Source organism: Variovorax sp. S12S4 (genome assembly GCF_023195515.1).
In the GTDB taxonomy this organism is placed as follows: Bacteria; Pseudomonadota; Gammaproteobacteria; order Burkholderiales; family Burkholderiaceae_C; genus Variovorax.
Map to the genome: position 1 here is coordinate 2,900,792 of NZ_JALPKR020000002.1, position 57,671 is coordinate 2,958,462.

The window sequence follows — 57,671 nt, forward strand, 5'->3', positions numbered from 1 at the left end:
AGACGATGGTGCCGGCGCGGGGCAGGAAGGGCGGCGCATGCGGCTTGTCGGAAACCTCGTGCGGCACCGTCACCACGTGCAGCATTTCGGCAATCACGCCGAAGTGCTGCGAAGCATCGACCAGCGACAGCGCAAGCTCCCGCGAGCCGTGCAGGATGCGAAAGGTCAGCGCACTGATCAGCACCACGTCGCCCGCCATGTTCTCGCCCGCGCGCCAGGCCTCCACGGCCCAGATCAGCATCGAGCCCGCCATGAGCCACATGCACACGTCGTGGAAGGCGCGAGCCTTCTCCAGAAAAAGCCAGCTGCGGCGCTGGGCCTGCGCCTCCAGGCCGAAGGCTTCGCGCAGCCGCCGGTACTCGCGCTCGCGCGCCGAAAACGCCATGACGGTGAAGATGTTGGAGACCACGTCCACCAGCTCGCCGCCGACCTGCGATGCCTTTTCGGCAAAGGCCTGCTGCAGGGGCCGCACGCGGAGCCCGAAGAAATACATGAAGCCCGCCACCACCGCCACAAAGGCGATCAGCGTGAGCGCCATGCGGATGTCGATGGTGCACAGCACCACCACCGCACCCAGAAAGTCGACGCAGGGGGGCAGGATCTTCCAGATGAGCGTGCCAAAAATGGCGCCGGTGGCGCCGGCCGTTACCGTGATGCGGTTGCCGAGCGACCCCGCGAGATGGCGCGAGAAATATTCGAGCGAATGGCCCGAGAGATGGCGGAACAGGTCGAGCCGCACGTCCACGCCCGTGCGCACCACGGTCAGGCAGCCGAGCCAGCCGCTCAGCCGCCAGAAGGCGCTTTCGGCGCCGATCAGCACGATGAACAGGCCGAGCCACTGCCACACAGCGCGCGAGGTGCGGTCTTCGCTGGCCATCGTGTCGACGATCAGCTTCATGCCGTACTGCACGCCCACCGAGCATGCGGCGGCGGCAACGATCAGCGCGAGCAGCGCACCGAAGGCCCCCCGCCGGCGCTGAACGTAGTGCCACAGGAAAGCGATGGGCCGGCCCGGCAGCGGGGAGGCGCCGGTTGTGGCCGCGGCGTTCAGGCTGCCACCGCCACGGCCGGTGGCGCCGGGTTGGCATTCAGGCCGAGCGCCGCTTCCGCCGCCTTGCGCCCGGCCACGAAGGCGTGGTCGGAGTTGTAGTACTCCCATTCGCTGTAGCGGCCCGCCAGCAGGATGTCGGCTTCGGCCAGCCAGTTGCGAATGGCTTGCACATGCGCCGCGCGCGCATGGTCGTACACCACGTAGGCACAAGGCATGTCGACTTCGTTCGCGGCAAGAAGCTGGTCGTCGGGCCGCAGCAGCCCCACGCGCACGCAGTCATCGAAGCAGCGGCGCACCAGCGCGTCGCCCTCGGCCGGCAGCGGCTTCAGCGGCGAATAGGTGATCTCGCAGGTCAGTCCGAAACCGCCCGGCGCGTTGCAATGCGGGCTGGCGTTGCCCTGCACGAAGATGCGGTGGAACACCGTGTCCTCGGGGTAGTAGATCCAGTGCTTGTCGGTGATGTTTTCGCGCGCCACGCCCAGGTTGACGCAGCGCACCGACACATGGCGCAGGTGGCGGGCGGCCTCGCGCACGAACGCGGGCGCCTCCGCGCCGATGGCTTCCACCAGCCGGGGCAGCGGCATGGTGCTGATCAGCGTGTTGAACGACACGGTACGGCCGTTGTCGAAAGTCACGGTCTTGCGCGAGGGCGACACGGCGGTCACCCGCGTGCCAAGCGCCAACTCTCCTTCGAGCAGCGGCAGGAAGCCGTTCATCAGCGCCTGGAAGCCGCCGCGCAGCGGGTAGCCGAAGCGCGCGTTGGGGCCGACGGGCTTGCGCACCGGTTGCAACGCGCCCTCGATCATTTCTTCCAGGTCGGGCAGCGGCACGCGTCCGCCGAGCCAGGAGGTTTCCATCTCGCTGAGCGGCACGGCCCATAGCTTGCGGTTGTACGGAATGGCAAAGTGCTTGGCCACGCCTTCGCCCCAGACCTTGTAGATGAACTCCTCGAAGTTGCGAGGCGGTGTGGCGGGCGTTGCCGCATGCGGCATGGCTGGCGCAGGGCTCTCCAGCGCGGCGGGTGGCGCCGCCGCGCGCGAAGGGCCGGTGGGCGAAACGCGCAGCTCCGGCTTGCCGATGCTGCCGAAGCGTGCCTCGATGGCGCCGATCAGGCATTCCTTGAGCACCGGCGGCGGCAGGCCGTGCAGCGCCGACTGGAAGGGGTAGCGCGTATAGACCGACTTGCTGTAGATCCAGGCCTCGCGGTCCTGCCAGTGCACGTTGTCGCCGAGCAGGCGCTTGTACAAATCGAGCACGTACGGATCGTTGGAGAACATGATGTGCCCGGCGTAGTCGAAGGTGAAGCCCTTGTCTTCGACCGAGCGGCACCATCCGCCGACGGTTGCGTTCTGTTCGACCAGCAGGCTGCCGCGGCCCGCGTGCAGTGCAGCGGCCAGGCCGGTAGGCCCGGCGCCCAGGATCACGGTGGCATAGGCATCGGAAATTCCGTCGACCTGCTCGTTCGCAGCAGGCGCCAGCGTAATGGGCGCGATCGTGTTGTTGCTGCTGGTGCCATGCGCCTGCGGGGGCGCTTGCCTCGTGCGCTTCTTTTCGTCTTCCTTCTCGATCAGCGACGCCATCTCGTCCGCGGTGCGGTCCCAGGACGTGGCCTGCACGATCGCCTCGCACGCGCTGGCCTGCCGTGCCTGCTCTTCAGGGCCGCGTGCGAGCACGGCTTCGCATGCTTCGACGAAGGCTGTGCTGCCATGGGCAATGGACACCACGCCTGCATAGGGGCCGACCACGTCGTGGATCGGCGTGCTGACCACCGGGCGGCCGGCCGCCATGTACTCGAGCGTCTTGGTGGGGCTGATGTAGCGCGTGGCCTCGTTCAGCGCAAAGGGCATCAGGCACACGTCCCAGCCGCCGATCAGCGCCGGCAGCTCGTCATAGCCGCGCTGGCCGAGCCAGTGGATGTTGGGCCGCTGCGGCAGCGTGGCGGGGTCGATCTTCACCACCGGGCCGACGGCCGCGATCTGCCATTCGGCATGCGCGTCGGCCAGCGCGGCAAGAATGTCCAGGTCGATGCGCTCGTCGAACACGCCGCAATAGCCGAGCCGCGGGCGGCCGATGCCGGCCTGGGCCTGATGCTCCCGGTGGTCGCCGGGCGCGCGCGCAAAGTGGGCCGCGTCGACGCTGCTCGGAAAGCAATGCACGCGGGGGTGCCGCTCGCGCTTCGACTCGTACAGGCTCTGGCCTCCGGTAAACACCAGGTCGGCCGCCTGCAGCAGGGCGCTCTCGCGCTGCAAAAGCTGGCGCGGCGCGTGGCGAAATGCGGAGAGCTCGTCCATGCAGTCGTACACCACGCCGGCGGGGGACAGCCCAGCGGCCAGCGGCATGGCCATGGGCGTGTAGAACCACAGCCAGTAGTCATCGATGGCCACTTCGCCCAGGTATTCGGCAAGCAGCTTCTGCAGCTGCGGAATGTGATCGTCGTGAAAGCCCGGCGCACCGGCGGTGAGGTGCGGGCGCAGCACCACCACGCCTTCGCAGGGCGAGAGCATCTCGAGCACCGGCTGGGCTGCGCCCGGCATCGGCTCTTCGACGAACACCACGGGGAAGCGGTGCGCCAGCCGCGAAAGCAGCTGCTGCGGGCGCTGGTAGACGAAGTTCCAGCGCAGGTGGGAGAAGACGATCAGGTGAGTCATGGGCTTTCCTGGAGTTGAAGGCGATGAAGAAGGAGGTGCTTCGGTGCCGGCCAGCAGGGCCTGCCAGTGCTCCAGGCGGCGAGCCGACGGGCGGTGAAGGGTTCGCGCGCCCGTGCGTTCGTCCACGTCCCACAGGCCGCTACGGTGCCAGGCGCGGGCGTCTTCCCAGTCGGGGCGGTCGATGAGCGGGTACAGGCAGATGCCTTGCAGCGGTACTCCGGCCGTCTTGCAGCGCATGGCCAGCGAGCCCACTTCGTCGATCCACTGCGCGCGCCCATCGCCGACATGGCCGGTCTCGGCGATGAACGTGGGGCGGCCGTAGCGCTCGCACACCTCGGCCACCATGGCCACGGGATCGCGGCGGCGCGCATCGCGCAGGTGCCAGTGGAGGCGCTCGTTGGACGGGTGCTCCCACTGGTTGTTGTGGTAGTAGTTGAGGCCCAGAACATCCAGGTAGCGGGGTGCGCCGCCAAGGCCCGGTTCGAGCCGGCCGCAGAGCATGTCCCAGGCCTGGTATTGCGCGGCGGAAAGCGCGCGCACCTCCCCGGCCCATTCGGGCTGGTCGCCCGTGGGCACGATGTGGATGATGGGATCGGTGTGCACGATGCGCGCATCCGGGCAGGTGGCCCATAGCGCATCGCAGGCCTGCAGCGCGGCGCGCGCAAGATTGCACTTGAGCTCGTAGCCGCGTTCGGGCGAGTCGGCCTGGAACGGATGGATCAGCGGCGTGCTGCTGGCGGCCCAGCTCAGGAAGGAGATCTCGTTGACGGGCTGGAAGAAAAGCGGCTCGCCATCGCTGCTGTCTTTCAAGGCACGCGCAACCTGGTCGCAGAAGCCGGCAAGGCGCGCGGGAAAGTCGCGCGAAAACATGTCCACGCCGTCCGGCACTCCGTAGTGGTGAATCGTCCAGATGACCTGCAAGCCGAACTTGCGGGCGGCCTCTGCGGTGCGTGCGAGGCGCGCCATTTCAGCGCCGAGCCCTGCCGCGGCGCTTGCGCGCCAGCCGATGCTCTCGCGAATGGTGCGAATGCCGAAGCGCGCGAGCTGGGCGTAGTCTTCCTCCAGCCGCTCCCAGTGGCCGTTGCTGCGGTTCATCAGCACCTGTTCGCGGCGGCTGTTCAGGTGGTCGGCACCTTCGAAGCCTCCCATCCAGAACGAACGGAACAGTGGCTTGGCGGAGGGCGGTACGGCTGTGTTCAAGGTGGTTCTCTTCTTGTCGGGGATGGACGCCCTGCTGGCGCGGCCCTTGTGCAGGGCAACGGCCATGCCCGCATGGGTAAGCATTGGCCCGGCTACAGGACCAGCACACGTCCGCAGCATTTGCGGCAATTTGTGCCGCCATGCAGTCAGCGCGCCGCGCCGACACGGTACGTGGGCGCGTCTCACAAAGCGGCTGCCGTGCGGCACGCAGATTGACGGCCAGCACATGCAACAGAGGAGAAGCAAACTGGAGAAGAGCACGCAGCAAGGAAAAACCACACGGCCTTCCACCCGCAAGAAACGGGCAGCGTCGACGACAGACGTCGACGTGGAGCGCGTGCTTCACGAAGTGTTCGGCCACGAGCGCCTGCGCCCCGGGCAGCGCCGCGTGATCGACAGGGTGGTCGCGGGCGAATCGACGCTCGCCGTCATGCCCACGGGCGCCGGCAAATCGCTCTGCTACCAGGTGCCCGCGGTTCTCGCGTCCGGGCAGACGGTGGTGGTCTCGCCCTTGATCGCGCTCATGAAAGACCAGTGCGAAAAGCTCGACGCCAAAGGCGTGCGCGCCGTGCAGCTGAACAGCCTGTGCGCCGCCGACGAGATCGATGCGGCGGAAGCAGCCATTGCCGACGGCTCCGCGCGCGTGATCTTCAGCACGCCGGAACGATTGGCCGACGCTGCCTTTCTGAAGCTGCTGCAGCAGCGGCCGACTTCCTTGCTGGTCGTCGACGAGGCGCATTGCATCTCGCAGTGGGGGCACGACTTTCGGCCCGCGTTCCTGGAGATAGGCGCGGCGGTGCGCGCCCTGCGCAAGCCGGTGGTGCTGGCGCTCACGGCCACCGCCAACGACGAGGTGGCCGATGAGATCATGGAGAAGCTCGGCATCCCTCGCGCGGGCCTGATCGACACCGGTGCCTACAGGCCCAACCTGCACTACACGGTCGAGCCGATGATGCGGGAGGAAGACAAGCTGCAGCGTGCGCTTGCGCTGGTTGCGGGCCTCGAAGGAAGCGGCATCGTCTACACCGCCACGGTGAAGGCGGCCGAGTCGCTTGCCGCCAGCCTCGCGGACGCGGGCGAGTCGGTGGGCCTGTACCACGGCAAGCAGCGCTCGAGCGAGCGGCACGCGGCGCAAGATGCGTTCATGGCCGGCAAGCTCCGCGTGATGGTGGCCACCAATGCATTCGGCATGGGCATCGACAAGCCCGACATCCGCTTTGTGCTGCACTACCAGATGCCCTCGAGCCTGGATGCCTACTACCAGGAGTCGGGTCGCGCCGGCCGTGACGGCGAGCGCGCGGATTGCGTGTTGCTCTATCTGCGGCGCGATAGGGCCGTGCAGCAGTTCTTTCTGGCCGGCTGGCTGCCCGAGGTACCCGAACTGCGCGCGCTGCAGCAGGCGTTGTCGAGCCCGCCTCCCGCGGCCGAAGGTTGGACGGCGACGGAGCTCCAGCAGCGCGCACGTCTTCCGCGTGGCAAGCTTCGCGTGTTGCTGAGCCTGCTGCGGCAGGAGCGCCTGCTGAAGCGCAACAGCGAGGGCCTGCTGCGCTGGGCAAGAAAGCAGCCGCTCGAAGACGCCGAGCTCGACGCGCTGCTGAACGGCCACCGCGAAAAGCGCGAGCAGGAGCGCGAGGCGCTGGAGCGCATGACCTTCTATGCGACCACCGGCATGTGCCGATGGCAGGTGCTTCTTTCGGGATTGGGGAGCGACGAGCTCGCGCAGCGCTGTGGTGCCTGCGACAACTGCGTGCGGCTGGCCAGGCACGAGCGGGCGCAGGCCGCGCGAGATGCGCAGGCGGAACCAGTGGCCGAAGAAGAAGCCGGCGCCACTTCGCCGCGTGTCGCCTTTGCCAAAGGTGATTCGGTGCGCGTTCCGCGCTATGGCGTCGGGTCCGTGGCAAGTGCCGATGCGGTCTCCGTCACGATCGAATTTGCGGATGGGAGCCAGCGCTGCTTTCAGCCTGAGTTCGTGCGTCCGGCGCTCGCGCGGCGGGCGGGCCGCGCGGTGCAGCGTCTGGTAACAGGCCCTGCGAGCCAGCGGTGAGAATCGATGAATGCATCAAGCAAGCAATCTTTCCATTCCTCGTTTCAACAGGTTCGCACTCTTGGCCGCATCGGCGGCCGTTGCTGCATTGCTGGCCAGCTGCGCCTCCGCTCCACCGCCCGTTAGCGCGAAGCCGCCCGCATCGGCAACCGGCGCCCGGCCCGCACCCGGACCCACGGCGCCAGCAGCGACGGGCGCGGACGACGCGGATGTCGAACAGCGGTTCGCGAAGTGGATTGCCGACTTTCGCGCCGCCGCGCGCACGCAAGGCATCAGCGACGCAACGCTGCACAGCGCGTTCGACCAAGTCCAGTACTTGCCGCGCGTGATCGAGCTCGATCGCGCCCAGCCCGAATTCACGCGCACCGTCTGGGACTACCTCGACAACGCCGTTACGCCGCAGCGCGTGGCCACGGGACAGGACAAGCTCCTGCAGGTGCGCACCGAAGCCGATGCGGCCGCTGTGCGCTATGGCGTGCCGCCCGCGGTGATCGTCGCCATCTGGGGCATGGAAAGCAACTACGGCGGCAACTACGGCAATACCCCGGTCGTCGACGCGTTGGCCACGCTCGGTTTCGAAGGGCGCCGCGAAGATTGGGCCAAGCGCGAGTTGCTGGCCGCATTGAAGATTCTCGACAGCGGCGACATCGCGCGCGAGCGGATGATCGGTTCCTGGGCCGGTGCCATGGGCCAGACGCAGTTCCTGCCCTCCAACTTCCTGGCCTATGCGGTGGATGCCGACGGCGACGGTCGGCGCGACATCTGGGGCAGCATGCCCGATGTGGTGGCTTCCACCGCCAACTTTCTTTCGCGCTCCGGCTGGCAGGCCGGTGTGCCGTGGGGCGTGGAAGTGCGGTTGCCGCCGGGCTTCGACTACGGCCGTGCCGATACGTCGGTGCGGCAGTCGTCCGGGCAATGGGCGGCCGAGGGGCTGCGCGCGATCGACGACCAGCCGTTGCCGGAGTTTGCCGAGGCCACGGTGCTGCTGCCCGCCGGGGCACGCGGGCCGGCCTTCCTGATCGGGCCGAACTTTCGTGCCGTTCTGCGCTACAACAACTCGACCAACTACGCACTCGCGGTCGGGCTTCTTGCGCAGCGCCTGGGCGGCGGGCCGGGGGTGCAGGCGGCATGGCCGCGGGACCTGCCCGCGCTCTCGCGCAGCCAGATGGTCGAGCTGCAAACCGCGCTCAACCAGCGCGGCTTTGCAACCGGCGCAGCGGATGGCGTGATGGGCCCCGCCACGCGCGAGGGACTGCGCCGCTACCAGCGCAGTGTCGGCCTGCCGGCGGACGGCTATCCCAGCGCGGAGCTGCTGCAGCGCCTGCAGCAGCCATAGCCTGACCTGCAGCGATTGACGGGCTGCGGTGCATGCCCGTTAAACTGGCATCGGGTGCGAGGCTGCTTTCCATGGCGTCGCAGGTTCATGCGCTGGTCGGGCCGCCGCGCGGAGCAGTCACGCCAATCCCATGCAAGAACCCACCATCCAGTACATTGCCGCAGGCCTCTTCGCCGTCGCGCTCATCCACACCTTTGCCGCCAAGCAGTTCGAGCGGCTGTCGCACCGCTTTCCCCGTCATGCCGGCCTGTTCCACCTGCTGGGCGAGGTGGAAGTCGTCTTCGGCTTCTGGGCCATCGTGCTCGTCCTTGCCATGGCCCTGGTGGTGGGCGGCGGCCCGGCGCTCGGCTATGCGGAATCGCGCAACTACACCGAGCCGCTCTTCGTCTTCGTGGTTATGGTGGTGGCCGCTTCACGGCCCGTGCTGCGCACGGTGATGTCGGGTGTGAGCCTTGTCGCACGGGTGCTGCCGGTGCCCACGCCCATGGCATCGGCCTGGCTCGGCCTGGCGGCCGTGCCGCTGCTGGGCTCGCTCGTCACCGAGCCGGCGGCCATGACCATTGCGGCGTTGATGCTCGCACCGCAGATCTTCCGGCCGCAAGTGCCTGAGCCGGTGAAGTACCTGGCGCTGGGCGTGCTGTTCGTCAACATATCGATCGGCGGCACCCTCACGTCGTACGCCGCGCCGCCGGTGCTGATGGTCGCTTCGACATGGCAGTGGGACAGCGCATTCATGCTCGCCACCTTCGGATGGAAGGCCGCCATTGCGGTGCTGGTCAACGCAACCGTGGCCACCTTCGTGCTGCGCAAGCACCTGAATGCTGCGCCGTCGGCTGCAGAGGCCGAAGCGCCCGTGCCGCCCGCCGTGGCCCTGGTGCACCTGGCGCTGCTCGCCGGCATTGTGCTGTTCGCCCATCATCCGGTGGCGTTTCTCGGGCTCTTCCTGATGTTTCTCGGGTACACGCAAGCCTACGAACGCCACCAGAGCCCGTTGATCATCAAGGAGGCGCTGCTCGTCGGTTTCTTTCTGGCCGGGCTGGTGGTGCTGGGCGGAATGCAGCAGTGGTGGCTGGAGCCGGTGGTTTCGAGCCTGCAGCCGCTGGCGCTGTTCTTCGGCGCGCTGGGCCTCACGGCCATTACGGACAACGCGGCGCTCACCTACCTGGGCTCGTTGATCGCGAACATCTCGGACGAATCCAAGTACATGCTGGTCGCCGGTGCGGTGGCCGGCGGCGGCTTGACGGTGATTGCCAACGCGCCCAATCCGGCGGGCGTGGCGTTGCTCAAGCGCGGCTTCTCGGACGAAACTATCGGCGCCGGTGGCTTGCTGCTGGGGGCGCTCGGGCCGACGGTGGTGGCTGCCGCGGCATTCATGCTGCTGTAGCGCAACGGCCGCCCGGCGCGTGAAGATCGGCAGCGGTGTGATCGCGCCGCGCACGCAGATGAAGGAGACAAGAGCATGTTCATGCGTTGTCGCACGGGCCTGGCCGCTGGCGCGGCGTTCATGGCCTTGGCAACGGCGGGCTGCGCCCACCAGGGCGGCGCCGCTTTCACGCACGCTCGCCCTGAGCCGCCGCCCACCGATTGCCGCGCCTGGGTGGGAGTCGACCGCAATCACGAGCTGCCCGGCTACCTGCTGCCGCAGCCCGGCGGCGATACTGTTTGCGTGCCGCTCGGCGTCAACGCGCATCGGCCTCCCGCGGGGTATGCAGGCGACTACTACGTCGACGAGTTCACCGACGCACGCCTGAAGGAGCGCTGGCGTGCTTGCAAGGCTGATGCCGCCTGCTTTGCGCGCATCGACGCGCAGGTGCAGCGTTGGCTGCCACCGAACAAGGCGCGTTCGACCCGCTCGACCGGCACCGTCGATCCCTCGGGAAAGATCGATCCCGATGGCGCGGTGGACCTGCGGCAGATCCGCCGCCCGGCCTTCTTTGCGAAGGCGCCTTATGCGGAGGCCATTGCGCGGGCCGATGCCAGCACCTACATCGTCGAGTTCACCGTGCCGCGCGACACCTTCGAGCGCATCGACCTGAAGATGACCGACCCCGTCAAGCTGCGCGGCTGGTACATCGAAGGCCGCGGTGTCGATGACGGCAAGGGCGGCATCACGCGCGCGCTGGTGGTCATGGCGCCGGGCGGCGGCGGGCAGCTCACGGCGATTCAGCATCCCGACGAGAAAGCCTACCGCATCGATCCGGCCACGGGCAGGGCAGTGGACATCCGCTTTCCGAATGCCACGACCGAAACGATGGGGCAGCGCTGGTGGCGCGAGAACCTCGATGCGCTGAACCAGGCGGGCTTCGACGTGCTGGCCTACGACCGGCGCGGCGAGGGCATCTCGGGCGGGTTCAGCGACACGAACACGCTGGAGCAGGGCGAAGACGTCTTTCGCGTTCTGGCGCAGTTCGACACCGGCAACGGCCTGCGGCTTCTCACGCCGGACGGGCGCACGCTTGCAGGCGATGAGGCGGCCGGCAGGCTGCTGGGCGGCATGAAATCGACACGCATTCCCATCCTGCTGGGCGGCTATTCGCGCGGCTCCATGTCGACGGCCTGGGCCATGGCCAAGAACTTTTCAGGTGCATGCAGCTACGACATGCCGGTGCCCGAATGTGCTCCGCCCAAGGGGCTCGCAAACATCAAGGGTGCGATTCTGCTGGCGTCGTTTGCGAGCGGCGCGGGGTACTTGCCGTCGTCGCCCGACCTGGCCGACCGCAACCTGTTTCTTGGTGCCATGGCGGCGGACCATCACATCCTGTTCTATCCCAACTCGGCGCCGCTCGTGGGCATGCACCAGTGGCCGGCCGCCTTCTTCGGCAAGGGTTTGTGGGACCGCGCGGAAACGCTGGAGGGAACCGTTGCGGCCTACGACCGCATTCGCGGCGCGCGCGAAATCGTGGTGGCCCGAGCACCTCATTCGATCGAGACCTGGCCGGAGAGCGACCGGCAGTACCTGCGCGAGCGGATGGTCGCGTTTGCCAAGGTGGCGATTGCCGGCGGCACCGTGGTGCCGGACTCCAAGCCGTGGTCGAACCTGAAAGAGCTGGTCGCGACCACGCCCGATTTGTGGGAGCCCTCGTCCAAGCCCAAGGGCCGCTGAGGCAACTCTCATCGCGACTTGACTTTGTTTCCATCATGCTGGATATTCCTCCGACATCATGGAAAACCAACCCTCCAGCCTGAATGAACGCATCGCGCAGCGCGTGCGAGACCTGCGCGCCGGACGCGGCCTTTCGCTCGACGCGCTGGCCGTGCACTGCGGCGTCAGCCGCTCGATGATCTCGCTCATCGAGCGCGGCGAAAGCAGCCCGACGGCAGTGGTGCTCGAGAAGCTTGCCACCGGCCTGGGCGTTCCGCTGGCCTCGTTGTTCGAGGCACCCCAGCCCGAGGCCGGGCCGGTCTCGCGCCTGGCCGACCAGCCGCAGTGGCGCGATCCGCACTCCGGCTATGTGCGCCGCAACGTGTCGCCCGCCGGCACCGCATCGCCCATCCACATCGTCGAGGTGCTGTTTCCGCCCAAGGCGCGCGTGGCCTACGAAACCGCTGCGCGGGAACCGCAGGTGCACCAGCAGGTGTGGATGCTCGAAGGCACCGTCGAAGTCACGCTCGGCGACGAACACCACCGGCTCGACGCAGGCGACTGCCTGGCGATGGTGCTCGACCGGCCCATGAGCTACTACAACCCCACCCGCAAGATCGCGCGCTACGCCGTCGTGATCGCAACCTTCCCTTTTGGTTCAAGATGATTCGTGGAGATGAGATGACAGATACGGCAACACTCGCACCAAGCATTCGCGCCCTGACCAGCGTCAACGACGCGCACATCTGGCAGCTTGCCGATGTGCTCATCGACTGCGTGGAGGGCGGTGCATCCGTCAGCTTCATGCTGCCGCTCACGCGCGATCGCGCACTCGCCTTCTGGCAGCGCGTGGGCGAAGGCGTGGCACGCGGCGAGCGCGCGCTGCTGGTGGCCGAAGATGCGCAAGGCATCGTCGGAACCGTGCAGCTCGTGCTCGATCAGCCAGAGAACCAGCCGCATCGCGCGGAGGTGTCGAAGATGCTCGTGCACCGGCGGGCCAGGCGGCAGGGCATTGGTGCGGTGCTGATGCAGGCCGCCGAGCAGCTTGCCCGCGAAGCGGGAAAGACCTTGCTGGTGCTCGACACATCGAGCGCCGAGGCCGAGCGGCTTTATGCCCGCCAAGGCTGGACGCGCGTTGGCGTGATTCCGGGCTTTGCACGGCTGCCGGGCGGCGAGCCCTGCGACACCACTTACTTCTACCGCGCGCTGGGCTAGGGTGACCGGTTCGGCGCGCGGCCTGTCATCATTCGCGCCTGCATGAACCAGGAAACGACCCTCCCCATGGATCTGTTGAATCGCGCCAGGCAGGTGCTGGCCGCGGCCGACGGCACGCTGCCGGGTGCCGCCGCCACGCCCGAGGCGGGCTGCGTCGCGTTCGTTGCGCTGGGCGACGGTGCGAGCCGCGCACGCGTCACGGCCGGGCGCGGTGCCACCGCCGAAGAGGCCTGGCAGCAGGCGGGCGATGCCGCGCTTGCGCTCGTCCGGCGCATCGGCCTGGAGCCCTGCCGCATGCGCGTGGAAATCGTCGACGAGGTCGAGCCCATGACCTGGGGCGCATTGAAAGAGCGCCTGTCACGCACCAAGCGCAACTACTTCAACCGGGGCGTGTCCTTCGACGCGAAGTTCGAGGTGGCGCTGCTCGCGCCCGAGATCAACGGCAGCGCCATTTTCTACAACGGCACCGTGGAACATGCGGAGCCCAACCCGGGCAACCTGCGCCTGCACGGGCAGAGGCGCTTCGCAAGAGACATCGACTTTCCCTCGGACGACGGCGCGCCGGTGTGGTGCTTCACCACCCGGGGCGCCTACGTCGATGCCGAGGGGGCATGGCCGCTTACGGCCAAGGGCCAGGCCGCGGGCTATCGAACGCTGCCTGAGTGGAATGCAAGCCAGGTGCGCCGCCTTGTGGACACCGCGAGCGACTACCTTGCCGCGCAGGTCAAGCCCTCGGGCGAGTTCTACTACGGATGGTTTCCGTGTTTCGACCGGCCGATTCCCACCTACAACACCCTGCGGCACGCGAGCTCGACCTACGCCCTGCTCGAGGCCTGGGAGCTGACCCGCAGCGACACCCAGAAGGCGGCCATCGACCGTTCGCTGGCCTTTTTGAAGAGCCGGCTCATCCGCCAGGTCGACCTGCCCGACGGCACGCGCGCCGCCTACCTGCTGGATGTGGGCAATGAAATCAAGCTCGGCGGCAATGCGGTGTGCCTGCTGGCGCTGGTCAAGTACACCGAACTCACCGGCGATGCGCAGTACCAGCCGTTGATGGAGCAACTCGCGCTTGGTATACGTGCCATGCAAGACCCGGCGAGCGGACGCTTCGTGCACGTGCTCAACCACCCGGGGCTCGACGTGAAGGATGAGTTCCGCGTTATCTACTACGACGGCGAAGCCGCCTTCGGCCTGATGCGCCTCTACGGCCTCACGCGCGATGAGCGGTGGCTTGCCGTGGTCGAAAAAGCCTTCGAGCATTTCATTGCCGCGGAACATTGGCGCGCGCACGACCATTGGCTGAGCTATTGCGTCAACGAGCTCACGCGCTATCGCCCTGAAACACGCTACTACCGGTTCGGCCTGCAGAACGTGGCCGACTACCTCGATTTCGTGCTGCAGCGCATCACCACTTTTCCGACGCTGCTCGAGCTGATGATGGCCGCGCGCGAAATGGTGGCGCGGCTCGACGCCGACCCCGCGTTGCGCCCGCTGCTCGAAGGGCTCGACCGCGACAAGTTCGACCGTGCGCTCGAGCATCGCGCGCGCTACCTGGCCAACGGTTATTTCTGGCCTGAGCTCGCGATGTTTTTCCGGAACCCCGACCGCGTGGCCGGTTCGTTCTTTATCAAGCACCACAGCTTTCGCGTTCGCATCGACGACGTGGAGCACTATCTTTCGGGCCTCGTCGCCTACTGGAAATACCGCCGATGAACAGCCGCATCACCTCGCGCGAGTTCGGCCGCATGCCCGATGGGCGCGCCGTGACCGAATACACCCTCGACAACGGCCGGGGCCTCAGCCTCAGCGCCATCAACCTTGGCGGCATCGTCACGGCGCTGCATGTGCCCGATCGCGGGGGCAAAGCAGCAACATCGTGCTCGGCCTGCCCACGCTCGAGGACTACCTGAAGCCGCATCCGCACTTCGGCACCATCGTCGGCCGCTATGCCAACCGCATTGCGGGCGGGCGCTTCACGCTGGACGGCGTTGCGCATCAGGTCGCGGTGAACAACGGCGCCAACTCGCTGCATGGCGGGCACAAGGGCTTTGGTACGCGCTTCTGGCACATCGAAGAAGTGCCGGCAGACAGCGCGGCGGGCGAAGTGGCCATTGAGCTGCGCTACACCAGTGCGGACGGCGAAGAGGGCTTTCCGGGCGAGGTGCAGGTGACCGTGCGCTACGTGCTCGGCACCACCGACAACACATGGCGCATCGACTACCGCGCCGAGGCCGACCGGGCTACGGTGTTGAACCTGAGCCACCACGACTACTTCAACCTGGCCGGCGGCGGTGCCGTGCGGGACCATCGGCTGACCATTCCGGCGAGCCGCTTCTGCCCTGTGGATGCGGGCCTGATTCCGCTCGGCCTTGCGCCGGTGGACGGAACGCCCTTCGACTTTCGCGTGCCCACGCAGATCGGTGCGCGCATGGGCGAGCCGCACGAGCAGTTGCGCGTGGCGGGCGGCTACGACCACAACTGGGTGCTCGACCGCGAGCCAGCCGGCTCGGCGCTGGCGGCACGCCTCGAGCACGAGCCTTCAGGCCGTGTGATGGAGGTGCTGACGACCGAGCCGGCAGTGCAGTTCTATTCGGGCAACTTCCTCGACGGCAGCATTCGCGGCCGCGACGGGGAAAGCTTCAACCAGGGCGCGGGCCTGTGCCTGGAAACGCAGCACTACCCCGATTCGCCGAACCAGCCAGGCTTTCCTTCGACAGTGCTCCGGCCCGGAGAAACGTTCAGCAGCAGCACGCTGCACCGCTTCGGCGTTGCTTGAATAGCTAGCCGTTGACCGCAGCCGCGCCGAACTCCGCGGCGGGCAGGCCGGGGCTCCCGATACGAACCGAGAACAGGGCGCCGGCCAGCGGCTCCGCTTCGAGCTGCTCGGCCGTGAGCCCGCTGCGCGCGGTGGTGATGTAGAGCGTGCACATGTCGTCGCCGCCGAAGGCGCAGTCCGTCACGTTGCTTGCGGGCAGCGCGATGCGGCACAGTTCGGCGCCGCTCACCGGGTCGTGGCAACTCACGCAGTGCCCGCCCCAGCGCGCAATCCACAACCGGCCGGCCGCGTCGGTCGTCATGCCGTCGGGCAAGCCGTCGCCGTCTGCAAAGCGTAGCCACACCCGCTTGTTGCTCACCGTGCCGGCTTCGCTGTCGAAGTCATACGCATACACGCAGCCTTCGACGGTGGCGTTGAAATACATCGTGCGTTCGTCGAGCGACCAGGTCGGCCCGTTGGTGACCGCAAAGCCGTCGTCGTGGCGCGTGCAGCGGCTGTCGGCGTCGAAGCGATAGAGCGCGCCCGTCGGCGCCACGCAGTCGAAGTCCATGGTGCCGCCCCAGAAGCGGCCCTTGCTGTCGCACTTGCCGTCGTTGAAGCGGTTGCCGGGCCGGTCGGTTTCGGGCTGGTGCAGGTAGCGCGGCGGCACATCGACTGCCGGGTCGAAGAAGGCGAAGCCGCGGCGCATCGTGACGATCAGCCCCGGCGCGCCCGCGCGCTCGGCCAGGGCGGTGATCTCTTCGTCGAACTGCCAGCTTTGGCGCGCGCCGCTTTGCGGGTCGTAGCGGTACAGGCGGCATCCGAGGATGTCGATCCAGTAGAGCGCCCGTTCGCTCGGCGACCACAGCGTGCCCTCGCCGAGCGTGGCCTCCGCCGGCCACAGGCATTCGGGCTGGCCGAGGATGGTTGGCGCACCGAGGGGTGCGGGCGTGGATGTGCTGCCGTTCTGGATCATTTGTTTTTGTGCCTTCGTTGTCTCGGGTCCTTGACGCGGCGGATCGTATCAAGGCATATTGATAATAGAAATCAAAGTTTATGGCATTAACTGATATTGATTTTGCAATGTCACAGCCAAGCCCGGAGACACACACCTTGACGGATTCCCAGAAGTTATCGATTCACCCCAGCCTGAAGGGGCGCGCCGTGTTCGTCACCGGCGGCGGCAGCGGTATTGGCGCGGCCATTGTTGCCGCCTTTGCCGCGCAGGGCGCGCGCGTGGCGTTCATCGACATTGCCGAAGGCGCCAGTGCAGCGCTGGCGCAACGGATCGCCGACGAAGGCCATGCGGCGCCGTGGTGGCGCGCCTGCGACGTGCGCGACATCGTCGCGATGCAGAAGGCCATTGCCGATGCGGCCGCCGAGCTGGGCGACTTTGCCGTGTTGGTCAACAACGTGGCAAGCGACGACCGCCACACGCTGGAATCGGTCACGCCCGACTACTACGACAACCGCATGGCCATCAACGAGCGGCCCGCGCTGTTCGCCATTCAGTCGGTGGTGCCGGGCATGCGGCGGCTGGGCTTCGGCTCGGTGGTCAACCTGGGCTCGACGGGCTGGCAGACCAAGGGCTCGGGCTACCCCTGCTATGCCATTGCGAAGTCTTCGGTTAACGGCCTCACGCGCGGCCTGGCGGTGGACCTGGGCAAGGACCGCATCCGCATCAACACCGTGTCGCCCGGCTGGGTGATGACGGAGCGGCAGGTTCAGCTGTGGCTGGACGACGAGGGCGAGCAGGCGCTCAAGCGCAACCAGTGCCTGCCCGACAAGCTCATGCCGGAGGACATCGCGCGCATGGTGCTGTTCCTCGCGTCGGACGACGCGAAGATGTGCACCGCGCAGGAGTTCACGGTGGACGCGGGCTGGACCTGATCAGTCCATTTCGAGCTTGCGGCCGTAGACGCTGAAGCTCGCGGTCTTCAGCGCCTTCATCATCACCTTGGCCGCGGGCGAGAGCAGCCGGTCGGTGCGCGTGATGATGCCGAAGGCGTCCATGTGGCAGGGCATGTCCAGCGGCAGCAGCGACACGATGCCGTGCGCGGCGTAGTAGCGCGCCACGTCGCTCGCGAGCACGGCCACCATGTCGCTTTGCTGCAGCATGCGCGTGATGAAGAGCAGGGCCGAGCTCTCGATGATGTTGCCCGGCGGTGAAAGGCCTTCCTCCTGGAACATCAGCTCGAAGCGGTGGCGCAGCACGCTGCCCGCGGGCGGCACGATCCAGCCGGCGCCCACCACGTCGCGCAGCGTGAGGCTGCTCATGCCCAGCAGCGGATGGCCGGGGCGCACCAGTGCGCACACCGGCTCCTCAGCCAGCGCCTCGTACCGCAGTTGCGACTTGTCGTGCTCGGCGAACAGCCGCGCCACCAGGATGTCGAGCTTGCCTTGCTCGAGCCGGTCGATCAGCACCGCGCTGGTCTCGATCTCGAGCGACACGCGCAGGTCGGGCTGTTCGCGCTTCACCATGGCCACCGCGGGCGGCATCAGCGTGAGACCCGGCGCGGTGATGGCGCCCACGCCCACCTGGCCGAAGCGGCCCGCCTTGAGCGCGGTGAGTTCGTCGTGCGCCTGGTTCAGGCTGGCCAGCGCCACGCGGGCGTGGCGGATCATGGTTTCGCCGTACCAGGTGGGGCGCATGCCGCGCGGCAGCCGGTCGAACAGCGGCACCTCCAGCACGTCTTCCAGGTCTTTCAGCAGCTTGGAGGCCGCGGGCTGGGTCATGTTGAGCACCTGCGCCGCGCGGTGGATGTTGCCTTCCTCCGCCAGCGCCACCAGCAAAAGCAGCTGCCGCGTCTTAAGGCGGGCGCGGATGAACCAGTGGTTGTAGTTGGTCATTTGTTATTGAAACTTTGGGCTGCCGGGTTTTCCAGAATCCAGCGATTGATATGCATTTTGTCGAAAAAATGATTGGATTGATATCAATTCTGTTTCTAGACTCGCGGCACTTCAAGAAAACGAGAGGCAGAAGCGCGGTGATCCACGGCGAGCTTCATCAGAGCGTGCGGCAGTACATCAATGGCCGCTGGGAAACCAGCGCGACCACGGGTGTGAGCGCCAATCCTTCGGACACCAGCGAAGTGGTGGCCGAATACGCGCGCGCCGATCGCCGGCAGGTCGAGTTCGCGATTCGCGCGGCTGCCGACGCCTTTCCGCACTGGAGCCACAGCACCCCGCAACGCAGGGCCGACGTGCTCGACCGCATCGGCACCGAGCTCTTGGCGCGCCGGGACGAGTTGGGTTTGCTGCTGGCGCGCGAGGTCGGCAAGACCTTGCCGGAAGCCGTGGCTGAAGCCACCCGCGCCGGCCAGACCTTCAAGTTCTTTGCGGGCGAGGCGATGCGCGGCGGAGGCGAGAACATGGCCTCGCTGCGCGCCGGTGTGCAGGTCGACGTCACGCGCGAACCAGTGGGCGTGGCGGGGCTCATCACGCCCTGGAACTCGCCGCTCGCGGTGCCGGCCACCAAGATTGCGCCGGCGCTCGCGCACGGCAACAGCGTGGTGTTCAAGCCGGCCGAACTGGTGCCCGCCTGCGGCTGGACGCTGGCCGAAATCATCAGCCGCGCCGCATTGCCGGCAGGCGTTTTCAACCTGGTGATGGGCAGCGGCCGGGAAGCCGGCCAGGCGCTGGTCGACAGTCCGCTGGTCGATGCGGTGAGCTTCACCGGTTCGGCGCGCAACGGCGAACGCATTCTCCAGGCGGCCACCTCGCGGCGTGCCAAGGTGCAGCTCGAGATGAGCGGCAAGAACGCGCTCGTCGTGCTGGCCGATGCCGATATCGATCACGCGATCGACTGCGCGGTGCAGGGCGCCTACTTTTCCAACGGACAGCGCTGCACGGCGTCGAGCCGGCTCATCGTCGAGGCCGCCGTGCACGACATCTTCGTCGCGCGGCTGCACCAGCGGCTCAAGACGCTGAAGATCGGCCATGCGCTGGAGCGCGGCGTGGACATAGGGCCGCTGGTCGACGAAGAGCGGCTTGCGCGCAGCCTGGCCTGGGTCGAGATTGCGAAAGAAGAGGGCGCCGAGCATGTGTGGGGCGGCGAGCCGCTCAAGCGCGCCACGGCCGGCCACTACATGAGCCCGGCGCTCTTTCTGGCCAGGCCCGAGCACCGCATTGCGCGCGAGGAAATCTTCGGCCCGGTGGCCTGCGTGCTGCGCGCCGCCGACTACGACGAGGCGCTGGCGCTGTGCAACGACACGCCCTCGGGCCTGAGCGCGGGCATCTGCACCAACTCGCTCAAGCACGCGATGCATTTCAGGCGCCATGCCGAAGTGGGCATGACGATGGTCAATCTGCCGACCGCGGGGGTGGACTTCCACGTGCCCTTCGGCGGCCGCAAGGGGTCGGGCTACGGGCCGCGCGAACAAGGGCGCCACGCCGCGGAGTTCTACACGACGGTCAAGACCGGCTTCATGCGGGCCTGACCACCACGGACGGTTTTCAACAAGCACTTAGAAAGAAGGAGACAAGCCATGAAACTCAATCGCCGCACCCTCAATATCGCGCTCGCCGCAGCTTCGCTCGGTGGGCTTCTGCCTGCCACAGCACTGGCGCAGAAGAAAATCGTGCTGGGCTTCAGCCAGGTTGGCGCCGAGAGCGAATGGCGCACCGCCAACACCGAGTCGATCAAGGCTTCCGCCAAGGAAGCGGGCATCGAACTCAAGTTCTCCGACGCGCAGCAGAAGCAGGAAAACCAGATCAAGGCCATCCGCTCGTTCATTGCGCAGAAGGTCGACGTCATCGCCTTCTCGCCGGTGGTTGAGTCGGGCTGGGAAACCGTACTGCGCGAAGCCAAGGCCGCGAAGATTCCGGTGGTGCTGACCGACCGCGCCGTCAACACCAAGGACGACTCGCTCTACGTGACCTTCATGGGATCCGACTTCGTGGAAGAAGGCCGCAAGGCGGGCCGTTGGCTGGTCGAGAAGATGAAGGACCAGAAGGGCGAGGTGAACATCGTCGAGCTGCAGGGCACCGTGGGCTCCGCCCCGGCCATCGACCGCAAGAAGGGTTTTGAAGAAATCATCAAGGCCGACCCGAAGTTCAAGATCGTGCGCTCGCAAACCGGCGACTTCACGCGCGCCAAGGGCAAGGAAGTGATGGAGGCTTTCCTCAAGGCCGAGGGCAAGAAGATCAACGTGCTGTACGCACACAACGACGACATGGCGATCGGCGCGATCCAGGCCATCGAGGAAGCAGGCCTGAAGCCGGCCAAGGACATCACGATCATCTCGATCGATGCCGTCAAGGGCGCGTTCGAAGCCATGATTGCCGGCAAGCTGAACGTGTCGGTCGAATGCAGCCCGCTGCTCGGGCCCCAGCTGATGAGCGCTGTGAAAGACATCAAGGCCGGCAAGGCGTTGCCCAAGCGCATCGTGACCGAAGAAGGCATCTTCCCCATGGAAGTGGCCGCTAAAGAGTTTCCCAACCGCAAGTACTGAGAGCAAGCACCCATGAAACGCAACTTCCTCAAGGCCTCGCTCGCAGGCATCGCGCTGGCCGTTGCCGGCATCGCACCGCTCGCGCATGCGCAGGACAAGGGCCCGATCGCCATCTCCATGCCCACGAAGTCGTCGGCCCGCTGGATCGCCGACGGCGCCAACATGGTCAAGTACTTCAAGGAAAAGGGCTACAAGACCGACCTGCAGTACGCCGACGACGACATTCCGAACCAGCTCGCGCAAATCGAGAACATGGTCACCAAGGGCTCGAAGGTGCTGGTCATCGCGGCCATCGACGGCTCCACGCTGTCCGACGTGCTGCAGAAAGCCGCCGACAAGGGCGTGAAGGTCATCGCGTACGACCGGCTCATCAAGGGCTCGAAGAACGTCGACTACTACGCCACCTTTGACAACTTCCAGGTGGGCGTGCTGCAGGCGCAGTCGATCGAGTCGGCGCTCGGCCTGAAGAGCGGCAAGGGTCCGTTCAACATCGAGCTGTTCGGTGGCTCGCCGGACGACAACAACGCCTTCTTCTTCTATAACGGCGCGATGTCGGTGCTGGACCCGTACATCAAGAGCGGCAAACTGGTGGTGCGCAGCAAGCAGATGGGCATGGAAAAGGTCGGCACGCTGCGCTGGGACGGCGCGGTGGCGCAGTCGCGCATGGACAACCTGCTGTCGGCCTACTACACCAAGGACCGTGTGGACGCGGTGCTGTCGCCGTACGACGGCCTTTCGATCGGCATTCTTTCGTCGCTCAAGGGCGTGGGCTACGGCTCGGCTTCGCAGGCGATGCCCATCGTCTCGGGCCAGGACGCCGAGATTCCTTCGGTCAAGTCGATTCTCCGCAAGGAACAGACCTCGACCGTGTTCAAGGACACGCGCGAGCTGGCGAAGGTCACGGTGGCCATGGTCGACGCGATGCTCTCGGGCAAGACGCCTGAAGTGAACGACACCAAGACCTACAACAACGGCGTCAAGGTGGTGCCTTCTTACCTGCTCAAGCCGGTGAGCGTGGACGGCGCCAACTGGAAGCAGGTGCTGGTCGACAGCGGCTACTACAAGGAAAGCCAGGTCAAGTGAAGAGCGGCATGGAAGCGGACTCGCGCAGCATCCTCGAGATGCGCGGCATCACCAAGACATTTCCCGGCGTGAAGGCGCTGAGCAATGTCAACTTGGCGGTGCGCGCGGGCGAGATCCATGCCGTGGTCGGCGAGAACGGCGCGGGCAAGTCGACGCTCATGAAGGTGCTGAGCGGCGTCTACCCGTGCGACTCGTACACCGGGGAGATCCACTTCGAGGGCGAGCTGCGCCGCTTCAAGAGCATTGCCGACAGCGAGAAGCTCGGCATCATCATCATCCACCAGGAGTTGGCGCTGGTGCCGCTGCTGTCCATTGCCGAGAACATTTTTCTCGGCAACGAAATCACGCGCGGCGGCGTGATCGACTGGTTTGCCGCCTATGGGAAGACGCGCGAGCTGCTTGCCAAGGTGGGCCTGAAAGAGCTGCCGACCACGCTGGTGACCGACCTCGGCGTGGGCAAGCAGCAGTTGGTCGAAATTGCCAAGGCGTTGGCGAAAGAGGTGAAGCTGCTGATCTTGGACGAGCCCACCGCCAGCCTCAACGAGAACGACAGCGACGCATTGCTGATGCTGCTGCTCGAGCTGAAGCGCCAGGGCATCGCGTCGATTCTCATCTCGCACAAGCTCAACGAAATTGCCAAGGTGGCCGATTCGATCACCGTGCTGCGCGACGGCGCCACGGTCGAAACAATGGACTGCCGCAACCAGCCAATCAGCGAAGACCGCATCATCCGCGGCATGGTCGGCCGCGACATGGCGCACCGCTATCCGCAGCGCCATCCGAAGGTCGGCGAAACCGTGTTCGAAGTGCGCGACTGGCGCGTGCACCATGCGCTGCATGCCGACCGCGAGCAGATCAAGGGCGTGAACCTGCATGTGCGCCAAGGCGAAATCGTCGGCATTGCGGGCCTCATGGGCGCGGGGCGCACCGAGCTCGCAATGAGCGTGTTCGGCAAGTCCTACGGCCAGCGCATCAGCGGCACGGTGCTGATGCACGGCCAGCCGGTGGACGTGGGCACGGTGCGCAAGGCCATCGACCAGGGCATTGCCTATGTCACCGAGGACCGCAAGGGCCTGGGGCTGGTGCTGGAAGAAGACATCCGCAAGAACGTGAGCCTGGCCAACCTGGAAGCGGTGTCGAGTTCGATGGTGATCGACGACGCGCGCGAATTCAAGGTTGCGAGCGACTACCGCAAGGCGCTCAACATCCGGTCTTCGGGCGTGGAGCAGCTGGTGGTCAATTTGTCGGGCGGCAACCAGCAGAAGGTGGTGCTCAGCAAGTGGCTCTTTACCAAACCCGAACTTTTGATCCTCGACGAGCCCACGCGCGGCATCGACGTGGGCGCCAAATATGAGATTTACACCATCATCGACCAGCTCGCGAGCGAGGGCAAAGGCATTCTCATGATTTCTTCCGAACTGCCGGAACTGCTAGGCATGTGCGACCGCATCTATGTCATGAACGAGGGCCGTTTCGTGGCCGAATTTACGGCCGCCGAGGCTTCGCAGGAGCGCATCATGCATGCCATCGTGAGCGCGGGGAGTTCTGTCCATGTCCCAGCCTGAAGTCAACGCGGCGGTGAACGCCGCTGTCCCTGTCGCAGAGGGCCCGAAGCTGCACGCCGGCTTCCTGAAGAACAACCTGCGCGAATACGGCATGCTGATCTCGCTGGTCGCGATCATGGTGCTGTTCCAGGTGCTGACCGACGGCACGCTGCTGCGGCCGCTCAACCTGACCAACCTGCTGCTGCAGAACAGCTACGTCGTCATCATGGCGCTGGGCATGCTGCTGGTGATCGTGGCGGGGCACATCGACTTGTCGGTGGGCTCGGTTTGCGGTTTCATCGGCGCGCTGGCGGCGGTGCTGATGGTGGAGTACGAATGGCACTTCGTGCCCACTGCCCTCATCAGCATTGCAGCGGGTGCGGTCATCGGCGCGGCGCAAGGCTGGTTCGTCGCATTCCGCAAGATTCCGTCGTTCATCGTCACGCTCGCGGGCATGCTGGTGTTCAAGGGGCTCACGCTGGCATTGCTCGCCGGGCAGTCGGTCGGGCCGTTCCCGGTCGAGTTCCAACGGCTGAGCTCGGGCTTCATTCCCGATCCGCTGGGCGGCGACACATTGCGCACCACCTCGCTGGTGGTCGGCGCATTGGCCGCGGCGGCGCTGGTGTTCTTCAAGCTGCGCGGTCGCGCAAAGCTCGCGGCGCACGGCATGGAAACCGAGCCCTATGTGTTCTTCCTTGTGAAGAACCTGTTCTTCGCGGCCATCATCCTGTTCTTCAGCTACCTGCTGTCGACCTACAAGGGCCTGCCCAACGTGCTGATCGTGATGGCGGTGCTGATCGTGGTGTACGACTTCGTCACCAACCGCACCACCATCGGCCGGCGCATCTACGCGCTGGGCGGCAACGAAAAGGCGGCACGGTTGTCGGGCGTGAAGACGCAGCGCCTCGCATTCCTGACCTTCGTGAACATGGGCGCGCTCGCCGCGCTCGCGGGCCTGGTGTTCGCGGCGCGGCTCAACACCGCCACGCCCAAGGCCGGCCTGGGCTTCGAGCTCGACGTGATCGCGGCCTGTTTCATCGGCGGGGCTTCGGCCTCGGGCGGCGTGGGCCGGGTGATGGGTGCGGTGATCGGCGCCTTCATCATGGGCGTGATGAACAACGGCATGTCGATCCTGGGCATCGGCATCGACTACCAGCAAGTGATCAAGGGACTGGTGCTGCTGGCTGCGGTGTTCATCGACGTCTACAACAAGAACAAGTAAGCGCATGACGGACGGCAGCATTTCACCCGTGCTCGAACTGCGGGGCATCCACAAGCAGTTCGGCGACATTCCGGTGCTGCGCGATGTGCAGCTGCGGCTCTACCCGGGCGAGGTCCATGCGCTGATGGGGCAGAACGGTGCGGGCAAGTCGACGCTGATCAAGGTGCTGACGGGCGTGCTGCCTTCAAGCGCCGGGGAAATACGCCTGGACGGGCAAGCCATTCATCCCGCATCGCCGCTCGAAGCGCAGAAGCTGGGCATCAGCACGGTTTACCAGGAGGTCAACCTGTGCCCGAACCTCTCGGTGGCCGAGAACGTGTTTGCGGGACGTTATCCGCGCTGCGGTGCGGCGCAGGGCTTTCGCATCGACTGGGCGGCCGTCAACCGGCGCGCCGCGGAACTGCTGGCGCGCATCGGGCTCGACATCGATGTGACCCGGCTGCTGTCGAGCTACTCGGTGGCGGTGCAGCAGCTGGTGGCCATTGCGCGTGCGCTGGGTGTTTCGTCGAAGGTGCTGATCCTCGACGAGCCGACCTCGAGTCTTGACGACGACGAAGTGGAGAAGCTGTTCGAGGTGCTGCGGCGCCTGCGCGGCGAGGGCCTGGCCATCGTCTTCGTGACGCACTTTCTGAACCAGATGTACGCGGTGTCCGACCGCATCACGGTGCTGCGCAACGGCAACTGGGTGGGTGAGTGGCGTGCCGCGGACCTGGGACCGCAAGCGTTGATTGCCGCAATGCTGGGGCGGGAGCTCGCGGCCCAGTCGGCCCGACCCGCTGCGCTGCCGGCGTTCGATGAAGCGGCGCCCGCTTTGCTGCAGGCCGAAGGCCTCGGGCAAGCCGGGCAGCTGCAGGCCACCGATTTGCGCGTGCGTGCCGGTGAGGTGGTCGGCATTGCGGGCCTTCTGGGCGCCGGCCGCACCGAGCTCGCGCGCCTGCTGTTCGGGCTCGAGATGCCCGACCGCGGCGTGCTGAAGATCGACGGACGGACGGTCAGCTTTTCGAACCCGGCGGACGCGGTTCGCGAAGGGCTGGCGCTGTGCCCCGAAGAGCGCAAGACCGACGGCATCGTGGCCGAGTTGTCGGTGCGCGAGAACATCGCGCTCGCGCTGCAGGCGCGTCTGGGTGTGCGGCGCTTTCTGCCGCACGCCGAACAGACCGCGATGGCCGAGCGCTTCGTCGCCTCGCTGGGCATCAAGACCGCGAGCGTGGAAACACCCATTGGCCTGCTTTCGGGCGGCAACCAGCAGAAGGCGATGATTGCGCGCTGGCTCGCAACCGAGCCGCGCCTGCTGATCCTCGATGAGCCCACACGCGGTATCGACGTGGCGGCCAAGCAGGAAATCATGGAAGAAATATTGCGGCTCGCACGCGCGGGCATGGCGGTGATCTTCATTTCTTCCGAAATCAGCGAGGTGGTGCGCGTGGCGCATCGCATCGTGGTGCTGCGCGATCGCAAGAAGGTGGGCGAGTTGCCGGGCGGTTCGATCGAGGACGAGGTCTACGAAATGATTGCAGCAGCATGAGCACCCTTTTGACTTTCTCCCTCCCTTTCCGGGGAGGGCAGGGGTGGGGGCACAGCGGCCTTCGATTGAATGCTGCTGGCTCGCGAGCGCCGTCTGCCCCCATCCCAACCTTCCCCGGGAGGGGAAGGAGCAAGGCAGAACACATGACGCGCCTCTCTACTTTCATGCGCCACCGCCTGGCCTGGCCCATCGTCACGCTGCTGCTCCTGCTTGCAGTGAACACAGCCTTCAACGCCAGCTTCCTGCACCTCGAGTGGCGCGACGGCCATCTCTACGGCAGCCTGATCGACATCGTGAATCGCGCGGCACCGCTGGTGCTGGTGTCGCTGGGCATGACGCTTGTCATTGCCACGCGCGGCATCGATATTTCGGTAGGCGCGGTGGTCGCCATTGCGGCGGCCGTGGCGGCCTGGATGATCGGAGGCTCGGTGGCAAGCGACGTGAGCCGCTTTCCGATGTGGCTGGCCATCCTGGCCGCCCTTGGCGTTGCTTTGGTGTGCGGCCTGTGGAACGGCCTGCTGGTCGCCAAGGTCGGCATGCAGCCGATCATTGCGACGCTGATCCTCATGGTGGCGGGGCGCGGCATTGCGCAGCTCATTGCCGACGGGCAGATCATCACGATCTACTACAAGCCGTTTTTCTTCCTTGGCAGCGGCTATCTGCTGGGCCTGCCGTTCTCTCTGTTCATCGTGGCGGCGGTGTTCGTGCTGCTGTACCTGGCCATCACGCGCACGGCACTCGGCCTGTTCATCCAGGCGGTCGGCATCAACCCGACCGCGGCGCGCGTGGCTGGCGTGCAGGCGCGGCGGCTCATCGTTGGGGCGTATGCGTTCTGCGGCGTGTGCGCGGGCATCGCGGGGCTCTTGATCAGTTCCAACGTCAAGAGCGCGGACGGCAACAACGCGGGTCAGCTGCTGGAGCTCGACGCCATCCTGGCCGTGACGCTGGGTGGCACGGCGCTCACCGGCGGGCGCTTCAGCCTCATGGGCAGCGTGATCGGCGCATTGATCATCCAGACTCTGACCTATGCCATCTACTCGCTGGGCGTTCCGCCGGAGATCAATCTCGTCGTGAAAGCCGTGGTGGTGTTCGCGGTAATGCTGCTGCAGTCGCCGGAATTCAGGTCGGAAGTGCGGTCGCTGGTGCAGCGGCCGGCGCATGAAGGGGAACGGGCATGAGCGCGGTGATCGAAGCGGCTGCACCCTCACCCCAACCCTCTCCCACCAGTGGGAGAGGAGGAGGGAGAGGGGGCAGGGCAGGGCTCAATCCGAAGTACTTGCCGCTCACGGCAACCATCTCGCTGTTCATGCTGATGGCCACGCTGGGGTCGGTGTTCTACGACGGCTTCTTTTCGGCGCAGGTGTTCCTCAATTTGCTGATCGACAACGCCTTCCTGATCGTCGTAGCCGTGGGCATGACCTTCGTGATTCTTTCGGGCGGCATCGATCTTTCGGTGGGCTCGGTGATTGCGCTCACCACGATGGTGTCGGCCTCGCTGGTCGAGAAGCACGGCTGGAGCCCTATGGTGGTGATTCCGCTGGTACTGGCCATGGGCACGGCCTTCGGCGCGTTCATGGGCCTGCTCATCGAGCGCTTCCGGCTGCAGCCCTTCATCGTCACGCTCGCGGGCATGTTCCTGGCACGCGGCCTTTGCTACCTGATCAGCATCGATTCGATCAGCATCACCAACGAGTTCTATTCGGAGGTCTCGCAGATCCGCATTCCCATCTGGGGCGAGGCTTCGCTGTCGATCAGCGCGGTGATCGCCGTCGTGGTGCTGCTGGCCGCGGTGTTCATCGCGCACTGCACACCTTTCGGCCGCGCGGTGTACGCCATTGGCGGCAGCGAGCAGTCGGCCATGCTGATGGGCCTGCCGGTGCGCTCCACGCTCATCGGCGTCTACACGCTGTCTGGCTTCTGCTCGGCGCTGGCGGGCGTGATCTTCACCTTCTACATGCTCTCGGGCTACGGCCTGCACGCGCTGGGGCTGGAGCTCGATGCGATTGCGGCAGTGGTCATCGGCGGCACGCTGCTCACGGGCGGCGTGGGCTATGTGGCGGGCACGCTCTTCGGCGTGCTGATGCTCGGAATCATCCAAACGCTGATTTCATTCGACGGCACGCTGAGCTCATGGTGGACGCGCATCGTGGTGGGTGCGCTGCTCTTCGTGTTCTGCCTGCTGCAGCGCTTCTTCACTTCGCGGGCGCCCCGGCGCTGACGCGTTCTTCCTTTTCTCTTTTCTCTCGCTTTCAGGAAACTTCCGCATGTCGGACCAAACTCCCAAGAAGAAGCTTCGCTCGACCGAATGGTTCGGCTCGGCCGACAAGAACGGCTTCATGTACCGCAGCTGGATGAAGAACCAGGGCATACCGGACCACGAGTTCGACGGCCGGCCGATCATCGGCATCTGCAACACGTGGTCAGAGCTCACGCCCTGCAACGCGCACTTCCGCAAGATTGCCGAGCATGTGAAGCGCGGCATCTCCGAGGCGGGGGCTTTCCGGTCGAGTTTCCGGTGTTCTCGAACGGTGAATCGAACCTGCGGCCCACCGCCATGCTCACGCGCAACCTTGCGAGCATGGACGTGGAAGAAGCCATTCGCGGCAACCCGGTCGATGCGGTGGTGCTGCTCACGGGCTGCGACAAGACCACGCCCGCACTGCTGATGGGTGCGGCAAGCTGCGACATTCCCGCCATCGTCGTCACGGGCGGGCCGATGCTCAATGGCAAGCTCGAAGGCAAGAACATCGGCTCAGGCACGGCGGTGTGGCAACTGCACGAGTCGCTGAAGGCCGGCGAGATCAACTTGCACCAGTTCCTTTCGGCCGAAGGCGGCATGTCGCGCTCGGCGGGCACCTGCAACACCATGGGCACGGCCTCGACCATGGCCTGCATGGCCGAAGCTCTGGGCACCTCGCTGCCGCACAACGCGGCCATTCCGGCGGTCGATGCGCGGCGCTATGTGCTTGCGCAGATGTCGGGCATGCGCGCGGTCGAAATGGCAAAGAGGGCCTCACGCTCTCGAAGATTCTCACGCGCGAGGCTTTTGAAAACGCTATTCGCGTCAATGCGGCGATCGGCGGTTCGACCAACGCGGTGATTCACCTGAAGGCCATTGCGGGGCGCATCGGCGTCGAGCTCGAACTGGAAGACTGGACGCGCATCGGCAGCAACACGCCGACCATCGTCGACCTGATGCCCTCGGGCCGCTTCCTGATGGAAGAGTTCTATTACGCCGGCGGCCTGCCTGCGGTGCTGCGGCGCCTTGGCGAAGCCGGCCTGCTGCCGCACCCCGGCGCGCTCACCGTCAACGGCCAGTCGATCTGGGACAACGTGCGCGAGGCACCGAGCCTCGATGACGAGGTGATCCGGCCGTTGGACAAGCCGCTGATTGCCGATGGCGGCATTCGCATCCTGCGCGGCAATTTGTCGCCGCGCGGCGCGGTGCTCAAGCCATCGGCCGCCTCGCCTGAATTGCTGAAGCACCGCGGCCGTGCCGTGGTGTTCGAGAACCTCGAGCACTACAAGGAACGCATCGTCGACGAAAGCCTCGAGATCGACGCCAGCTCCGTAATGGTGATGAAGAACTGCGGCCCCAAGGGCTACCCCGGCATGGCCGAAGTCGGCAACATGGGCTTGCCGCCCAAGCTGCTGCGCCAGGGCGTGAAGGACATGGTGCGCATTTCGGATGCGCGCATGAGCGGCACGGCCTACGGCACGGTGGTGCTGCATGTGGCGCCCGAAGCGGCCGACGGCGGGCCGCTTGCGGCGGTGCGCGACGGCGACTGGATCGAGCTCGATTGCGACGCAGGCCGGCTGCACTTGGACATCAGCGACGAAGAGCTGGCGGCACGCCTGGCATCGCTTTCGAGCAAGGACGCACAGCCCATGAGCACGCGCGGCGGCGGCTACCAGAAGCTCTACGTCAACCACGTGCTGCAGGCCGATGAAGGCTGCGACTTCGACTTTCTGGTGGGCTGCAGAGGCTCCGCCGTTCCCCGTCACTCACACTGATCCAACATGACTCCCAGATACCGCGGTATTTTTCCGGTGGTGCCGACCACCTTCACCGAACAGGGCGCGCTCGACCTCGAAAGCCAGAAGCGCTGCGTCGATTTCATGATCGATGCCGGCTCCGACGGCCTGTGCATCCTGGCCAATTTTTCCGAACAGTTCGTGCTGTCCGACGAAGAGCGCGAGGTGCTTACGCGCACGATGCTGGAGCACGTGAACGGCCGCGTGCCGGTGATCGTGACGACCACGCACTACAGCACCAAGGTGTGCGCCGAGCGCAGCCGGCGCGCGCAGGACATGGGCGCGGCCATGCTGATGGTGATGCCTCCCTATCACGGCGCCACGTTCCGTGTGCCCGAGCCGCAGATCTTCGAGTTCTACGCCGGTCTGTCGGATGCGGTGAGTATTCCGATCATGATCCAGGACGCGCCGGCGAGCGGCACGGTGCTGTCGGCGCCGTTCCTCGCGCGCATGGCCAAGGAGATCGAACACGTCGCGTACTTCAAGATCGAGACGCCCGGCGCGGCCTCGAAGCTGCGCGAGCTGATCCGCCTTGGCGGCGACGCCATCGAAGGCCCGTGGGATGGCGAGGAAGCCATCACGCTGATGCCCGACCTCGATGCCGGCGCCACTGGCTCGATGACCGGCGGGGGCTACCCGGACGGCATTCGCCCGATCATCGAGGCACACCGCGCCGGCGACCGCGACAAGGCCTTTGCGCTTTACCAGCAGTGGCTGCCGCTCATCAACTACGAGAACCGGCAAGCCGGCCTCCTGGCCTGCAAGTCGCTCATGAAGGAAGGCGGCGTGATTGCCTGCGAGGCACCGCGGCATCCTTTGCCGGCAATGCACCCGGACACGCGCGCAGGGCTGATCGAAACCGCGAAACGGCTCGATCCGCTGGTGCTGCGCTGGGCGCGCTGAAGAGAAAAGACGTGAAAGAGAAGGGCGCTCAGCTCTTCTCGAGTTCGCTGACCTGCAGCGAGAGGTCGAACAGCTTCGACTTGCTCGCGTAGTAGCGGTCGAGCCGCCATTCCTTCAGGATATCCATGGCGAGCTCGAAGCTCTTGTAGTCAAGGCTGTAGAGCGTGACCAGCTCGAAACTGCGTTCGGATTCGAGCGCCAACACGAGCTGGGCCAGGATCTTGGCCGATTCGTTGGCCGGGTCCGTTTCTATGAATCGGCGAGCGACCTTGATGGCATTCATGGGAAAGGTTTCCTCGGTAGGCAGAGACCGAGAACTATAGCTAGCAGCCCGCCGTGCTTTATGACAGTCGTGTGACAAGCGGGGTCATCGCAGCGTGCGCGGGCCTGGTGTATGTAGCCCGTCGCCGCATCGAAAGGCAGCGACGGGTGCCGCAGCTGCCGACCTCAGCGCTGCATCAGCGTGCGGGCAGCGGCGCCGGCTGCATGGGCGCGATTGGCGTCATGGGAGCCATCGGCGCGATCGCCGGAGCCGGTACGCGTGAAGGCGCGGGCACTGGAGCCGGCATCACGGCAGGAGCCGGCATCACGGCGGGGGCGGGCATCACGGCGGGGGCGGGCATGACCACGGTGGTGACCGATTCGCGGATCACGCCGCCGCCCATCACGCTGCCATCGACAGCGCCGCGGGTGTTGCCGCTGCCGCCAAGCACGCGTGCTTCGCAGTCGGCGCGATCGGCGGGCGGCTGCAGTCCGCACCGCGCGAGCGCGTTGCGCTGGTAGTCGGGCGCGCTGGTCAGGCCGCCCCGGGCGGCTTCCTGGCGTGCGGCGCCGGCTTCGCGAATGCAGGCGGCCCGGTCTTGCTGGTTGTGCCCGCAGACCGCGATCTCCTGCTGGTAGGTGGAATCGCCGCGACGCGGCTGCGCCGAGGCCGATGTGGCCGCGGCAATACCGCCCACGGCAATCAGGGCGGCAATCATCGAACGTGCTGTGCTGTTCATGGTGTGCTCCTCTAAGTGGCGTGAAACGAAAACTGTTCGACAGGCTGCTTCAAGCCAGGTTCCACGCGTGGATGGCTGCTCAGCGCGAAGGCGCGGCAGGTTGCGGGGGCAGGGGTGTCACGGTTTCGCGGATGACGCCGCCGCCCATTACGCTGCCTTCAGTGGTGGTGCGTGCGCCGCCCTGCAGGCGGGCTTCGCAATCGGCGCGGTCGGCAACCGGCTGCTCGCGGCAGCGCGCCATGGCATTGGCGTCTGCCCGGCCCGGGCCCACGTTGGTCAGGCCATTGCGCTGCGCTTCCTGCCGCGCGGCACCGGCCTCGCGAAGACATGCGGCGCGGTCCTGCTGGACGCCGTCGCACACGGCGCGCTCCTGCTGCGCGCGTTCCGCGGAACCGGGCGCCTGGGCCAGTGCCGGGGCAGTTATGAAGAAGCTGCTTGCTGCAAAAAGCGCGGCAGCAGAAAGGGTGGAACGAACTGTTGTTGTCATCGGGTGCTCCTGGTTGAGGCGCGCCCTCCGAAAGCGCGACCGGAGCAACAGTGTGGTCCGGCCGCCCCCTAAGGGGTGTGGGACTGCAGAGACAGCAGCCCCGGCCAGACTCGCCGATGCGTGTGGGACGTGTCCGGCACCCCCGGGCCGGGATCAGCCCGCTGCGATGCGCTGTGCCAGGTGTGCGAGCGCTTCTTCGACCTGGTCGACCAGGATCAGCGACAGGTCGCCGGGTTGCAGCCGCGCGAGCGCGGTGTCGATGGCAACGAACTCCCCGCGGATCTCGTCGATGTAGCGCGTGCGTGCCGCGCCTTGCAGGCCCTGGCGCAGCAGCGCCATCACCTCGCCGTCGGCACGGCCGCGCTGGGCTGCGTCCTGGTAGAGGATCACGTCGTCGAAAGCCTGGCCCAGGATGGCCGTCTGGTCGCGAATGTCGGAATCGCGCCGGTCGCCCGCGCCGCTGATCACCACCGAGCGTTTGTTGGCCGGCATGGTGTCCACGGCCGACACCAGCGCGCGCATGGCGTCGGTGTTGTGGCCGTAGTCGGCAATCACCGTGGCGCCGCGGTAGTCCATGACGTTGAACCGCCCCGGCACGCCGGCCGCGTCGTTCATGAAACTTGCGAGGCCGCTGCGAATGGTGTCCCAGTCCAGGCCCACGGCCCACGCCGCGGCCACCGAGGCCATCACGTTGTCGACCTGGAAACCGATGGTGCCGTTGCGCGTGATCGGCACGTCGCGCAGCGCAATGCGCTCGCGCCACGAGCCCTCGGCCGCCACCAATGCGTCCTGGTCGACGTACACCGTGCGCTTGCCTTGCGCGCGGTGCGTGGCCATGACCGGATGCTGGCGGTCGGCGGTGAAGAAGATCACGTGGCCGGGGCAGCCGGCGGCCATGGCGGCCACGTTGGGGTCCGCGGCGTTGAGCACCGCATAGCCATCGGTCGCCACGTTGCGGACGATCACGCGCTTGAGCACCGCCAGGTCTTCGACCGTGGTGATGTAGTTCAGGCCCAGGTGGTCGCCGCTGCCGATGTTGGTGACCACGGCCACCTGGCAGCGGTCGAAGCCGAGGCCTTCGCGCAGTACGCCGCCGCGCGCCACTTCGAACACGGCCGCATCCACGTCGGGGTGCATGAGCACGTTGCGCGCGCTCTTGGGGCCGCTGCAATCGCCGCTGTCGGTCTGGCGGCCGTCGACGTACACGCCGTCGGTGTTGGTCATGCCGGTGCGCAGGCCGCTCGATGCGAGCAGGTGGTTGATGAGGCGCGCCGTGGTGGTCTTGCCGTTGGTGCCTGTGACGGCCACCACGGGAATGCGGCCGTCGTCGCCGGGGGCGAAGAGCGTGTCCACGATGGCCTCGCCGACCGCGCGGCCGCGGCCGAAGGAGGGCGAGATGTGCATGCGCAGGCCGGGCGCGGCATTCACTTCGACCACGCCGCCGTGCTGCTCTTCGAGCGGACGCAGCACGTTCTCGCACACCATGTCGACGCCGCAGATGTGCAGGCCCACCATCTGCGCCGCATCGACGGCGCGCGCGGCCACTTCGGGGTGCACGGTGTCGGTCACGTCGGTGGCGGTGCCGCCGGTGGAAAGGTTGGCGTTGTTGCGCAGCACCACGCGTTCTCCGCGCGCGGGCACGCTCTCGGGCGTGAGGCCCTGGGCTTCGAGCCGTCCGATGGCGATGTCGTCCAGGCGAATCTTGGTGAGCGAGGTGGCATGGCCTTCGCCGCGGCGCGGGTCGAGGTTCACTGCGTCGACCAGCTGGCGCACGGTGGAGCTGCCATCGCCGATCACGTTCGGTGGATCGCGTCGCGCGGCGGCCACGAGGCGGTCGCCCACCACCAGGAGGCGGAAGTCGAAGCCCGGCAGAAATTTCTCGACCATGACTTCGCCGTACGCTGCGGCCGATTCGTAGGCGGCCGTGAGCTGCTCGCGCGTCGTGATGTTGACCGTGACGCCCTTGCCCTGGTTGCCGTCCTGCGGCTTCACCACCACCGGCAGGCCGATTTCCATGGCCGCGGCCCAGCCGTCGTCGGCGTCGGCCACCGGCCGGCCCAGCGGCACGGGCACGCCGGCGGCATTGAGCAACTGCTTGGTGAGTTCCTTGTCCTGCGCAATCGATTCGGCCACGCCGCTGGTGCTGTCGATTTCGGCCGCCTGGATGCGGCGTTGCTTGGAGCCCCAGCCGAACTGCACCAGGCTGCCGCTGGTGAGGCGGCGGTACGGAATGCCGCGCGCCACGGCAGCATCGACGATGGAACCGGTGCTCGGCCCGAGCCGCTCCGATTCGTCGAGGTCGCGCAGTTCGGTGATGGCGGCGGAGGCGTCGAAGGCCGTGTCGGCCAGTGCGGCGGCAATCAGCTCTTCGGCCAGCGCGAGCGCGCGGCGCCCGACGGCTTCTTCGGTGTACTGGAAGGTGACCTGGTACACGCCTTCTTCCACCGTGGGCGAGGTGTGGCCGAAGTTGACGGCACAGCCGGCCTGCGCCTGCAGCGCCACGGCGGCGTTCTCGAGCACGTGCGCGAGTGCCAGCGGCTGGCCCAGCACCATCGGGTGCAGTTCGCCGATGGTGGGAAAGCGCGCACGCAGGCGGGCTTCGAAGCCCGGCAGCCGGCTGATGGCGTTTTCATTGCCTTCGCAGGCAACGACCGCTTCGATGGCGGTGTGGCGGCTCCAGAGATTGGGACCGCGCAAGGCGCGGATACGGGTAACTTTCATGGGGCGGCGCGCATCAGGCAAATTGGGGTTGGGACGAAAGCGGCTGCGTCTGCGAGAGCTGCAGCGAGGCCAGCGCCGCCTGCAGGTCGGCTTCGAAAGCCTCGACACCCGCACCGATGAGGTTCAGCGGAATGCCCAGCGCCCAGGCTGCGGCCACCGCGGCCAGCAGGCTCTCGAGGCTGACGCCCGCATGCGTGGCGCGCCAGACGGTCAGGCGGCCGAGGCCGGGCAGGAACGATTCGCTGCTGCCGGTGGCCAGCACCACGCGGTCTTGCCGCACCAGCACGGCCTTGCCGCCCGCGGCCTGGTGTGCGGTGAGGGCAGGCGCCTGCGGATCGGCGGCATACAGGATGACGGAGCCGTCGCACAGCGGCGCCAGGCCCGCCACGCGCGGATCGCCCGCGTTGAGCACGGCCGTGCCTTCGGCCAGAACCACGTCGACCTGCGTGCGCAGCACCTTGACCATCTGGTCGCTTTCGGTGATGTCGTAGTCGGCCAGCGCCTCGACGCCTTCCAGGTCGGTGACGATGCCCACTTCGCAGCGGTCGTACGCAAGGCCGTCGCGCAGGATCGTTTCGGCGCCGTTCTCGATGACGACGGCCTCCACCGCGCGGTTCACGAGCAGGCGGTGGCCGGCGTCCCAGTTGGCGCTGTCGCGTGCATCGACGCGGCGGCGCTCGAGGAACAGGCCGTCGCGGCAGGCAAGGCCGGTGTGGCGCCCGCCCAGGTTGATGACCCAGGCGACCAGCCGCGCAAGCACGGCGGTGCCTTGGGAGCCTGCAACGCCCACCACCGGAATACGGCCCGGTGCGTCGTTGGGGAACAGGTGGTCGCAAATCGCGCGGCCCACCGGGCGCGGCGAACCGACGGCCGGCTTCAGGTGCATCAAGAGGCCGGGGCCGGCATTCACTTCGACGATGGCGCCGCGCTGCGGGCCGAGCGGCTTGCCGATGTCTTGCGCCACGAGGTCGATGCCCGCAATGTCGAGGCCCACCACGCGCGCGGCCAGCACGGCCGCATGCGCCACTTCGGGATGGACCTGGTCGGTGCAGTCGTTGGCCATGTTGCCGTTGCGCTGGATGGTGACCACGCGGCCGGCGGCCGGCACGGAAGCACCGTCGAGCTCCTGGCGCTTGAGCTCGAGCTGCAGCTTGGCGTCGGTGGCCAGCACGATCAGGTCGAGCGGGTACTCTTCTTCAGCGCCGCGGCGCGGATCGCTGTTGAGCTGCTTTTCGATGAGTTCGGCCACGGTGCTCTTGCCGTCGCCCGTCACGGTAATGATCTCGCCGCGCGCGGCCGCCACCACTTCGCCGCCCACCACCAGCAGGCGGTGTTCATGGCCGCGAATGAAGCGCTCGACCATCACATCGCTGCCTTCGGGCTCGGCCACCGCGAAAGCGGCCATGACTTCTTCGCGCGTGGTGAGTTCGAGCGACACGCCGCGGCCGTGGTTCGCGTCCGATGGCTTCACGACCACCGGCAGGCCGATGTCTTCGGCGGCTTCCCAGGCTTCTTCGGCGCTGGCCACCACCTGGCCTTCGGGCACCGGCACGCCGCAGCTGGCGAGCAGCGACTTGGTCAGCTCCTTGTCGCTGGCAATCGATTCGCCGATGGCACTGGTGTAGTCGGTCTCGGCGGTCCAGATGCGCTGCTGGTTGGCGCCGTAGCCCAGCTGCACCAGGTTGCCGCTGTTCAGCCGCATGTGCGGAATGCCGCGGTCCGTGGCTGCGGACACGATGGCCGCGGTGCTCGGGCCCAGGTAGCAGTCTTCGACCTTGGCCTTGACCGCATCGACCGCCTTTTGCACGTCGGCGGCGGTGAACGGGTCGTTGTTGATGGCCGTCATCAGCAGGCGGTGGCCTTCGGCGAGCGCCACCCGGGCCACCTGCTCGTCGCGCGCGCGAAACACCATGCGGTAGACGCCGTGCTCCGAGGTGCTGCGGGTTTGTCCGAAACCGGTCGGCATGCCGGCCAGGTTCAAGAGCTCGATCACCACGTGTTCGAGCACGTGGCCAGACCAGGTGCCTTCGGTCAGCCGCTGGATGAAGCCGCCGCGTTCGCCCACGCCGCAGTGGTGCTCGATGAGCGCCGGCAGCAGGGTCGTCAGGCGGTCGGTAAACCCGTCGATCTTGTTGGAGGGGTAGTCTTCCAGCTGGCCCAGGTCGAGCCACACTTCGAGCACCGGACGGTAGGTCCAGAGGTTGGGGCCGCGCAAATAGTTGATGCGCAGCAGGCGGATGTCGTCGAAACGGGTCATGCAAACGTTCGATGTGCTTTGGCCGAGCACCACGGCGCCTTCAAGCGCGCCCATGGCAATCGGTCAGAATCGGCGCCCGACAAAGGACGCCATGACGCGGTCCCTGAGGCCCGCGACGGGCAAGAGTCAAAGAAACACAATGCAACATCACGATCCAGTCGGCACCCGGGAGGGCGAAACAGAGGCGGCATCAGACGCGCTGAAAAGCCGGCTCGCTGCCGCGGAAAACGTTCTGGTCACATTCCCGGTTGACCTCGACGAAGAACTTCTGTTTACGTTTGGCCTCGTGGCCCTGACCGACCGGCGGCTGATGGCGCTGCAACCGGGCGGGCAATGGTGTGAGTGGTCACTAGCTGATGAGTCACTGGAACTGTATCTCAACGACCATTCAGGCGTTGGAACCCTCGATCTGATCGGGGCCAAGGGCCGGCTGGCGCGCTGGCGCTACACCTTGGCCAACCAGCCCGCGGCGCTGCGGCTGCTCAAGCTGTTCGGCCAGCGAGCGGACGGCGTTGTCGCCGAGGCGACAGCGGAGCCCGATGGCGACGACCCGGCCGCCGCCGACGCCGAGCTGCAGACGCCGCCTTCGACCTGGGTGCTGCTGCGCCTGGGCCGCTTTGCCAAGCCTTACCGCAAGCAGCTGATCGCGGGTTTCTTCCTGACCCTGATTTCGACCGCCGCGACGCTGGTGCCGCCGTACCTGACCATCCCGCTGATGGACGACATCCTGATTCCGTTCCAGAACGGGCAGAAGATCGATCCCTCGCGCGTGGCGCTGTACCTGAGCGGCCTGCTCGGGGCGGCGCTGGTCGGCTGGGGCCTGGGCTGGGCGCGCACCTATCTGCTGGCGTTGGTGTCGGAACGCATTGGCGCCGACCTGCGCACCACCACCTACGAGCACTTGCTGACGCTGCCGCTCGACTATTTCGGCGGCAAGCGCACGGGCGACCTGATGGCGCGCATCGGCTCCGAAACCGACCGCATCAACGTGTTTCTCTCGTTGCACGCGCTCGACTTTGCCAACGACGTGCTGATGATCGTGATGACCGCGGTCATCCTCGTGTCCATCAACCCGCTGCTGGCGGTGGTCACCTTGGTGCCGCTTCCCTTCATCGCCTGGATGATCCACGTGGTGCGCGACCGGCTGCGCACGGGCTTCGAGAAGATCGACCGCGTGTGGTCGGAGGTCACCAACGTGCTGGCCGACACCATTCCCGGCATTCGCGTGGTCAAGGCCTTCGCGCAGGAGCGCCGCGAAGCCGAGCGCTTTCGCATTGCGAACGTCTACAACCTGCAGGTCAACGACAAGCTCAACCGCACCTGGTCGCTGTTCACACCCACCGTGTCGCTGCTGACCGAAATCGGCCTGCTGGTGGTGTGGGGCTTCGGCATCTGGCAGGTGGCGCGCGGCAGCATTACCGTGGGTGTGCTCACCGCCTTCATCGCGTACATCGGCCGTTTCTACACGCGGCTCGACTCCATGAGCCGCATCGTCTCGGTCACGCAAAAGGCCGCGGCGGGCGCCAAGCGCATCTTCGACATCCTCGACCACGTGAGCAACGTGCCGGAGCCCGCCAACCCGGTGAAGATCGAGCGCGTGCAGGGCCGCATCGAAATGAGCGGGCTGGGCTTTCGCTACGGTTCGCGCGCGGTGATCCGCGACCTCGACCTGACCATCGAGCCGGGCGAGATGATCGGCCTGGTGGGCCACAGCGGTTCGGGCAAGAGCACGCTGGTCAACCTGATCTGCCGCTTCTACGACGTGACCGACGGCGCCATCAAGGTCGACGGCACCGACATCCGCCGTTTTGCCGTGGCCGACTACCGCCGCCACGTCGGCCTGGTGCTGCAGGAGCCGTTCCTGTTCTTCGGCACCATTGCGCAGAACATCGCCTACGGCAAGCCGGATGCCACGCGTGAAGAAATCGTGGCCGCAGCGCGCGCCGCGCATGCGCATGACTTCATTCTTCGCCTGCCGCATGGCTACGACTCGCTCGTCGGCGAGCGCGGCCAGGGCCTTTCGGGCGGCGAGCGCCAGCGCATCAGCATTGCGCGCGCGCTGCTCATCGACCCGCGCATCCTCATCCTCGACGAGGCCACTTCGGCCGTGGACACCGAGACCGAGAAAGAAATCCAGAAGGCGCTCGACAACCTCGTGCAGGGCCGCACGACCATTGCGATTGCGCACCGCCTGTCGACGCTGCGCAAGGCCGACCGGCTGGTGGTGATGGACCGCGGCGAGGTGGTCGAGGTCGGCCCGCACGACGAATTGATGGCGAAGCAGGGCGCCTACTGGCGGCTCTACCAGGCGCAACTGCGCCAGGCGGACGACGATGCGAGCGAAGGCGCTGTGGACGAACGCGCGGGCGCCCAACTGCCGTTGGTGAGCCATGCAGCGCATCCGGCGGGAGAGGCGTGATGAACGGCAACATTCCCGTCTTCAATCTCGAGCGCGATTCCTTCGGCCGCCTGGTGCTGACCGATGCCGAGGGCGAGCGCCACGTGGGCGTGACGCCTGTGCGGGCCTTTCCGCTCAGCGCGCCCGGCGAGGGCGTGTCGCTGGTCGGCGGCGAGGGCCGCGAGCTGGTCTGGATCGACCGCGTCGAGGTCTTGCCGGCGGAAACGCGCGCATTGCTCGAGCAAGAGCTGGCAGTGCGCGACTTTGCGCCCACGCTGCTGAAGCTGCATGGCGTGTCGAGCTTCGGCGTGCCCAGCACCTGGACCGTGAGCACCGACCGCGGTGAAACCACCTTCGTACTCAAGGCCGAAGAAGACATTCGCCGGCTCGAAGGCGGCGCGCTGCTGATTGCCAGCGCGCACGGCGTGCAGTTCCGCATTCCCGACGTGAAGGCGCTCGACCGCCCCTCGCGCAAGCTGCTCGAGCGCTTTCTCTAGCAGGCTGCGAAAATCGGGGCTTTTGTACCCGCGACGGCCCACCGCCGTCGAAGAGAAATGCCCCTGCACACCACCGCCCTCGTCCTGTTCTCCGGTGGCCAGGACTCGACCACCTGCCTCGCGGACGCGCTCTCCAAATACCAGCGTGTTGAAACGCTCGGCTTCGACTACGGCCAGCGGCACCGCGTGGAGCTCGACGTGCGCGGCACCATCCTTTCGAAAATGCGCGAGCGCTTTCCAGACTGGGCGCCGCGCCTGGGCGAAGACCACGTGCTCACGCTCGCCGCACTGGCGCAGCTCGGCGGCTCGTCGCTCACCGAAGAGGTGGCGTTCGAAATGCAGGCCGACGGCCTGCCCAACACCTTCGTGCCCGGCCGCAACCTGCTGTTTCTTACCCTTGCCGGTGCGCTGGCCTACCGCCGCGGCCTGCAGGTGATCGTCACCGGCGTCTGCGAGACCGATTTTTCGGGCTACCCCGACTGCCGCGACGACACCATGAAGGCGATGCAGCTCGCGCTCTCGCTCGGGCTGGAGCGCCGCCTGGTCATCGAAACGCCGCTGATGTGGATCGACAAGGCCGAAACCTGGCAGATGGCGCACCGCCTGGGCGGCGCGCCGCTGGTCGACCTGATCGTGGAAGAAACCCACACCTGCTACCTTGGCGACCGCGAACATCGGCAGGCTTGGGGCTACGGCTGCGGCGAATGCCCCGCTTGCGATTTGCGCAAGAAGGGGTGGGAGCGCTACGCGGCGGCGCCGCCTGCCGGCGTCACCTCCACGCGATAGCGCGCGGCGGCGCCCTCTGCTTCAGGCACCAGTGTCCAGCGCTGGGTGTGGAACTCGCCCACGGCTGCGCGGTGCGCAATGGAGACCATGGCGCCGTTTCGGCTGCGCACCATCTCCGAAAGCCGCTGATACAGCGTGTGCTCGGCCGGCCCGTCCAGCGCACTGCTGATCTCATCGGCGAAGATCCAGCGCGGTTTCTTCAGCAGCACGCGCGCTATCGCAAGCCGCTGCTGTTCACCACCCGAGAGCTTCTGGCTCCAGGCGTCACTGTCGTCGAGCCGGGCGGCCAAGTCGGGCAGCAGCGCGTCGGCCAGGGCCTGGCGCAGCTCGGCGTCGCTGTACTTGGCGGCGTCTTCGGGATAGGCCAGCGCCTGGCGTAGCGGTCCGTTGGGCACGTACGGCCGCTGCGGCAAGAACATTGCGTCCGCCGGCACCTGTACCTTGCCGCTTCCGAACGGCCAGATGCCCGCAAAGGCGCGGAACAGCGTGGACTTGCCGCTGCCCGATGGGCCCTGCACCAGCACGCTGTCGCCGGCAGCGGCCGAAAGGGCTGCATTCGCGAGCAGCGGCTTGCTGCCACCCGGCAGGCTCAGCGAGAGGCCGTCGGTGCGCAGCACTTCTGCATCGCTGCGTTCGAAGGCGTTCGTTTTCTCGGCATGCGCACGGATCGCGTCGTCGAAGCTTGTAAGGCGGTCGGCCGTCGCGCGCCACGAAGCCACGTTGTCATAGTTGTCAACGAACCAGCTCAGCGCGTCTTGCACCTTGCCGAAGGCCGACGAGATCTGCATCAGTTGCCCCAGCTGGATTGCGCCGCTGAAGAAGCGCGGTGCCGCCACCACGAACGGGGAGATCACTGCAGCCTGGCCAAAAAAGGCGGTGAAGGTCACGAGGTTCTTCTGCTGCTTGATGAGCGCGAGATAGTTGCGCAGCACCGCGCCAAAGCGCAGGTCGAGCTGCCCGCGTTCCACCGTCTCTCCCCGATCAAGCGCAATCGCTTCGCTGTATTCGCGCACACGCACCAGGTGGTGCCGGAAGTCGGCTTCGAAGCGCTGCTGGCGAAAGTTCAGCCCGATCAGCGGACGGCCGATGTAGTGGGTGATCACCGTGCCGACCACGCAGTAGACAAGTGCGAGCCAGACCATCGAGCCGGCGATCTCGTAGGTAGTGCCGCCGATCGGCAGCGCGGTGGTGCCCGACAGGCCCCAGAGAATGCCCACGAAGCTGATCAGCGTGACCACGGCGTTCAGCAGGCCCATCGAGAGTGTCATGGTCGCAGCCGTGAAAAGCTGCATGTCTTCCTGGATGCGCTGGTCAGGGTTGTCGGGCGTGGCGTTGTCGCTCTTGGCGTAGCGTGCGAGCTCGAGTTCGTAGAACGTGCGGTTGGCCATCCAGCGGCCGAGATAGTTGCGCGTGATCCAGGCGCGCCAGCGCAACTGCAGCAGCTGGGTCACGTAGAACTTGAGCACCTGCAGCGCGATATTGAAGAAGGCAAGTACGCAGAACACGCGGACTTCGCGCCAGAACACGACGGCATCCTTGTTCTGCAGGCCGTCGTAGAAGCGCCCATACCACTGGTTGAAAAGCACCAGCGCATAAACGTAGGCCAGGTTGAGAGCCACGATCGCCGCGAACATGAGCCGCGCACGCCACTTCTCCTCCGACCGGAAGTAGGGGGCCGCGAGCGCTAAGACGCGTCGCAGCACCTGGACGAAGGTTTTGGCGCGTTCGTTGACGGAAGGAGACATGCGGGGCTTTCCTCGGAGGCGCTTGCGCGCGGAGATCTTGAGGAAGCCATCGTAGACAAATTTCTTAAGCCGGCCTGAAGTCGCGCCCCCAGGCTGGCGATGCCGCGAGTCTCAATGCAGCATGACACGCGCCGCAGTCTGCAAAAAGTGCTTGAGCGGCGGCGTCTGCAGTCCGGCCACCTTGGCCTCTTCATCCCAGAGCCGCAGCCGGATTGCGTCACCCGACCAGGGATGGTCGGCAAAGCGCCGAGCGGCTTCGGCGCTCATCGGCCCGCCCTGCAGCGCCAGGCTGCGCACGGAATCGGGCGAAAGCCGCGCGAAGTAGTCGGGGCGCGTCGCGCAAAGATAGCGTTTGGCGTCCACATGCAGGCGGATCGGTTCGCGCACCTCCAGCCCGAAGGCGCCGCGCAGCACCGGCATGGCAATGTATTGGTGGCGGTCGTCGATGCCCAGTTCGGTGGGCGAACGCGAGAGCGTCTGGTGCTCTGCGATCAGCAGGTGGCCAAGGTCATGCAGCAGTGAGGCCGTGACCAGCGCGTCGTCCGCGCCGGCCTGCTCGGCCAGCCACGCGCATTGCAGCGCATGTTCGAGCTGCGACACCGGCTCGCCCGCATAGGCAACCCCGCCCCGTTCGGCGAACAGGCGGGCGATCTCGGCGAGGTCGAGTGTCATGGCTCTGAAACAAAAGACGGAAAGCGCAGGCGGCAGTGCGCGAGCTTCGGGCATTGCGGTGACAAGGGCATGACGAAGCCCTGCAAGCGCCATGCCGGAGCGCGCCTTCTGACAAATGCCTGTCACATGCCGCTGCCAGCATCGCCGCGTTCATGGCGCTTGCCGTGCGTACTTTTTTCTTCCGCATTCCTTTCCGCTTCGTCTTCTTTTCCTTCCGAGGTATTTCCCATGCTGCGTCGTTCTATCCGCTGGGCCGCCGTGCCGGCCGCTCTGCTCTCGCTGGCCTTTGCCGCTTCGGCCCAGGGCCGCACCGAACTGCTGGTGTACACCGCGCTCGAGGCCGACCAGGTGCAGGCCTACAAGGCCGCCTTCGAAAAGGAGAACCCGGCCATCGAACTGAAGTTCGTGCGCGACTCCACCGGCATCGTCACCGCCAAGCTGCTGGCCGAAAAGGCCAACCCGCAGGCCGACGTGGTGTGGGGCCTGGCCGCCACCTCGCTGATGCTGCTCGACAAGGAAGGCATGCTCCAGCCCTATGCGCCCAAGGGCCTCGACGCCATCAAGCCGACGATGCGCGACCCGGCCAATCCGCCCAAGTGGGTGGGCATGGACGTGTGGTCGTCGGCCATCTGCTTCAACACCGCCGAAGCCACGAAGAAGAGCCTGCCCAAGCCCACCAGCTGGGCCGACCTGACCAACCCGGTCTACAAGGGCCAGATCACCATGCCCAACCCCGCGGCTTCGGGCACCGGCTACCTGATGGTGTCGGGCTGGATCCAGATGATGGGCGAAGAAAAAGCGTGGAAGTACATGGACGCGCTGCACCAGAACATCGGCATCTACAGCCAGTCGGGTAGCAAGCCCTGCCGCCAGGCCGGCGCCGGCGAGTTCGCGCTCGGCATGTCGTTCGAATACCGCGCCAACAAGACCAAGCGCGACGGCGCACCCATCGACATCGTGCTGCCCAAGGAAGGCCTGGGCTGGGATATGGAAGCCACCGGCATCCTGAAGACCAGCAAGAAGCAGGACGCCGCCAAGGCGCTGGCCGACTGGGCTGTGACCAAGCAGGCCAATGAGCTGTACGCAAAGAACTTTGCGGTGCTCGCGCTCCCGGGCATCCAGGAAAAGCTGGAGTTCGTGCCGGGCGACGTGGAGAAGCTGCTCGCCAAGAACGACTTCAACTGGGCCGCCGCCAACCGCGACCGCATCCTGACGGAATGGTCGAAGCGCTACGAATCCAAGTCGGAAAAGAAGCCGATGTGATCGTGCTTGAGAACAGCACCAGCTTCAGCCCCAGCAGATGACCAGCTTTCTTTCTCTTCGCGGCATCGGCAAGTCCTTTGGCGCCACGCGGGTGCTCGACGGCATCGACCTGGATATCAAGCCGGGCGAGTTCGTCTGCCTGCTCGGACCTTCGGGCTGCGGCAAGACGACGCTGCTGCGCATCGTGTGCGGCATCGAGCGCGCCGACAGCGGGCAGATCCTGCTCGGCGGCCAGGACATCGCGGGCCTGCCGCCGGCGGCGCGCGGATTCGGCGTGGTGTTCCAGTCGTATGCGCTGTTCCCCAACCTCACGGCCGCGCAGAACATTGCCTACGGCCTGCGCCCCACAGGCGCACTGGCCCGCGAGATGGCCAAGCGCTCGCGCGAGATGCTCGACCTGGTCGGGCTGGCGGCGCATGCCGACAAGTACCCGGTGCAGCTTTCGGGCGGCCAGCAGCAGCGCGTGGCACTGGCCCGCGCGCTGGCACCCAACCCTCGCCTTCTGTTGCTCGACGAGCCGTTGTCGGCACTCGATGCGCAGGTGCGAGCAAGCCTGCGCAGTGAAATACGCTCGTTGCAAAAGCGCCTGGGCATCGTCACCATCATGGTCACGCACGACCAGGAGGAAGCCCTCTCGATGGCCGACCGCGTGGTGCTGATGCACAACGGCCGCATCGAGCAGGCCGGAACGCCCGACGAGCTCTACCGTCAGCCGCGCACCCGTTTTGTGGCGGGCTTTGTCGGCCGCATGAACATGCTGCCCGCCACGGTGCTGGCCGATGGCAAGGTGCGTGTGCGCGACAGCGAGTTGTTCTGCGCGCCGGGCAGCCTGAGCGTCGGTGCGCAGGCCACAGTGGGTATTCGGCCCGAGCATGTGGTGGTCAAGCGCTTCGGCTCGGAGTTGGGTGCCAACAGCTTTGCGGCGCGGCTGTTGGACACGGAGTTCTTCGGCAACCGGACCTCGGCCCGGCTGGCTTGCGAGCCGTTGGGCATCGAGATCGAAGCCGAGTTGCCGGCCGATGCGCGGGGCGACGGCGGGGAGCCGTTGGTGCCCAGCAGCATGGTGCATATCCAGTTGCCTTTGAATGCGCTGTCTGTTCTGGCGCATTGAATGAGTGCTTGCTTTCTGATTGCGGTGGGTCGTTCAGGGCGCGCTCCCGCCGACGGGGTACCTTTCTCCGCGAATGTCCCCCGGCCTGCGGCCTCCTCCTTTATTTCGCTGCGCAAGGCACCCCATCGACGTGAGCGTTGCAAAGAGCGGTCGTTGATCAGCGATACACCACGAGCGTGCCCCAGTGCACAGGGCATCGGGTGCTCCCCGCAGCGAAATAAAGGAGGAGCCCGAAGGGCGGGGGACATTCGCGGAGGGGAGTACCCGGTGGCCTTTGCACCCGCCCTGAACTCAACCACCGCCAATTCACGAGCGGGGTCCTGCTGACATGAGCAGCTCTCCCGAAGCCATCGCCACCATTCCAACGGTGACGCCACGCAGCAGCGCATTCGACCGCGAACGCTGGCTGACAGGCGCCGCCGTGTGGCTCGTCGTATTGCTGCTGGTCGTGATCGTCGCGTTGCCCGTCGGCGCACTGGTCGGCCAGAGCTTCTTCGATCGCACCGGTGTGTTCGTCGGCCTGGCCAACTTTGCGCGGTACCTAGAGAACCCCGCGCTGGTGCAGTCGGCTTTCAACAGCCTGGGGCTTGCCGCAATCAGTGCCGTGATCTGCACGGCCATTGCCTATGTGTACGCCTACGGCCTCACGCTCTCGTGCATGCCGGCCAAGGGCGTGCTGCGTGCAGTGGCGCTCATTCCGCTGCTTGCGCCATCACTGTTGCCGGCCATCAGCCTGGTCTATCTGTTCGGCAACCAGGGGATCTTCAAGGGGCTGCTGGGCGATGTGTCGATCTATGGCCCGCTGGGCATTGTGCTGGGGTCGGTGTTCTGGACGCTGCCGCATGCGCTGCTGATTCTCACCACCGCGATGGCCACTTCAGACGGCCGGCTCTACGAAGCGGCGCAGACGCTTGGTGCTTCCCGCTGGCGCATCTTTCGCACGGTGACGCTGCCGTCCTCCCGCTACGGTCTCATCGTGGCCTCGATGGTGGTTTTTGTGCTGGTCATCACCGACTTCGGCGTGCCGAAGGTCGTGGGCGGGCAGACCAGCGTGCTCGCCACCGACATCTACAAGCAGGTGGTCGGGCAGCAGAATTTTCAGATGGGCGCGGTGGTCGGCCTGGTGTTGTTGATTCCGGCGGTGCTCTCGTTCCTGGTCGAGCGTCGCGTGCGAAGCAAACAGGCCGCAGCGCTGTCGGCGCGCGCCACGCCTTACCGTCCAGAGCCCGTCAAGACGCGCGACCGTGCGCTGCTGGTGTTCTGCGTGCTCACGGCGTGTGCCATCCTCGTGATGATCGGCATGGCGGTGTTCGCATCGCTTGCTACCTACTGGCCCTACAAGCTCTCGCCGTCGCTCAAGAACTACGACTTCAGCAACATGGACGGCGGCGGCTGGGGCAGTTACTTCAACTCGCTGCGGCTTGCGATGTGTGCCGCGGTGGCGGGTGCGTTCGTTACCTTCATCTCGGCCTACCTGGTCGAGAAGCCGCGCCACTTCGGCCTGCCGCGCGAGCTGCTCAACCTGCTGGCCAACCTGCCGCTCGCGGTGCCGGGGCTGGTGCTCGGCGTGGGCTACATCTTCTTCTTCATCTCGCCCTCGAACCCGCTGCGCGCCATCTACGGCAGCATGACCATCCTCGTGGTGTGCACGGTGGCGCATTTCTTCTCGGTGGCGCACCTCACCTCGCTCACTGCGCTGCGCCAGCTCGACCGTGAGTACGAGCTGGTGTCCGAGTCGATGGGCGTTCCCTTCTGGCGCACGCTCTGGCGCGTGCACCTGCCGGTGGCGCTGCCCACCGTGCTCAATGTCGGCGGCTATTTCTTCGTCAACGCGATGACGACCGTGTCGGCCGTCGTGTTTCTCTACTCGCCGCAGACCACGCTGGCCGCCATTGCGGTGCTCAACATGGACGATGCCGGCGACGTGGCGCCCGCGGCCGCCATGGCCTCGCTGATCATGCTCACGGCCGCTGTCGGCCGCGGCGTGTTCGCGCTGGCAGGGCACTGGGCGCTTGCGCGAACCCAAACCTGGAGAAACCGGTAATGCCCGGACCTCGAATCGACAGCAGTAACAAGAGCAAAGACGGCTTCGACGTGATCGTCGTCGGTGCCGGCATCGTGGGCATGGCCCACGCCTATACGGCAGCCCTGCGCGGCCTCAATGTGTGCGTGGTCGAGCGCGATGCGGCCTGCATCGGCGCGTCGATCCGCAACTTCGGCTTCATCACCATCACCGGCCAGGCGCCGGGCGACACCTGGCGGCGCGCGATGCACGCCCGCGAGGTCTGGCAGCACATCGCGCCGCAGGCCGGCATCGACATCGTGCACCGCAACCTCTGGCTCGCGGCCTACCGCAGCGAAGCGCACGACGTGCTCGAGGCCTTCATGCGAACTCCCATGGGCCAAGGCTGCGAACTGCTCGATGCGGCCGATGCGCAGGGCAAGGCGCCGGCGCTGAGCCTGGCCGATGCACGCTCGGTGCTGTTCAGCCCGCACGAGCTGCGCGTGGAATCACGCACGGCCATCGGCCTGCTCGCCAAATGGCTGGCCGAAGTGCATGGCGTGGTGTTCCGCTTCGGTGAAACCGTGCACGAAGTTGAAACGCCGCGCGTGCGCACCTCGCGCGGCACGCTGCGCGGCGAGCGCGTGGTGGTGTGCACCAACACCGATCTGCACGGTCTGTTTGCCGATCGCATTGCCGCGCACGCGCTCACGTTGTGCCGGCTGCAGATGCTGCGCGTCAAGCCGGAGCCTGGCTTTCGGCTGCCGGGCTCGGTAATGATGGACCTGAGCCTGGTGCGCTACGAAGGCTACAGCAGCTTGCCCGAAGCCGCCGCCTTGCGCGCGCGGCTGCAGGAGGAAGAGGCCGCCTCGCTCGCGCACGGCATTCACCTGATCGTGGTGCAGAGTGCCGACGGTTCCTTGGTGGTCGGCGACTCGCACCACTACGGCGATGCGCCCGAGCCGTTTGCGATGGAAGAAGTCGACCAGCTCATCCTTCGCCACCTGCGCAGCACGCTCAATCTCGAAACCGCGCAGGTCACCGAGCGGTGGACCGGCGTCTATCCCTCTTCGAAGAGCGCGCCCTGCGTGATCGATGCGCCCGACGGCGCGACGCGCGTGGTGCTGGTCACCAGCGGCACCGGCGCGAGCACCGGCTTCGGTATTGCGCACGACGTATTCGAGACATGGTGAACACCCCTTTATGAACGCCCACAACCACTCCAAGCTTCAGGCCGTCGTCTTCGACTGGGCTGGCACCATCATCGACTTCGGTTCCTGCGCGCCCATGGGCGCCTTCGTCAAGCTGTTCGAAAAGTTCGGCGTGGACATCACCATTGCCGAGGCACGCGGGCCCATGGGCATGGCGAAGTGGGACCACATCAAGGCGCTGGGCACGCTGCCACGCATTGCGTCGCAGTGGAAGGCTGCGCAGGGCCACGCCTTCAGCGATGCCGATGTCGACCACCTTTACGAAGTATTCACGCCGATGAACGCCGCCAGCGTGCGCGACCATGCGGGCTTCATTCCCGGCGCGCTGGAGGCCGTGAACGCCGCGCGCGAGCGTGGCCTCAAGGTCGGTTCGACCACAGGCTACAACCGACCGATCATGGAAGTGGTGGTACCCATTGCCGCGGCCGGCGGATATGCGCCCGACAACCTCGTGTGCGCCGGCGATCTTGCCGAAGGCCGTCCCTCGCCGCTCATGATGTACCGCTGCTTTGCCGACTTGGGCGTGTGGCCGCCGCACACGGTGGTCAAGGTCGACGACACCGGCGTGGGCCTGCAGGAAGGCCTCAACGCCGGTACCTGGGCCGTGGGCCTTGCGGTGAGCGGCAACGCGACCGGACTCACGCTCGCCGAATGGCAGACGCTCGATGCTGCACAGCAGCAGGAACATCGCGAGCGCGCCACCGCGCAGCTGCAGGCCGCGGGCGCGCACTACGTCATCGACAGCGTGGCCGACCTGCCCAATGTGCTCGAAGACATCGAGCGCCGGCTGCATGGCGGCGAGCGGCCGGCGGCCGCCTGACGGCTTTTTCGATGATGCCGCGCGGCACGGCGCGGCGTCCGACTTGACTTGCCTTGCAGCGGGCATAGCATCCGCCGCATGAGAAGCACAGCCTTCGTTCTTCTGTTCTGCATCGGCCTGTTGACGGCCGGCTGCAACGACAAGCCCAAGCCGGGTGGGCCGATGCCCAAGGCTTCGGCGATTGTCGTGGTGCCGGCACTGTCCGCAGGCTGATTCGCCGCAACGGGCGCCAGGTGGCCGCGCGCCGCCGGGCATTGCGCGCTCGCGTCCATGCGTCTTCGCATCCGGGGGTATTCTCGGTGCGGAGAAAAAACAATGAGAACACCAGAGACAACCACCCATCAGGCCGATTCGCGCTATGCCATGCTGCGGCTCGGCATCACCCTGCTGGTCATGACGGTCGGCAGCAGCGGCATGTACGTGGTGTCGGTGATGCTGCCTGCCGTGCAGGCCGAGTTCGGCGTTGCGCGTGCCGATGCTTCGCTGCCATACACCCTGTTGATGCTCGGCTTCGGCGTGGGCGGCGTGCTGATGGGGCGATTGGCCGATCGCTTCGGTGTGATGTGGCCCTTGCTGATCGGCGCATTGAGCCTCGGTGTCGGCTATGTGGCGTGCGGCATGGCCAACAGCATCGTCGCTTTCATCGCGGCGCAGGCGGTGCTGGTCGGGCTGCTCGGCAGCGCCGCGGCGTTTGCGCCGCTGGTGGCCGACACATCGCTGTGGTTCGTCAAGCGGCGCGGCATTGCGGTGGCGGTGTGCGCAAGCGGGAACTACGTGGCCGGCGCCATCTGGCCGCCCATTGCACAGCATTTCATCGAGACGGTCGGCTGGCGCCAGACCTACATCGGCATGGGCATTTTCTGCGGCCTGGCGATGGCGGCGCTCGCGCTGTTCTTTCGTGCACGGCCGCCGGCATTGGCCGCCGCGCCGACCGGCGCAACATCCGGCGCGGCGCCGGTGCGCAACATGATGCGGCCCTTCGGCCTCAGCACGGGCACGGCCCAGGGCCTGCTGTGCGTGGCGGGCGTGGCCTGCTGCGTGGCCATGGCAATGCCGCAGGTCCACATCGTGGCCTATTGCGGCGACCTCGGCTACGGCGCCGCGCGGGGTGCGCAGATGCTGTCTCTGATGCTGGGCTTCGGCGTGGTGAGCCGGCTGGTGTCGGGTGCCATCTGCGATCGCATCGGCGGGCTGCGAACGCTGCTGCTGGGCGGCGTGCTGCAGTGCGTGGCGCTGCTGCTGTTCCTGCCGTTCGACGGGCTGGTGCCGCTGTATGTGATCTCGGCGCTGTTCGGCCTGTTCCAGGGCGGGCTCGTGCCGTCTTACGCAATCATCGTGCGCGAGCACTTTCCGCCCGCGGAAGCAGGCGCGCGCGTGGGCACGGTGCTGATGTTCACGCTCTTCGGCATGGCGCTGGGCGGCTGGATGTCGGGCAAGATATTCGACCTGACCGGCAGCTACCACGCAGCGTTCCTGAACGGCATTGGGTGGAACCTGCTGAACGTCAGCATCGCGGCGCTGCTGACGTTCAGGGTTCGCAAGCTGTGGCTTCGCACCGCGGCGGCGTAGCGCGCAACGCCCGCGCCGCCGCGATGCAAGGCTCGTCAGAGATCTGACAGGCCCATCGCCGGATCGCTCACCGTGTGCTTGCCGGTTTCCACACGGCCTGCAAAGCGGCGCAGGTAGCCGGGGTCGGCATCGCAGGTGACCGCGAAGTCGTACCACTGGCCGCTGGTGGCAAGCTCCCAGTGCTGTTCGGCCGTGGCGCCGCCGTCGACGGTCGAAATCCACGGGCCGTCATTGCGGTAAGCCTTGGCGCTCACAGTGAACTTGCAGCTCTTTGTTCCGCCGTTGCGCATGTCGAGATAGACGTTGCCGTTGGCAATGTCGTAGCACACACGCACTTCAGGGATCGCGCCACTGGTGCGCAGCGCGTCCAGGTTGCCCTTGAAGTGGCGGTGAAAGCCGTTGGGGCCGAGCACCCACAGGTCGTAGAAGCCGCTGTTGTCGACGGCCGCATTCCAGGTGTCGTCGAGTGTCTTGCCGGATTCCACCGTGTAGCGCCGCGGCAGGCGACCGAGGTTGAGCTTGTCGTACACGTGGAACACCGCGCCCGCCTTGCCTGTGTTCGAGAACAGCAATTGCACCGTACCGGCAGCCGCGTCGGCGCGCGCGCTGGCATGCAGCTCGTACGGCAGCGCGCGCGAGGGGCGCGTGCCGGTCGGTTGGCGTGGCAGTTGGGGGTCGATAGGCAGCGGTACCTGGCCCAGCGCCTCCTGGCTCAGCCGAAGCTGGTCGGCCTGGTCGCGGGTGCTGCGGCCTGCCAGCGTGGGCAGAGGCTCGTCGTTCGGGTTGGCAAAGTTGAAGGCGCTGGTGAGGTCGCCGCACACCGTGCGCCGGAACGCGCCGATGTGGGGCTCCTTCACGCCGAAGCGCGCTTCGATGAAGCGGATCACCGACGTGTGGTCGAAGGCCTGCGAGTTGACCCAGCCGCCGCGGCTCCATGGCGAGATCACGTACATCGGCACGCGCGGGCCGGGGCCGTAGACGCGTCCGTCGGGCGCAGGCTGCTTGGTGCTACCGGGCGGCGCCGCCTGGGTGAAGTACTCAGGAGCCAGGTCCGCAGCGGGCAGCGTGGTCTTGCCGGCAAAGGTGCCGTCGCCGACCGGAGATGGCGCCGAAGGAGAGGGCATGTGGTCGAAGTAGCCGTCGTTCTCGTCGAAGTTGACGAGCAGCACGGTCTTGCTCCAGACCTCGGGCACGGCCGTGAGTGCGTCCAGCACCTCTTGCAGGAACCATGCGCCTTGCACCGGGCTCGACGGGCCCGGGTGCTCGCAGTAGGCGGAGGGGGCATTGATCCAGCTCACCTGCGGCAGGCGGCCTTCCTCGATGTCGCGTCGGAACGCGTCAAGGTATTGCTCTGGCGCCGTGCCCGGCAGCGTGTTGGCAATGCCTTTGTAGAGCGGGTTGCCCGGGTTGTCGCTGGCCGGATCGTAGGCGTGGAAGGGTATCTGCTGGCCAGTGTCGGAAAAGGGCGCGTTGAAGTACCCGCTGGTCACCGGATAGGGTGATGCGCGGTTGGCACTCCTGAACTGCCGAAACGCGCCCAGCATGTTGTCGCCCCATTCGTCGGGCATGTTCTGGTACGAGATCCAACTCACGCCGGCGTCCTCGAGCCGCTCGGCGTAGGTCTTCCACGTGTAGCCGGTGTTGACCGCGGCGGGAGCGGCGTCCAGCCAGTCCCATTCGTTGGTGACGAAGGCCACATTCTGCGCGGTCGGCCCGTTGGTGCCGGTGAGGTGAAAGGCCCGGTTCGCATCGGTGCCGGTGTGCATGCTGCAGTGGTACGCATCGCAAAGCGTGAAGGCGTTGGCCAGCGCAAACTGGAACGGGATCTCCGCCTCCTTGTGGTAGCCCATGGCCTTGGTGGTCTTGTAGCGCGGCCACTGGTACATGCGGCCGGCGTCCCAGGCGTTCTGGCTGTCTGCCCAGTCGTGGGGCGTGCCGCCGTCGCGCTGCGCGTTGCCCTTGCGGCTGTCCAGGTGGTAGGGCAGCACCAGCTTTCCGCTGCCGTCGGTCTGCTGCCACACGTTCAGGCCCTTGGGCAGCGGAATGGTGAACCGGTCGCCGAAGCCGCGCACGCCCATGAGCGTGCCGAAGTAGTGGTCGAACGAACGGTTCTCCTGCATCAGGACGACGATGTGCTCGACGTCCTGGATGGTGCCGGTCTTGTTGTTGGCGGGAATGGCCAGCGCACGGCGAATGCTCGGCGGAAAGGCCGAGACCGCGAGCGCCGCGGCGCCTGTGGTGGCGGCGCCTGTGAGAAATCTGCGGCGTGAGTTCATTGCGCGTGCAGCCTCACAGGTCGGCCAGGCCCATGGCGGGGTCGCTCACCGAGTGCTTGCCGGTTTCGACGCGGCCTGCAAAGCGGCGCACGAGGCTCGTGTCGGCATCGCAGGTCACGGCAAAGTCGTACCACGCGCCGCTGCTTGCCAGGTCCCAGTGCAGTTCGGCCTTGGCGCCGCCCGCCACCGTCGCGGTCCACGGACCGTCGGTGCGGTAGGCCTTGGCGCGCACGGTGAACTTGCAGGCATTCTTGCCGCCGTTGAGCATTTCCAGGTACACGTTGCCGTTGGCAATGTCGTAGCACACGCGCACTTCAGGCGCGGCCGCGTCGCCGCTGCGGAGCGCGTTCAGGTCGCCCTTGAAGTGGCGATGAAAGCCATTCGGCCCGAGCACCCACAGGTCGTAGAAGCCGCTGTTGTCGCTCATCGAGTTCCACGTGTCATCCAGTGTCTTGCCGGGCTCGACCATGTAGCGGCGCGGCAGGCGGTCTAGGTTGAGCTTGTCGTACACGTGGAACACCGCGGCGGCCGTGCCGGTGTTGGCAAACAGCAGCTGGACCTTTCCGCCGATGGCGTCGATGCGGGCGCTCGTGTGCAGCTCGTAGGGCAGCGCGCGCGAAGGGCGCGTGCCTTTGGCTTGAGCGGCAGTTGCGGCAGCGCCGGAAACGGCACCTGCGAAAGTGCCTGTTGATCCGCACGCAGTTGATCGGCCTGCGCCTTGGTCTTGCGGCCTGCGAGCGTCGGCAGCGCTTCGTCGTTGGGCGACACAAAGTTGAAGGCGCTGGTGAGATCGCCGCACACCGCGCGGCGGAAACCGCTGATGTTGGTTTCCTTCACTCCGAAGCGCGACTCGATGAAGCGCAGCACCGAGGTGTGGTCGAACGCCTGTGAGTTGACCCAGCCGCCACGGCTCCAGGGTGACACCACATACATCGGCACGCGCACGCCCGGGCCGTAGACGCGGCCGTCGGGCGGGGGCTGGTCGGTGGTGCCGGGCGGACTCGGGTGATTGAAGTATTCGGGCGTGAGCGCTTCGAGCGGCAGCGTGGTTTTTCCGGCAGGCGTTCCGTCGGCGTTGATCGAGGGCGCAGCCGGCGAAGGCACGTGGTCGAAGTAGCCGTCGTTCTCGTCGAAGTTGATGAAGAGCACCGTCTTGCTCCACACCTCGGGCACCGCGGTGAGCGCGTCCAGCACTTCCTGGGTGTACCAGCCGCCCTGCACCGGGCTCGAAGGGCCGGGGTGCTCGGAATAGGACGCGGGCGCGACGATCCACGACACCTGGGGCAGCTTGCCGTTCTTGATGTCCTGGCGGAACTGCTCGAGAAAGCCGCCGTCGGGCATGGTGTTGGCAATGCCCTTGTAGAGCGGGTTGCCGGCGTCGTCGCTGGCCGGGTCGTAGGCAGGCGAGATGGCGTTGCCACTCACTGGCTTGCCGGAGGCTTCGTTGGCAAGGCGGTATTGCTTGAAGCCGGCCAGCGAGTTGTCGGTGAAGTTGTCGGGCATGTTCTGGTAGACGATCCAGCTGACCTTGGCTTCCTGCAGGCGCTCGGGGTAGGTCTTCCAGCTGTAGCCATTGGCGGAGCTGTCGATACCGTCCCATTCGTTGTTGACCGTGGCCACGTTCGCGCCCGTGGGGCCGTTGGTGCCGGTCCAGAGGAACATGCGGTTCGAATTGGTGCCGGTGTGCATGCTGCAGTGGTATGCGTCGCAGAGCGTGAAGGCGTTGGCCAACGCAAACTGGAAGGGCAGTTCCGCCTCTTGGAGGTAGCCCATCGATTGGGTGAAAGGCGCCGTCTTGGTTTTCTTGTACTTCACCCATTCATGCATGCGCCCGCCGGCCCATGCGTCCTGACCGTCGCTCCAGCTGTGCGGCGTGCCGGCCACGCGTTGCGCATTGCCCTTCGAACCGTCGAGGTGGTAGGGCAGCACTTCCTTGCCGGTGTCGTCCAGTTGCTGCCACACGCTGCGGCCGTTGGGCAGCGGAATGGTGAAGCGGTCGCCGAAGCCTCGCACGCCCATGAGCGTGCCGAAGTACTGGTCGAACGAACGGTTCTCCTGCATCAGGATGACGATGTGCTCGACGTCTTGAATGGTGCCGGTCTTGTTGTTGGCGGGAATGGCGAGCGCGCGGCGGATGCTGGGTGGAAAGGCGGCGAGTGCGAGCGCGGCGGCGCCGGTGGTGGCCGTGCCCTGCAGGAATTTGCGGCGTGAGTTCATGGTCTTGTTGTGTTTGGTCATGAGGAGATGCGGTGGGCGTTGCGCGGGTGCGCTCAAGGTGCGCAGCGCATCTCGGGCTTCACGCCCGTGTCGGGTGCGGGCGGGTTCGGATTGGCGGGCAGTTCGGGATTGGTGGGCGTGGTGGGCGCGCCGGTGCCGGGCGGGAAGCCGGAGAAGCCGCCGCCTCCATCGCCGCCGCCGCAGGCGGAAAGGGCGCAGGCCAGGGCCAGTGCGGAAAAGAGCCGCACGGAGGGGAAGGAGAGTCGCATGGTGGGTTCCTTGGTGTTGTCGTGTATGGACGGTCGGATGCGACGAAAAAAAGGCGCCATGAAGGCACCGCGCACCGGACAGACCGCAAGACTAGGGAAAACCCGTTACACCGCCATGAAGGAGCGATGACAAGGCTGAAGCGCTGGTCGCGCCAAGGGGGCGGAGCGCCGCGAAGGCGCCCGCTCCGCGAGAGGCTCAGCCCTCGTTGCTGATGCCGCTGGAGACGTGGCCCGCGGGCACGTGGCGTGCCGCGGCGTCGACGTGGCCGGTCTGGTCGTCGAAGAAGAAGTCGGGTTCGAACTCGCGCAGGAATTCGCCCTTGGGCAGGCCGCCGAGGAACATCGCTTCGTCGACGCGGATGTTCCACTTCATCAGCGTGCGGATGGCGCGCTCGTGTGCGGGCGCGCTGCGGGCCGTGACCAGCGCGGTGCGGATGCGCATCTGCGCATTGCCCGCCATCTGCAGGCGATGCAGCGCAGACAGCAGCGGCTTGAACGGGCCTTCGGGCAGCGGCAGGTCGGCCTTGCTGAGCTCGTGCGCCTGGAAGGCGTCCAGGCCCTCGGCCTGGAACACGCGCTCGGCTTCGTCGGAGAACAGCACCGCGTCGCCGTCGAAGGCAATGCGCACTTCGTTGGGCCAGGCATCGCTGGCCTTGACCGATTCGACCAGCACCCGCGCGGCCGGAAAGCCGGCGTTGAGCGCCTCGCGCACGTCTTGCGCATTGACCGACAGGAACAGATGCGCGCGCAGCGGCCGCAGGTAGCCGAAGGGCGGGCGGCCCTGGGTGAACACGCCGCGCTGCAGCTTGATGTCGGCGGCCGCGCTGGAGCGGAAGATGCGCATGCCAGAGACGGGATCGTTGCGCGAAAGAATGACCACCTCGACACGCTGCACGCCGTCGTCGTTGAAGCGCAGCAGCTTGCGGATCAGCGAATACGCGATGCCGGGCGCGGCCGGCACGTCGATGCGGTCGAGCTGCAGCTTCATGTAGCCCTCGTTGTCGCCGGCCTCGAAGATCTTGTTTTCTTCTTCGAGGTTGAACAGCGCGCGCGACGATATCGCGACCACGAGCTTGTCTTCGAGCGTGACGGGCATGAGGTTTCGGGCTTCTTGGCGGGCGTTACTTGACGAACTGGTTCAGCTGGATGATAGGCAGCATTACCGCCAGCACAATGAGCATCACCACGCCGCCCATGGCCACGATCAACAGGGGTTCGAGAATGGTGGCCAGGTGCATCGCGCGGCGCTGCACTTCGGCGCCGAGCTGGTTGG

Annotated in this window: 42 protein-coding genes and 3 pseudogenes (2 of these 45 running past the window's edge); 29 read left to right on the top strand and 16 right to left on the bottom strand. The window is 66.5% G+C overall.

Translation table 11 applies throughout. The features are described from left to right. Both M0765_RS14350 and M0765_RS14355 read right to left on the bottom strand, forming a co-directional pair. Positions 1-1,159, bottom strand: the 5' portion of a protein-coding gene (locus tag M0765_RS14350) for an ABC transporter ATP-binding protein (RefSeq protein ID WP_258504268.1). 725 nt of this gene lie to the left of the window's left edge; the window shows 1,159 of its 1,884 coding nt (coding positions 1-1,159); its start codon is at positions 1,157-1,159; its stop codon lies beyond the left edge, outside the window. After that, positions 1,048-4,899 carry an FAD-dependent oxidoreductase gene (locus tag M0765_RS14355; protein ID WP_258504269.1) on the bottom strand — a complete coding sequence of 1,284 codons (3,852 nt, stop codon included), beginning with the start codon at positions 4,897-4,899 and terminating at the stop codon, positions 1,048-1,050. Before M0765_RS14355 ends, M0765_RS14350 begins: the two co-directional genes overlap by 112 nt. A 226-nt stretch (positions 4,900-5,125) precedes the next feature. On the opposite strand from M0765_RS14355, the gene M0765_RS14360 reads away from it, so the two are divergent. From M0765_RS14360 to M0765_RS14395, 8 genes and pseudogenes are all read left to right on the top strand, one after another. Next, positions 5,126-6,943 carry a RecQ family ATP-dependent DNA helicase gene (locus M0765_RS14360; protein ID WP_258504270.1) on the top strand — a complete coding sequence of 606 codons (1,818 nt, stop codon included), beginning with the start codon at positions 5,126-5,128 and terminating at the stop codon, positions 6,941-6,943. Between the two features lie 10 nt (positions 6,944-6,953). Then, entirely contained in the window at positions 6,954-8,279 is a 1,326-nt protein-coding gene (locus M0765_RS14365) for a lytic murein transglycosylase (RefSeq protein WP_258504271.1), read from the top strand. Between the two features lie 130 nt (positions 8,280-8,409). Next, entirely contained in the window at positions 8,410-9,663 is a 1,254-nt protein-coding gene (locus M0765_RS14370; RefSeq protein WP_258504272.1) for a putative Na+/H+ antiporter, read from the top strand. 75 nt (positions 9,664-9,738) lie between these two features. Continuing rightward, positions 9,739-11,382, top strand: a complete 1,644-nt coding sequence (locus M0765_RS14375; RefSeq protein ID WP_446751555.1) for a hypothetical protein — start codon at positions 9,739-9,741, stop codon at positions 11,380-11,382. Positions 11,383-11,440: 58 nt separating this feature from the next. Continuing rightward, on the top strand, positions 11,441-12,028 hold the full coding sequence (locus tag M0765_RS14380; protein WP_258504273.1) for a helix-turn-helix domain-containing protein: 588 nt from the start codon (positions 11,441-11,443) through the stop codon (positions 12,026-12,028). Positions 12,029-12,042: 14 nt separating this feature from the next. Then, the gene (locus tag M0765_RS14385; protein WP_258504274.1) at positions 12,043-12,576 is read left to right on the top strand and encodes a GNAT family N-acetyltransferase; all 534 of its coding nucleotides are present in this window, start codon (positions 12,043-12,045) and stop codon (positions 12,574-12,576) included. A gap of 66 nt (positions 12,577-12,642) precedes the next feature. Continuing rightward, a complete protein-coding gene (locus tag M0765_RS14390) occupies positions 12,643-14,289 on the top strand; it encodes a Mur ligase (RefSeq protein WP_258504275.1) in 1,647 nt (548 codons plus the stop codon). Then, positions 14,286-15,352, top strand: a pseudogene (locus tag M0765_RS14395) (aldose epimerase family protein). Before M0765_RS14390 ends, M0765_RS14395 begins: the two are co-directional and overlap by 4 nt. A 4-nt stretch (positions 15,353-15,356) precedes the next feature. Here the strand turns inward: M0765_RS14395 and M0765_RS14400 are convergent. Continuing rightward, complete coding sequence (locus M0765_RS14400) at positions 15,357-16,307, bottom strand: SMP-30/gluconolactonase/LRE family protein (RefSeq protein WP_258504276.1); 951 nt, start codon at positions 16,305-16,307, stop codon at positions 15,357-15,359. 107 nt (positions 16,308-16,414) lie between these two features. Here M0765_RS14400 and M0765_RS14405 point away from each other — a divergent pair, with 107 nt between their 5' ends. Next, on the top strand, positions 16,415-17,221 hold the full coding sequence (locus M0765_RS14405; RefSeq protein ID WP_258504277.1) for an SDR family NAD(P)-dependent oxidoreductase: 807 nt from the start codon (positions 16,415-16,417) through the stop codon (positions 17,219-17,221). Here M0765_RS14405 and M0765_RS14410 read toward each other — a convergent pair whose 3' ends face one another. Further along, positions 17,222-18,181, bottom strand: a complete 960-nt coding sequence (locus M0765_RS14410; RefSeq protein WP_126745424.1) for a LysR family transcriptional regulator — start codon at positions 18,179-18,181, stop codon at positions 17,222-17,224. Positions 18,182-18,318: 137 nt separating this feature from the next. On the opposite strand from M0765_RS14410, the gene M0765_RS14415 reads away from it, so the two are divergent. The 10 genes and pseudogenes from M0765_RS14415 (at position 18,319) to M0765_RS14460 (ending at position 31,096) form a co-directional block, all read left to right on the top strand. Beyond that, on the top strand, positions 18,319-19,770 hold the full coding sequence (locus tag M0765_RS14415; protein WP_258504278.1) for an aldehyde dehydrogenase family protein: 1,452 nt from the start codon (positions 18,319-18,321) through the stop codon (positions 19,768-19,770). Between the two features lie 48 nt (positions 19,771-19,818). Then, positions 19,819-20,784 (top strand): ABC transporter substrate-binding protein, encoded by a 966-nt coding sequence (locus M0765_RS14420; RefSeq protein ID WP_258504279.1) that lies wholly within the window; start codon positions 19,819-19,821, stop codon positions 20,782-20,784. A gap of 12 nt (positions 20,785-20,796) precedes the next feature. Further along, positions 20,797-21,867 (top strand): multiple monosaccharide ABC transporter substrate-binding protein, encoded by a 1,071-nt coding sequence (gene chvE / locus M0765_RS14425; RefSeq protein WP_258504280.1) that lies wholly within the window; start codon positions 20,797-20,799, stop codon positions 21,865-21,867. An 8-nt stretch (positions 21,868-21,875) separates the two neighbouring features. Continuing rightward, positions 21,876-23,432, top strand: a complete 1,557-nt coding sequence (gene mmsA / locus M0765_RS14430; protein WP_258504281.1) for a multiple monosaccharide ABC transporter ATP-binding protein — start codon at positions 21,876-21,878, stop codon at positions 23,430-23,432. After that, the gene (gene mmsB, locus M0765_RS14435) at positions 23,419-24,633 is read left to right on the top strand and encodes a multiple monosaccharide ABC transporter permease (RefSeq protein ID WP_258504282.1); all 1,215 of its coding nucleotides are present in this window, start codon (positions 23,419-23,421) and stop codon (positions 24,631-24,633) included. The genes mmsA and mmsB overlap by 14 nt, the downstream gene beginning before the upstream one ends. Positions 24,634-24,637: 4 nt before the next feature. Then, complete coding sequence (locus M0765_RS14440; protein ID WP_258504283.1) at positions 24,638-26,158, top strand: sugar ABC transporter ATP-binding protein; 1,521 nt, start codon at positions 24,638-24,640, stop codon at positions 26,156-26,158. Between the two features lie 143 nt (positions 26,159-26,301). After that, positions 26,302-27,336 carry an ABC transporter permease gene (locus M0765_RS14445; protein WP_258504284.1) on the top strand — a complete coding sequence of 345 codons (1,035 nt, stop codon included), beginning with the start codon at positions 26,302-26,304 and terminating at the stop codon, positions 27,334-27,336. Then, entirely contained in the window at positions 27,333-28,376 is a 1,044-nt protein-coding gene (yjfF, locus tag M0765_RS14450; RefSeq protein WP_258504285.1) for a galactofuranose ABC transporter, permease protein YjfF, read from the top strand. Before M0765_RS14445 ends, yjfF begins: the two co-directional genes overlap by 4 nt. A 46-nt stretch (positions 28,377-28,422) precedes the next feature. Further along, positions 28,423-30,172, top strand: a pseudogene (locus M0765_RS14455) (IlvD/Edd family dehydratase). 6 nt (positions 30,173-30,178) lie between these two features. Further along, complete coding sequence (locus tag M0765_RS14460; protein ID WP_126745434.1) at positions 30,179-31,096, top strand: dihydrodipicolinate synthase family protein; 918 nt, start codon at positions 30,179-30,181, stop codon at positions 31,094-31,096. Positions 31,097-31,124: 28 nt separating this feature from the next. On the opposite strand, the gene M0765_RS14465 is transcribed toward M0765_RS14460, so the two are convergent. The 5 genes from M0765_RS14465 to M0765_RS14485 all read right to left on the bottom strand — a co-directional run bounded on the left by M0765_RS14465 (position 31,125) and on the right by M0765_RS14485 (position 37,562). Beyond that, positions 31,125-31,379 carry a hypothetical protein gene (locus M0765_RS14465; protein ID WP_012746204.1) on the bottom strand — a complete coding sequence of 85 codons (255 nt, stop codon included), beginning with the start codon at positions 31,377-31,379 and terminating at the stop codon, positions 31,125-31,127. A 175-nt stretch (positions 31,380-31,554) separates the two neighbouring features. After that, positions 31,555-32,097 carry a hypothetical protein gene (locus M0765_RS14470; protein WP_258504286.1) on the bottom strand — a complete coding sequence of 181 codons (543 nt, stop codon included), beginning with the start codon at positions 32,095-32,097 and terminating at the stop codon, positions 31,555-31,557. 79 nt (positions 32,098-32,176) lie between these two features. Then, positions 32,177-32,584: a hypothetical protein gene (locus M0765_RS14475; protein ID WP_258504287.1), complete on the bottom strand. Its 408-nt coding sequence runs from the start codon at positions 32,582-32,584 to the stop codon at positions 32,177-32,179. A gap of 153 nt (positions 32,585-32,737) precedes the next feature. Continuing rightward, on the bottom strand, positions 32,738-35,305 hold the full coding sequence (gene cphA / locus M0765_RS14480; protein WP_258504288.1) for a cyanophycin synthetase: 2,568 nt from the start codon (positions 35,303-35,305) through the stop codon (positions 32,738-32,740). A 13-nt stretch (positions 35,306-35,318) separates the two neighbouring features. Further along, positions 35,319-37,562 carry a cyanophycin synthetase gene (locus tag M0765_RS14485; RefSeq protein WP_258504289.1) on the bottom strand — a complete coding sequence of 748 codons (2,244 nt, stop codon included), beginning with the start codon at positions 37,560-37,562 and terminating at the stop codon, positions 35,319-35,321. 139 nt (positions 37,563-37,701) lie between these two features. Between M0765_RS14485 and M0765_RS14490 the strand changes: the two genes are divergently transcribed. From M0765_RS14490 to queC, 3 genes are read left to right on the top strand one after another with little or no spacing between them, the layout of a single operon-like run. Continuing rightward, entirely contained in the window at positions 37,702-39,981 is a 2,280-nt protein-coding gene (locus M0765_RS14490) for a cyanophycin metabolism-associated ABC transporter (protein WP_258504290.1), read from the top strand. Continuing rightward, positions 39,981-40,457: a cyanophycin metabolism-associated DUF1854 family protein gene (locus tag M0765_RS14495; RefSeq protein WP_258504291.1), complete on the top strand. Its 477-nt coding sequence runs from the start codon at positions 39,981-39,983 to the stop codon at positions 40,455-40,457. The genes M0765_RS14490 and M0765_RS14495 overlap by 1 nt, the downstream gene beginning before the upstream one ends. 57 nt (positions 40,458-40,514) lie before the next feature. Further along, positions 40,515-41,243: a 7-cyano-7-deazaguanine synthase QueC gene (gene queC / locus M0765_RS14500; protein ID WP_258504292.1), complete on the top strand. Its 729-nt coding sequence runs from the start codon at positions 40,515-40,517 to the stop codon at positions 41,241-41,243. Here the strand turns inward: queC and M0765_RS14505 are convergent. Both M0765_RS14505 and M0765_RS14510 read right to left on the bottom strand, forming a co-directional pair. Continuing rightward, positions 41,201-42,988, bottom strand: coding sequence for an ABC transporter ATP-binding protein/permease (locus M0765_RS14505; RefSeq protein WP_258504293.1), 1,788 nt, complete (start codon positions 42,986-42,988; stop codon positions 41,201-41,203). The genes queC and M0765_RS14505 overlap by 43 nt on opposite strands. A 111-nt stretch (positions 42,989-43,099) precedes the next feature. Next, positions 43,100-43,660: a phosphonate degradation HD-domain oxygenase gene (locus M0765_RS14510; RefSeq protein ID WP_258504294.1), complete on the bottom strand. Its 561-nt coding sequence runs from the start codon at positions 43,658-43,660 to the stop codon at positions 43,100-43,102. A 228-nt stretch (positions 43,661-43,888) separates the two neighbouring features. On the opposite strand from M0765_RS14510, the gene M0765_RS14515 reads away from it, so the two are divergent. The 7 genes from M0765_RS14515 (at position 43,889) to M0765_RS14545 (ending at position 51,636) form a co-directional block, all read left to right on the top strand. Further along, positions 43,889-44,923: a putative 2-aminoethylphosphonate ABC transporter substrate-binding protein gene (locus M0765_RS14515; protein ID WP_258504295.1), complete on the top strand. Its 1,035-nt coding sequence runs from the start codon at positions 43,889-43,891 to the stop codon at positions 44,921-44,923. A gap of 37 nt (positions 44,924-44,960) precedes the next feature. Beyond that, positions 44,961-46,034 (top strand): ABC transporter ATP-binding protein, encoded by a 1,074-nt coding sequence (locus M0765_RS14520; RefSeq protein WP_258504296.1) that lies wholly within the window; start codon positions 44,961-44,963, stop codon positions 46,032-46,034. Between the two features lie 328 nt (positions 46,035-46,362). After that, positions 46,363-48,078 (top strand): putative 2-aminoethylphosphonate ABC transporter permease subunit, encoded by a 1,716-nt coding sequence (locus tag M0765_RS14525; RefSeq protein ID WP_258504297.1) that lies wholly within the window; start codon positions 46,363-46,365, stop codon positions 48,076-48,078. Beyond that, entirely contained in the window at positions 48,078-49,229 is a 1,152-nt protein-coding gene (locus M0765_RS14530; RefSeq protein WP_258504298.1) for a TIGR03364 family FAD-dependent oxidoreductase, read from the top strand. Before M0765_RS14525 ends, M0765_RS14530 begins: the two co-directional genes overlap by 1 nt. Positions 49,230-49,239: 10 nt before the next feature. Next, positions 49,240-50,067 (top strand): phosphonoacetaldehyde hydrolase, encoded by an 828-nt coding sequence (phnX, locus tag M0765_RS14535; RefSeq protein ID WP_258504299.1) that lies wholly within the window; start codon positions 49,240-49,242, stop codon positions 50,065-50,067. Between the two features lie 78 nt (positions 50,068-50,145). Further along, positions 50,146-50,280, top strand: a complete 135-nt coding sequence (locus M0765_RS14540; RefSeq protein ID WP_258504300.1) for a hypothetical protein — start codon at positions 50,146-50,148, stop codon at positions 50,278-50,280. A 102-nt stretch (positions 50,281-50,382) separates the two neighbouring features. Beyond that, complete coding sequence (locus tag M0765_RS14545; protein WP_258504301.1) at positions 50,383-51,636, top strand: MFS transporter; 1,254 nt, start codon at positions 50,383-50,385, stop codon at positions 51,634-51,636. 35 nt (positions 51,637-51,671) lie between these two features. On the opposite strand, the gene M0765_RS14550 is transcribed toward M0765_RS14545, so the two are convergent. The 5 genes and pseudogenes from M0765_RS14550 to gspF form a co-directional block, all read right to left on the bottom strand. Beyond that, complete coding sequence (locus tag M0765_RS14550; RefSeq protein WP_258504302.1) at positions 51,672-53,912, bottom strand: phosphocholine-specific phospholipase C; 2,241 nt, start codon at positions 53,910-53,912, stop codon at positions 51,672-51,674. Positions 53,913-53,925: 13 nt separating this feature from the next. Next, positions 53,926-56,129 (bottom strand): annotated as a pseudogene (locus M0765_RS14555) (phosphocholine-specific phospholipase C). A gap of 53 nt (positions 56,130-56,182) precedes the next feature. Further along, a complete protein-coding gene (locus M0765_RS14560) occupies positions 56,183-56,398 on the bottom strand; it encodes a hypothetical protein (protein WP_258504303.1) in 216 nt (71 codons plus the stop codon). A 196-nt stretch (positions 56,399-56,594) separates the two neighbouring features. After that, the gene (locus M0765_RS14565; protein ID WP_258504304.1) at positions 56,595-57,494 is read right to left on the bottom strand and encodes a 5'-nucleotidase; all 900 of its coding nucleotides are present in this window, start codon (positions 57,492-57,494) and stop codon (positions 56,595-56,597) included. A gap of 25 nt (positions 57,495-57,519) precedes the next feature. Continuing rightward, positions 57,520-57,671, bottom strand: partial view of a type II secretion system inner membrane protein GspF gene (gene gspF, locus M0765_RS14570; RefSeq protein ID WP_258504305.1) — the end only. The gene runs 1,084 nt beyond the window's last position; only the last 152 of its 1,236 coding nucleotides appear in the window; the start codon falls outside the window, past its right edge; its stop codon occupies positions 57,520-57,522.

Bases quoted from the DNA above. Each gene is read 5' to 3' on its own strand.
- M0765_RS14360 (WP_258504270.1), top strand. From the start codon at position 5,126: ATGCAACAGAGGAGAAGCAAACTGGAGAAGAGCACGCAGCAAGGAAAA.
- M0765_RS14365 (WP_258504271.1), top strand. From the start codon at position 6,954: ATGCATCAAGCAAGCAATCTTTCCATTCCTCGTTTCAACAGGTTCGCA.
- M0765_RS14370 (WP_258504272.1), top strand. From the start codon at position 8,410: ATGCAAGAACCCACCATCCAGTACATTGCCGCAGGCCTCTTCGCCGTC.
- M0765_RS14375 (WP_446751555.1), top strand. From the start codon at position 9,739: ATGTTCATGCGTTGTCGCACGGGCCTGGCCGCTGGCGCGGCGTTCATG.
- M0765_RS14380 (WP_258504273.1), top strand. From the start codon at position 11,441: ATGGAAAACCAACCCTCCAGCCTGAATGAACGCATCGCGCAGCGCGTG.
- M0765_RS14385 (WP_258504274.1), top strand. From the start codon at position 12,043: ATGACAGATACGGCAACACTCGCACCAAGCATTCGCGCCCTGACCAGC.
- M0765_RS14390 (WP_258504275.1), top strand. From the start codon at position 12,643: ATGGATCTGTTGAATCGCGCCAGGCAGGTGCTGGCCGCGGCCGACGGC.
- M0765_RS14400 (WP_258504276.1), bottom strand. From the start codon at position 16,307: ATGATCCAGAACGGCAGCACATCCACGCCCGCACCCCTCGGTGCGCCA.
- M0765_RS14405 (WP_258504277.1), top strand. From the start codon at position 16,415: ATGTCACAGCCAAGCCCGGAGACACACACCTTGACGGATTCCCAGAAG.
- M0765_RS14410 (WP_126745424.1), bottom strand. From the start codon at position 18,181: ATGACCAACTACAACCACTGGTTCATCCGCGCCCGCCTTAAGACGCGG.
- M0765_RS14420 (WP_258504279.1), top strand. From the start codon at position 19,819: ATGAAACTCAATCGCCGCACCCTCAATATCGCGCTCGCCGCAGCTTCG.
- chvE (WP_258504280.1), top strand. From the start codon at position 20,797: ATGAAACGCAACTTCCTCAAGGCCTCGCTCGCAGGCATCGCGCTGGCC.
- mmsA (WP_258504281.1), top strand. From the start codon at position 21,876: ATGGAAGCGGACTCGCGCAGCATCCTCGAGATGCGCGGCATCACCAAG.
- mmsB (WP_258504282.1), top strand. From the start codon at position 23,419: ATGTCCCAGCCTGAAGTCAACGCGGCGGTGAACGCCGCTGTCCCTGTC.
- M0765_RS14440 (WP_258504283.1), top strand. From the start codon at position 24,638: ATGACGGACGGCAGCATTTCACCCGTGCTCGAACTGCGGGGCATCCAC.
- M0765_RS14445 (WP_258504284.1), top strand. From the start codon at position 26,302: ATGACGCGCCTCTCTACTTTCATGCGCCACCGCCTGGCCTGGCCCATC.
- yjfF (WP_258504285.1), top strand. From the start codon at position 27,333: ATGAGCGCGGTGATCGAAGCGGCTGCACCCTCACCCCAACCCTCTCCC.
- M0765_RS14460 (WP_126745434.1), top strand. From the start codon at position 30,179: ATGACTCCCAGATACCGCGGTATTTTTCCGGTGGTGCCGACCACCTTC.
- M0765_RS14465 (WP_012746204.1), bottom strand. From the start codon at position 31,379: ATGAATGCCATCAAGGTCGCTCGCCGATTCATAGAAACGGACCCGGCC.
- M0765_RS14470 (WP_258504286.1), bottom strand. From the start codon at position 32,097: ATGAACAGCACAGCACGTTCGATGATTGCCGCCCTGATTGCCGTGGGC.
- M0765_RS14475 (WP_258504287.1), bottom strand. From the start codon at position 32,584: ATGACAACAACAGTTCGTTCCACCCTTTCTGCTGCCGCGCTTTTTGCA.
- cphA (WP_258504288.1), bottom strand. From the start codon at position 35,305: ATGAAAGTTACCCGTATCCGCGCCTTGCGCGGTCCCAATCTCTGGAGC.
- M0765_RS14485 (WP_258504289.1), bottom strand. From the start codon at position 37,562: ATGACCCGTTTCGACGACATCCGCCTGCTGCGCATCAACTATTTGCGC.
- M0765_RS14490 (WP_258504290.1), top strand. From the start codon at position 37,702: ATGCAACATCACGATCCAGTCGGCACCCGGGAGGGCGAAACAGAGGCG.
- M0765_RS14495 (WP_258504291.1), top strand. From the start codon at position 39,981: ATGAACGGCAACATTCCCGTCTTCAATCTCGAGCGCGATTCCTTCGGC.
- queC (WP_258504292.1), top strand. From the start codon at position 40,515: ATGCCCCTGCACACCACCGCCCTCGTCCTGTTCTCCGGTGGCCAGGAC.
- M0765_RS14505 (WP_258504293.1), bottom strand. From the start codon at position 42,988: ATGTCTCCTTCCGTCAACGAACGCGCCAAAACCTTCGTCCAGGTGCTG.
- M0765_RS14510 (WP_258504294.1), bottom strand. From the start codon at position 43,660: ATGACACTCGACCTCGCCGAGATCGCCCGCCTGTTCGCCGAACGGGGC.
- M0765_RS14515 (WP_258504295.1), top strand. From the start codon at position 43,889: ATGCTGCGTCGTTCTATCCGCTGGGCCGCCGTGCCGGCCGCTCTGCTC.
- M0765_RS14520 (WP_258504296.1), top strand. From the start codon at position 44,961: ATGACCAGCTTTCTTTCTCTTCGCGGCATCGGCAAGTCCTTTGGCGCC.
- M0765_RS14525 (WP_258504297.1), top strand. From the start codon at position 46,363: ATGAGCAGCTCTCCCGAAGCCATCGCCACCATTCCAACGGTGACGCCA.
- M0765_RS14530 (WP_258504298.1), top strand. From the start codon at position 48,078: ATGCCCGGACCTCGAATCGACAGCAGTAACAAGAGCAAAGACGGCTTC.
- phnX (WP_258504299.1), top strand. From the start codon at position 49,240: ATGAACGCCCACAACCACTCCAAGCTTCAGGCCGTCGTCTTCGACTGG.
- M0765_RS14540 (WP_258504300.1), top strand. From the start codon at position 50,146: ATGAGAAGCACAGCCTTCGTTCTTCTGTTCTGCATCGGCCTGTTGACG.
- M0765_RS14545 (WP_258504301.1), top strand. From the start codon at position 50,383: ATGAGAACACCAGAGACAACCACCCATCAGGCCGATTCGCGCTATGCC.
- M0765_RS14550 (WP_258504302.1), bottom strand. From the start codon at position 53,912: ATGAACTCACGCCGCAGATTTCTCACAGGCGCCGCCACCACAGGCGCC.
- M0765_RS14560 (WP_258504303.1), bottom strand. From the start codon at position 56,398: ATGCGACTCTCCTTCCCCTCCGTGCGGCTCTTTTCCGCACTGGCCCTG.
- M0765_RS14565 (WP_258504304.1), bottom strand. From the start codon at position 57,494: ATGCCCGTCACGCTCGAAGACAAGCTCGTGGTCGCGATATCGTCGCGC.